49 protein-coding genes, 6 pseudogenes and 1 riboswitch (1 of these 56 only partly in view) are annotated in these 57671 nt (G+C 44.4%); of the genes and pseudogenes, 25 read left to right on the top strand and 30 right to left on the bottom strand.

Annotated features, from left to right (window positions below; genetic code table 11):
* Window positions 1-133: 133 nt before the first annotated feature.
* Window positions 134-865: an LPS export ABC transporter ATP-binding protein gene (lptB, locus tag AC0IYG_RS03945; protein ID WP_471709726.1), complete on the bottom strand. Its 732-nt coding sequence runs from the start codon at window positions 863-865 to the stop codon at window positions 134-136.
* Between the two features lie 39 nt (window positions 866-904).
* Window positions 905-2617 carry a single-stranded-DNA-specific exonuclease RecJ gene (gene recJ / locus AC0IYG_RS03940; protein ID WP_471709725.1) on the bottom strand — a complete coding sequence of 571 codons (1713 nt, stop codon included), beginning with the start codon at window positions 2615-2617 and terminating at the stop codon, window positions 905-907.
* A gap of 118 nt (window positions 2618-2735) precedes the next feature.
* Between recJ and ruvX the strand changes: the two genes are divergently transcribed.
* Genes ruvX through AC0IYG_RS03920 form a run of 4 tightly spaced genes read left to right on the top strand, consistent with a single transcriptional unit; the run spans window position 2736 to window position 4606 of the window.
* Window positions 2736-3149 carry a Holliday junction resolvase RuvX gene (ruvX, locus tag AC0IYG_RS03935; protein ID WP_471709724.1) on the top strand — a complete coding sequence of 138 codons (414 nt, stop codon included), beginning with the start codon at window positions 2736-2738 and terminating at the stop codon, window positions 3147-3149.
* Window positions 3150-3193: 44 nt separating this feature from the next.
* Entirely contained in the window at window positions 3194-3778 is a 585-nt protein-coding gene (gene def, locus AC0IYG_RS03930; protein ID WP_471709723.1) for a peptide deformylase, read from the top strand.
* Window positions 3779-3809: 31 nt separating this feature from the next.
* The gene (locus AC0IYG_RS03925) at window positions 3810-4325 is read left to right on the top strand and encodes a nitrilase-related carbon-nitrogen hydrolase (protein WP_471709722.1); all 516 of its coding nucleotides are present in this window, start codon (window positions 3810-3812) and stop codon (window positions 4323-4325) included.
* The gene (locus AC0IYG_RS03920; RefSeq protein ID WP_471709770.1) at window positions 4316-4606 is read left to right on the top strand and encodes a nitrilase-related carbon-nitrogen hydrolase; all 291 of its coding nucleotides are present in this window, start codon (window positions 4316-4318) and stop codon (window positions 4604-4606) included. Before AC0IYG_RS03925 ends, AC0IYG_RS03920 begins: the two co-directional genes overlap by 10 nt.
* A gap of 28 nt (window positions 4607-4634) precedes the next feature.
* Here AC0IYG_RS03920 and gatC read toward each other — a convergent pair.
* Window positions 4635-4853 (bottom strand): annotated as a pseudogene (gatC, locus tag AC0IYG_RS03915) (Asp-tRNA(Asn)/Glu-tRNA(Gln) amidotransferase subunit GatC); the annotation flags it as partial.
* A gap of 697 nt (window positions 4854-5550) precedes the next feature.
* Here gatC and AC0IYG_RS03910 point away from each other — a divergent pair.
* The 7 genes and pseudogenes from AC0IYG_RS03910 to AC0IYG_RS03880 all read left to right on the top strand — a co-directional run bounded on the left by AC0IYG_RS03910 (window position 5551) and on the right by AC0IYG_RS03880 (window position 11575).
* Window positions 5551-6397: pseudogene (locus tag AC0IYG_RS03910) on the top strand (MotA/TolQ/ExbB proton channel family protein).
* A 61-nt stretch (window positions 6398-6458) separates the two neighbouring features.
* Window positions 6459-7073: an ExbD/TolR family protein gene (locus AC0IYG_RS03905; RefSeq protein WP_471709720.1), complete on the top strand. Its 615-nt coding sequence runs from the start codon at window positions 6459-6461 to the stop codon at window positions 7071-7073.
* Between the two features lie 35 nt (window positions 7074-7108).
* Window positions 7109-7690 (top strand): ExbD/TolR family protein, encoded by a 582-nt coding sequence (locus tag AC0IYG_RS03900; protein ID WP_471709719.1) that lies wholly within the window; start codon window positions 7109-7111, stop codon window positions 7688-7690.
* Between the two features lie 28 nt (window positions 7691-7718).
* Window positions 7719-8542 (top strand): annotated as a pseudogene (locus AC0IYG_RS03895) (energy transducer TonB).
* A gap of 247 nt (window positions 8543-8789) precedes the next feature.
* Window positions 8790-9194: a substrate-binding domain-containing protein gene (locus tag AC0IYG_RS03890; RefSeq protein WP_471709717.1), complete on the top strand. Its 405-nt coding sequence runs from the start codon at window positions 8790-8792 to the stop codon at window positions 9192-9194.
* A 52-nt stretch (window positions 9195-9246) separates the two neighbouring features.
* Window positions 9247-9612, top strand: a complete 366-nt coding sequence (locus AC0IYG_RS03885) for a hypothetical protein (protein ID WP_471709716.1) — start codon at window positions 9247-9249, stop codon at window positions 9610-9612.
* Window positions 9613-9817: 205 nt separating this feature from the next.
* Window positions 9818-11575: a tetratricopeptide repeat protein gene (locus tag AC0IYG_RS03880; protein ID WP_471709715.1), complete on the top strand. Its 1758-nt coding sequence runs from the start codon at window positions 9818-9820 to the stop codon at window positions 11573-11575.
* A 76-nt stretch (window positions 11576-11651) separates the two neighbouring features.
* Here AC0IYG_RS03880 and AC0IYG_RS03875 read toward each other — a convergent pair whose 3' ends face one another.
* Window positions 11652-11858, bottom strand: coding sequence for a hypothetical protein (locus AC0IYG_RS03875; RefSeq protein WP_082217338.1), 207 nt, complete (start codon window positions 11856-11858; stop codon window positions 11652-11654).
* 104 nt (window positions 11859-11962) lie between these two features.
* Between AC0IYG_RS03875 and AC0IYG_RS03870 the strand changes: the two genes are divergently transcribed.
* From AC0IYG_RS03870 to aroC, 3 genes are read left to right on the top strand one after another with little or no spacing between them, the layout of a single operon-like run.
* On the top strand, window positions 11963-12292 hold the full coding sequence (locus AC0IYG_RS03870; protein WP_471709713.1) for a hypothetical protein: 330 nt from the start codon (window positions 11963-11965) through the stop codon (window positions 12290-12292).
* Between the two features lie 28 nt (window positions 12293-12320).
* Window positions 12321-13367, top strand: a complete 1047-nt coding sequence (locus AC0IYG_RS03865; RefSeq protein ID WP_471709712.1) for a BatD family protein — start codon at window positions 12321-12323, stop codon at window positions 13365-13367.
* 7 nt (window positions 13368-13374) lie between these two features.
* Window positions 13375-14454, top strand: a complete 1080-nt coding sequence (gene aroC, locus AC0IYG_RS03860; RefSeq protein WP_471709710.1) for a chorismate synthase — start codon at window positions 13375-13377, stop codon at window positions 14452-14454.
* Here aroC and AC0IYG_RS03855 read toward each other — a convergent pair.
* From AC0IYG_RS03855 to AC0IYG_RS03845, 3 genes and pseudogenes are all read right to left on the bottom strand, one after another.
* Entirely contained in the window at window positions 14441-14644 is a 204-nt protein-coding gene (locus AC0IYG_RS03855) for a hypothetical protein (protein WP_471709709.1), read from the bottom strand. The genes aroC and AC0IYG_RS03855 overlap by 14 nt on opposite strands.
* A 127-nt stretch (window positions 14645-14771) precedes the next feature.
* A complete protein-coding gene (locus AC0IYG_RS03850; RefSeq protein WP_026629387.1) occupies window positions 14772-16118 on the bottom strand; it encodes a Gfo/Idh/MocA family protein in 1347 nt (448 codons plus the stop codon).
* A gap of 27 nt (window positions 16119-16145) precedes the next feature.
* A pseudogene (locus AC0IYG_RS03845) lies at window positions 16146-17133 on the bottom strand (formylglycine-generating enzyme family protein).
* A 139-nt stretch (window positions 17134-17272) separates the two neighbouring features.
* On the opposite strand from AC0IYG_RS03845, the gene AC0IYG_RS03840 reads away from it, so the two are divergent.
* Both AC0IYG_RS03840 and AC0IYG_RS03835 read left to right on the top strand, forming a co-directional pair.
* Window positions 17273-19168 carry an ABC-F family ATP-binding cassette domain-containing protein gene (locus AC0IYG_RS03840; RefSeq protein WP_471709707.1) on the top strand — a complete coding sequence of 632 codons (1896 nt, stop codon included), beginning with the start codon at window positions 17273-17275 and terminating at the stop codon, window positions 19166-19168.
* A 56-nt stretch (window positions 19169-19224) separates the two neighbouring features.
* A complete protein-coding gene (locus AC0IYG_RS03835; RefSeq protein ID WP_471709706.1) occupies window positions 19225-19854 on the top strand; it encodes a DedA family protein in 630 nt (209 codons plus the stop codon).
* Here the strand turns inward: AC0IYG_RS03835 and AC0IYG_RS03830 are convergent.
* Window positions 19835-20383, bottom strand: coding sequence for a gamma carbonic anhydrase family protein (locus AC0IYG_RS03830; RefSeq protein ID WP_471709705.1), 549 nt, complete (start codon window positions 20381-20383; stop codon window positions 19835-19837). The two genes, AC0IYG_RS03835 and AC0IYG_RS03830, sit on opposite strands and share 20 nt — an antisense overlap.
* 124 nt (window positions 20384-20507) lie before the next feature.
* Between AC0IYG_RS03830 and AC0IYG_RS03825 the strand changes: the two genes are divergently transcribed.
* Complete coding sequence (locus AC0IYG_RS03825; RefSeq protein WP_471709704.1) at window positions 20508-21068, top strand: YqgE/AlgH family protein; 561 nt, start codon at window positions 20508-20510, stop codon at window positions 21066-21068.
* Window positions 21069-21079: 11 nt separating this feature from the next.
* Here AC0IYG_RS03825 and AC0IYG_RS03820 read toward each other — a convergent pair whose 3' ends face one another.
* On the bottom strand, window positions 21080-21301 hold the full coding sequence (locus tag AC0IYG_RS03820; RefSeq protein WP_471709703.1) for a hypothetical protein: 222 nt from the start codon (window positions 21299-21301) through the stop codon (window positions 21080-21082).
* 98 nt (window positions 21302-21399) lie between these two features.
* Between AC0IYG_RS03820 and AC0IYG_RS03815 the strand changes: the two are divergent.
* The 3 genes and pseudogenes from AC0IYG_RS03815 to gcvP all read left to right on the top strand — a co-directional run bounded on the left by AC0IYG_RS03815 (window position 21400) and on the right by gcvP (window position 25984).
* A pseudogene (locus tag AC0IYG_RS03815) lies at window positions 21400-22658 on the top strand (metallophosphoesterase).
* Window positions 22659-22750: 92 nt separating this feature from the next.
* Window positions 22751-22957 carry a hypothetical protein gene (locus AC0IYG_RS03810; RefSeq protein ID WP_471709702.1) on the top strand — a complete coding sequence of 69 codons (207 nt, stop codon included), beginning with the start codon at window positions 22751-22753 and terminating at the stop codon, window positions 22955-22957.
* Between the two features lie 132 nt (window positions 22958-23089).
* On the top strand, window positions 23090-25984 hold the full coding sequence (gcvP, locus tag AC0IYG_RS03805; protein WP_471709701.1) for an aminomethyl-transferring glycine dehydrogenase: 2895 nt from the start codon (window positions 23090-23092) through the stop codon (window positions 25982-25984).
* 78 nt (window positions 25985-26062) lie between these two features.
* Here the strand turns inward: gcvP and AC0IYG_RS03800 are convergent, their stop codons facing one another.
* The 17 genes and pseudogenes from AC0IYG_RS03800 to AC0IYG_RS03720 form a co-directional block, all read right to left on the bottom strand.
* Window positions 26063-26581, bottom strand: coding sequence for an NADH-quinone oxidoreductase subunit J family protein (locus tag AC0IYG_RS03800; RefSeq protein ID WP_471709700.1), 519 nt, complete (start codon window positions 26579-26581; stop codon window positions 26063-26065).
* Between the two features lie 30 nt (window positions 26582-26611).
* On the bottom strand, window positions 26612-27205 hold the full coding sequence (locus AC0IYG_RS03795) for a NuoI/complex I 23 kDa subunit family protein (protein ID WP_471709699.1): 594 nt from the start codon (window positions 27203-27205) through the stop codon (window positions 26612-26614).
* Window positions 27206-27220: 15 nt separating this feature from the next.
* Entirely contained in the window at window positions 27221-28300 is a 1080-nt protein-coding gene (gene nuoH / locus AC0IYG_RS03790) for an NADH-quinone oxidoreductase subunit NuoH (RefSeq protein ID WP_471709698.1), read from the bottom strand.
* A gap of 42 nt (window positions 28301-28342) precedes the next feature.
* Window positions 28343-29460: pseudogene (locus tag AC0IYG_RS03785) on the bottom strand (NADH-quinone oxidoreductase subunit G).
* A gap of 21 nt (window positions 29461-29481) precedes the next feature.
* Window positions 29482-30999: an ArnT family glycosyltransferase gene (locus AC0IYG_RS03780; protein WP_471709697.1), complete on the bottom strand. Its 1518-nt coding sequence runs from the start codon at window positions 30997-30999 to the stop codon at window positions 29482-29484.
* Window positions 30999-32339 carry an NADH-quinone oxidoreductase subunit NuoF gene (nuoF, locus tag AC0IYG_RS03775; protein WP_471709696.1) on the bottom strand — a complete coding sequence of 447 codons (1341 nt, stop codon included), beginning with the start codon at window positions 32337-32339 and terminating at the stop codon, window positions 30999-31001. Before nuoF ends, AC0IYG_RS03780 begins: the two co-directional genes overlap by 1 nt.
* Before the next feature lie 23 nt (window positions 32340-32362).
* Window positions 32363-32860 (bottom strand): NADH-quinone oxidoreductase subunit NuoE, encoded by a 498-nt coding sequence (nuoE, locus tag AC0IYG_RS03770; protein ID WP_471709695.1) that lies wholly within the window; start codon window positions 32858-32860, stop codon window positions 32363-32365.
* Window positions 32861-32875: 15 nt separating this feature from the next.
* Window positions 32876-34102 (bottom strand): NADH dehydrogenase (quinone) subunit D, encoded by a 1227-nt coding sequence (gene nuoD / locus AC0IYG_RS03765; protein WP_471709694.1) that lies wholly within the window; start codon window positions 34100-34102, stop codon window positions 32876-32878.
* Window positions 34103-34120: 18 nt separating this feature from the next.
* Window positions 34121-34621 carry an NADH-quinone oxidoreductase subunit C gene (locus AC0IYG_RS03760; protein ID WP_471709693.1) on the bottom strand — a complete coding sequence of 167 codons (501 nt, stop codon included), beginning with the start codon at window positions 34619-34621 and terminating at the stop codon, window positions 34121-34123.
* 6 nt (window positions 34622-34627) lie between these two features.
* The gene (locus tag AC0IYG_RS03755; RefSeq protein ID WP_082217317.1) at window positions 34628-35170 is read right to left on the bottom strand and encodes an NADH-quinone oxidoreductase subunit B; all 543 of its coding nucleotides are present in this window, start codon (window positions 35168-35170) and stop codon (window positions 34628-34630) included.
* Window positions 35171-35196: 26 nt separating this feature from the next.
* Window positions 35197-35571 (bottom strand): NADH-quinone oxidoreductase subunit A, encoded by a 375-nt coding sequence (locus tag AC0IYG_RS03750; RefSeq protein WP_471709692.1) that lies wholly within the window; start codon window positions 35569-35571, stop codon window positions 35197-35199.
* Window positions 35572-35768: 197 nt separating this feature from the next.
* Entirely contained in the window at window positions 35769-37739 is a 1971-nt protein-coding gene (locus AC0IYG_RS03745) for a T9SS type A sorting domain-containing protein (protein WP_471709691.1), read from the bottom strand.
* A gap of 333 nt (window positions 37740-38072) precedes the next feature.
* Complete coding sequence (locus AC0IYG_RS03740; RefSeq protein WP_471709690.1) at window positions 38073-40073, bottom strand: T9SS type A sorting domain-containing protein; 2001 nt, start codon at window positions 40071-40073, stop codon at window positions 38073-38075.
* Entirely contained in the window at window positions 40012-41244 is a 1233-nt protein-coding gene (locus AC0IYG_RS03735; protein WP_471709689.1) for a sialate O-acetylesterase, read from the bottom strand. The genes AC0IYG_RS03740 and AC0IYG_RS03735 overlap by 62 nt, the downstream gene beginning before the upstream one ends.
* A 75-nt stretch (window positions 41245-41319) precedes the next feature.
* Window positions 41320-42327, bottom strand: coding sequence for a GTPase ObgE (obgE, locus tag AC0IYG_RS03730; protein WP_471709688.1), 1008 nt, complete (start codon window positions 42325-42327; stop codon window positions 41320-41322).
* Between the two features lie 23 nt (window positions 42328-42350).
* A complete protein-coding gene (locus AC0IYG_RS03725; RefSeq protein WP_471709687.1) occupies window positions 42351-42929 on the bottom strand; it encodes an adenylate kinase in 579 nt (192 codons plus the stop codon).
* Window positions 42930-43085: 156 nt separating this feature from the next.
* Entirely contained in the window at window positions 43086-43880 is a 795-nt protein-coding gene (locus AC0IYG_RS03720) for a T9SS type A sorting domain-containing protein (RefSeq protein WP_471709686.1), read from the bottom strand.
* Window positions 43881-44050: 170 nt separating this feature from the next.
* On the opposite strand from AC0IYG_RS03720, the gene AC0IYG_RS03715 reads away from it, so the two are divergent.
* The 4 genes from AC0IYG_RS03715 to AC0IYG_RS03700 all read left to right on the top strand — a co-directional run bounded on the left by AC0IYG_RS03715 (window position 44051) and on the right by AC0IYG_RS03700 (window position 50772).
* Window positions 44051-45871, top strand: coding sequence for a sensor histidine kinase (locus AC0IYG_RS03715; protein WP_471709684.1), 1821 nt, complete (start codon window positions 44051-44053; stop codon window positions 45869-45871).
* A gap of 78 nt (window positions 45872-45949) precedes the next feature.
* Entirely contained in the window at window positions 45950-48601 is a 2652-nt protein-coding gene (locus tag AC0IYG_RS03710) for a valine--tRNA ligase (protein ID WP_471709683.1), read from the top strand.
* A 24-nt stretch (window positions 48602-48625) separates the two neighbouring features.
* A complete protein-coding gene (locus AC0IYG_RS03705) occupies window positions 48626-49963 on the top strand; it encodes a DEAD/DEAH box helicase (protein WP_471709682.1) in 1338 nt (445 codons plus the stop codon).
* Between the two features lie 68 nt (window positions 49964-50031).
* Window positions 50032-50772, top strand: a complete 741-nt coding sequence (locus AC0IYG_RS03700; protein WP_471709681.1) for a tetratricopeptide repeat protein — start codon at window positions 50032-50034, stop codon at window positions 50770-50772.
* 38 nt (window positions 50773-50810) lie between these two features.
* Here AC0IYG_RS03700 and porU2 read toward each other — a convergent pair whose 3' ends face one another.
* From porU2 to AC0IYG_RS03680, 4 genes are all read right to left on the bottom strand, one after another.
* The gene (gene porU2 / locus AC0IYG_RS03695) at window positions 50811-52643 is read right to left on the bottom strand and encodes a putative type IX secretion system sortase PorU2 (RefSeq protein WP_471709769.1); all 1833 of its coding nucleotides are present in this window, start codon (window positions 52641-52643) and stop codon (window positions 50811-50813) included.
* Window positions 52631-53785, bottom strand: coding sequence for a hypothetical protein (locus tag AC0IYG_RS03690; RefSeq protein WP_471709680.1), 1155 nt, complete (start codon window positions 53783-53785; stop codon window positions 52631-52633). The genes porU2 and AC0IYG_RS03690 overlap by 13 nt, the downstream gene beginning before the upstream one ends.
* A gap of 176 nt (window positions 53786-53961) precedes the next feature.
* On the bottom strand, window positions 53962-55044 hold the full coding sequence (locus AC0IYG_RS03685; protein ID WP_471709679.1) for a YncE family protein: 1083 nt from the start codon (window positions 55042-55044) through the stop codon (window positions 53962-53964).
* A 63-nt stretch (window positions 55045-55107) separates the two neighbouring features.
* Window positions 55108-57078 (bottom strand): TonB-dependent receptor plug domain-containing protein, encoded by a 1971-nt coding sequence (locus AC0IYG_RS03680; protein WP_471709678.1) that lies wholly within the window; start codon window positions 57076-57078, stop codon window positions 55108-55110.
* A riboswitch (cobalamin riboswitch) is annotated at window positions 57075-57277 on the bottom strand. Its footprint overlaps the gene before it by 4 nt.
* Window positions 57278-57338: 61 nt before the next feature.
* Here AC0IYG_RS03680 and AC0IYG_RS03675 point away from each other — a divergent pair.
* On the top strand, window positions 57339-57671 hold the beginning of the coding sequence (locus AC0IYG_RS03675) for a DMT family transporter (RefSeq protein WP_471709677.1). 606 nt of this gene lie beyond the right edge of the window; 333 of the gene's 939 nt are visible here — the first part of the coding sequence; it begins with the start codon at window positions 57339-57341; the stop codon falls past the right edge of the window.

Here is a 57671-nt window from a genome sequence, read left to right as displayed (position 1 = left end):
GAAAGGGAAACACTGTAAAAAGTGTCCTAAAAAATAATAACTGCGGTTTCGTTCCTGAAACCAATACAGTTCATGGTGAATAATTGTAAGAAGGGGAATGCCGCGAAGCGTTCCCTTTTCTATGTTCAGGCAATCAGATTTTCCGTTTGAGCTCGAAATTCTGACCCAGATAAACGCGTCTGACCACTTCATCTTCCGCTAATTCTTCGGCGCTTCCTTGTTTCAATATTTTTCCTTCAAACAAAAGATAAGCACGGTCCGTAATCGACAATGTTTCATTTACATTGTGATCCGTAATGAGAATGCCGATGTTTTTGTGCTTCAACCTGGCAACAATGCTTTGAATGTCTTCCACGGCAATCGGGTCCACACCAGCGAAGGGTTCGTCTAACAAAATAAATTTCGGGTCCACAGCGAGTGAGCGGGCAATTTCTGTCCGGCGGCGTTCTCCTCCGGAAAGGACCATTCCTTTGCTTTTGCGAACGTGTGTTAAGTGAAATTCTTCCAATAATTCCTCGACCTTTGCTTTTTGATCCGCACGCGACAAATCGGTCATTTCCAGCACAGCACGAATGTTTTCTTCAACCGTTAATGATCTGAAAACAGACGCTTCCTGCGCCAGATAGCCCAGGCCCAGGCGTGCGCGCTTGTACATGGGGAGACTTGTAATGTCCTTATCGTCAAGATAAACTTTTCCGCTGTTTGGTTTCACCAATCCTACGGCCATGTAAAAAGAGGTCGTTTTACCCGCGCCATTTGGCCCCAGTAAACCCACAATTTCGCCCTGCTCAACCTGATAGCTTACATTATTGTTGACAAGACGAACCCCGTATTTTTTTACAAGGTTTTCAGTTCTTAATATCATTGTGTTATGTCTATTTCAATTGCTGGGCGGAAAATCCGCTTAAAGCAGTTTAATGTCTTTTAAAGACAGTTGTAACGTTTTTTTATCGCGAAAGTTATTTTCTTCGAGGCAGTAAGCGATCGAAAACGGCCTTCCGTTAACCAGATCAGGATAAAAGTGCGCCATACCAAACCCGATGGCCGTAAATATTCCCGAATTATTCTGCTTCACATCAAATTTCAAGTGCTTCTCCTTCATGATCGTAGGCCTGCCAGCCAGTGAAACATTCCGCGATTCGAAGATCGGCGTCATGTTGCCAGGACCAAAAGGGCCCATTTGACGAAGAATGTTAAAAAATTTCGGCGTAATCACTTCCAGGTCGAGCAGCATATCAATGTTGATCATCGGAATCAGCTGGTCCGGCAAAATGCGGCTGGTCACAATGTCGTTGAAGCGCGTTTTGAATGCTTCCACATTTTGCAGCGGCAATGTAAGCCCGGCTGCAAAGGTGTGCCCGCCATATTGTTCCAAAAGATCCGCACATTCCTCAATCGCTTCATACACATCGAAACCGGAAACAGAACGGGCAGAACCGGCCGCTTTTCCGTGTGATTGTGTGAGAATAATGGTTGGGCGGTGATATTTTTCGATGCACCGGCTGGCCACAATTCCGATCACGCCTTTGTGCCAGTCTTCCTTATATAGTACGGTGCTTTTTGCAGTCGTAAACCAGTCGTCGTTTTCGATCATAAAAAGCGCCTGCTCCGTAATGCTTGTGTCAAAAGTCCGCCGCTCGCTGTTGTGATTGTTAATTTCCTGTGCAAAATCTGCGGCCACATCGTCTTCGTCACAAAGCAAAAGTCTCACCGCTTCTTTTGCATGCTTAATGCGGCCGGCTGCATTGATTCTTGGGCCAAGTCCGAAAACAACATTTGTAATATCGAGCACGCCATTTAGCCCTGCTATTTGAATAAGTGCTTTAACGCCGCAACGTGGGGCTGCATTGAGCCTTTGCAAACCATAATAAGCCAGAATCCGGTTTTCACCCGTTATAGGAACAATGTCTGACGCAATGCTGATCACTAATAAATCAAGATGATCAAACAATCCTTTCGGGTCAATTTCCTGATCTATACAAAATGCTTGCAGCAGTTTAAAGCCTACGCCGCAACCGGTCAGCTCCTTATATGGATATGCACAATCTTCTCTCTTCGGGTCAAGGACAGCGACTGCTGGCGGCAACTCCGCGCCGGGCCGGTGGTGATCGCAAATAATGAAATCAATTCCCCTTTCCTTGGCTGCGGTAACTTTATCAACTGATTTGACCCCACAATCCAATGTCACGATAAGTGAAAAGCCGTTTTCTTGTGCGAAATCAAGGCTTTGCCAGGAAACGCCATAACCTTCTTCGTAACGGTCAGGAATGTAATAATCGAGATTAGGATATATTTTTTTCAAAAAACCGTAGAACAATGCCACCGAAGTTGTTCCGTCCACGTCATAATCTCCGTAAACCAGAATGTTTTCTCCGCTGCTAATTGCTGCATTGATCCGCGCCACCGCCGCATGCATGTCCATCATTAAAAATGGATCGTGAAGCTGTGAAAGATCAGGGCGGAAAAAGTTACGTGACTGCTCAAAATCAAGGATTCCGCGCTGCACCAATAATGCTGCAAGGGACTGACTTACTTTGAGGGATTCTGCCAGTTCGAGGACAATTTGTTGTTGTTCAGAGGTAAATTCAGGGTTGTGTATCCAGCGCTTTTCAATCATGAAACAAAGATAATGGGATTCTGTCATGCGCGAATCAAAATCTATGATCAGTCTGCACAATCAGGAAAAGCTAGTTGAAACGTCTTATCTTTGCAAGCAATTAACATTATTTAGGAAAATGCCACGTCTTCTGGCGATTGATTATGGTGCCAAACGCAGCGGGATCGCTGTTACAGATCCGTTGCAGATCATTGCTACGGCACTGGAAACGGTTCGGACGCATGACCTGCTCGACTTTTTGAAAAAATACACAACAAGCGAAGCAGTTGAAGCATTTATAATAGGACTGCCCAAGCGGCTCGACAACACGGATAGTGAGAATGCAGCGAGGGTTTTGACCTTTGTCAAATTACTTAAAAAGACATTTCCCGATACACCCGTACACACGCACGACGAACGGTTTACGTCATCCATGGCGTTGCAATCGATGATCGCCTCAGGTTCAAAAAAGAGTGACCGGCGCGAGAAAGGCAACATTGATAAGATCAGTGCAACCATTATACTGCAATCCTTTATGGAAAGTCGCAGATAAGACGAACAGAAAATACATTAAAGAACGCATAAAGTCGCATTACAATGATTTATCCCATCGTAGCTTACGGAGATCCAATCCTGAGAAAACCAACCCAATTTGTTGAAAAAGACCAGCTCGATCTCAAAAAGCTTTCGGAAGATATGTTCGAAACCATGCACGGCGCAAATGGCGTTGGTCTGGCCGCTCCGCAAATCGGAATGAATATCCGCGTGTTTGTGGTGGACGCAACACCATTCAGTGAAAAAGATGATGACGATGATGATGAGCCGGATCTTTCATTGGCCGATTTTAAGAAAACATTCATTAACCCTGAAATCCTGGAAGAAACCGGTAAGGAATGGGCGTTCGAAGAAGGCTGTTTGAGCATTCCCGGCATTCGGGGAGATGTATATCGCCCTGAGCGCGTGAAAATCCGTTACCGGGATACTGACTGGAATGAATACGAGGAAGAATACACGGGAATGGCTGCACGTATTATTCAACACGAATATGATCACTTGCTCGGAAAGCTCTTTGTTGATTATCTGCCGACTTTGAAAAAGCAGTTTATCAAAAAGAAATTAGCAGACATTACCAAAGGAAATGTGGATGCGGATTACAGAATGCGCTTTCCCGGAAGGAGATAATATTGACATTGTTAAGAGCCTTATTTCATGAGTGCAGCGCAGCCAAGCGACACATTATCTGTCGCGCTTATCCAGACGGTATCTTTTTCGGGAAAATACCACCGCTAATCTTGCTTCTCTCGAAGAAAAGATTGCGGAACTGCCTGAGCGCGTGGATCTGATAGTTTTGCCGGAAATGTTTAATTCTGGTTTTACAATGAATACGGCTGTTGCAGAACCTCTGAATTATACCACCACGCGCTGGATGAAACAAAAAGTGGCTGCGCAAACGCAGGCATTGATCGTTGGCAGCTTTGCCGTAAAGGAGGAAGGAAAGTTTTATAACCGGCTGCTTGGTGTTCAGCCGGATGGTTCTTACCTATATAATGATAAGCGCCATCTTTTCACATTAGGAAAGGAAGACCAGACTTACACGCCTGGCAATTCGAAACTGATTATCGATTACAAAGGCTGGAAAATTTGTCCGCTCGTTTGCTATGATCTGCGGTTTCCGGTTTCGGGAGCCGCAATGTTGCGGCAGATCCATATGACCTCCTTATATATGTAGCGAATTGGCCAACCAAACGCGCTCATGCCTGGAACACGTTGCTAGCGGCCCGGGCGATTGAAAATCAATGTTACGTGGTGGGTGTTAACCGAATAGGATCTGATCCGAACGGATTGACTTATCAGGGCGATTCTGTTGCGCTGGATTATTTGGGAGAGCCGCTGGCCATGCTGCAAGCTGCGGAAACAGAAAAGATTGTAACATTCAATAAGGCAGATCTGCATGCATATCGCGCTTCCTTCCCCGTATTGGCCGACGCAGACAGTTTTTCTATCAACTGAGGATAGGAGGGACACATTGTCTCCAATCTTACTCAATCACTTTCGGCACCATTATATAGGAAGTATTTTTCGCAGGCGCATTTGCAAGCGCTTCTTCGCTGGGTCTTATGCTATTGACGCCAATGTCTTCCCGCCAATTATTTACCTCATCCGATATATGAGTAAGCGGCTCGACGCCGTTAGTATCTATCTCGTTCAGCTGTTCCATCCACGTTAACACGGAGTCCATGCTCGCAAGTAGAGCCTGCTTCTTCTTCCGGTTTGATGTCGAGACGAGCCAAGCTGAGCAATTTTAGTGGAGGGACTCTTTGTCAATTTTCATTGTGTTATCAATTTGTTAAGTTAGCGCACCGACTGAAACGGTAATCCAAAATTACCAAATTTTGCAATTCGATTTGGGATCGAGAAAATTATTAGCGGACAAGGGATAATCCGCAAAGGAAACCGGCATCTTGATTCTGTTGTTTTAGTAAAATTTACTTTGAACGTTAAATTGTTCATCACGCGAATTTTAAAAATGTTAATTCGCTGATAGTAGGAGAAAAATAATATTTGCTTTTCTAAGGGTTTGTTGAAATATTTTGAAATACAAATGTGCCCTTTGAAAAACATGTTCGCTGAGATTGTAGTAAAGAGTACAATTATGTATAAATTTGCCATTCGGATGCATTCTGTTCTTAATCAGCACTAAAACGAGAATAATTAAGAAAATTAAATGTCGTGTATTCTTCAAATTATGCAATTTCTGACGGGCTATGTCAAAAATTTAGAGAAAAAAACTGACGAAATGCTTGCTTTTTTTTAAAAGGAAAACTCATACTTTTGTAGAAGGCGATTATCCAAAACGCAATCAAAATTTTTATTTTACCAAATCCAGTTTTAACCAAAAGTTTTATTTAATTCACAACCAAAATCTCAATTTAACCTTTAAAAGTAAAAGTCCGATGGAAAAGAAAGCTACAAGTCCGGCACCAGCTCCAAAGCCTGCTGCGGCAGCAACAAAAAGGCAAAGGCGGTTTGAACCCGGCATTGGTAATCCCTCTACTATTTGCGATTGCATTATGCGTTTACATTTTCGTTCTGGCAGCTCCCGAACACTTTAAAGACGGCGATCATGCAAAAGGCCCAATCGATGGTGATTACTACGGAATCGTTTACAAAGGAGGTCCAATCGTACCAATTTTGATGACTTGTTTCCTGATCGTTTTAACATTTACAATCGAGCGTTTGATCACTTTGAACAAAGCTCAGGGATCTGGAAGCATCGATTCATTCGTTGTGAAGCTCAGAGGCCTTCTTGACAGAAACCAAATCGAAGAAGCAATTAAAGAATGTGACAGACAAAAAGGATCTGTTGGTAACGTTATCAAAGCAGGTCTTTTGAAAATATAAGCAGTTGACAACTGAAACTGCGCTTGACAAAGAGCAAAAACTGGCTGCACTTCAGAAGGAGATCGAAGAAGCAACTAACGCTTGAACTTCCAATGCTTCAGAAAAACTTGACGATTATCGCAACACTTGCGGGTGCATCTACACTTTTGGCACTTCTTGCAACGGTAATCGGTATGATTAAAGCGTTCGCGGCCTTGGGTACATCAGGTTCTCCTGACTGCAAAGCTGCACTTGCAACAGGTATCTCTTGAGGCCCTTATCAATACGGCACTTGGTATCGGTACTTCTGCAATCGCAACAATCTCATACGCTTACTTGAACAGCCGTGTTGACGACCTTACTTATAGCATTGATGAAATCGGCCTAAGCCTTCAATCAAACTTTGCTACACATTATTGATAGTTTTTTGAACTATTAATATGAAAGTTTCGTTAATATACAAAAAACTTATATATTTGTTATGGGAAAGGTAAGACCTAAGAAACATGCGCCGCATACGGATATGACAGCGATGACTGACGTAGCGTTCTTACTTCTGACGTTCTTTATCATGACGGCAACTTTTAAGTCGAATGAAGCGGAGATTACCACTCCGTCTTCTATTTCGCAGATCAAAGTTCCAGATGATGACATTATGGTCATTAGTATTGACAAGGCGGGCAAAGTGTTCTTCGGAGTGGACGCGAAACCAGTAAGAGCAGCAATGCTTGAAAACATTGGTCAGTCAAAAGGGATCACGTTTACGGAAAATGAAAAAGCAAAATTTGCATTGCAATCAAGCTTCGGATTTCCGTTGAACCAATTGAAACCGTGGTTGAACATGTCAAAAGAGCAAATGCCTAATGTGAAGCAACCTGGTATTCCAGTTGATTCAACAGGAGCTAGCGAATTGGCAGACTGGGTTTATGCTGCACGTAAAGCAAACAGTCAGTTGAGAATTGCTTTGAAAGGCGACAATCTTTCTAAGTTTCCAGTTTTCAAAGATGTGTTGTCTGACCTGCAGTCGCAGAATATCAACGAGTTCAACCTGATCACAGGCAGCGAACAAGCGCCTGCCGGCTACACGAACGACTAGTTTTTTAACAAGATCATTTTAATTAAGACAAAGAAATGGCAGCAATTGAAGAATCCGGTGGTGGTGGGCACGGCAAAGGCGACGGTAAGGTTCGGGCCAAGAAAATGTCCACCCGTGTGGACATGACACCGATGGTGGACTTAGGATTTTTGCTTATTACGTTTTTCATGCTTGCGACAACTATGTCGAAACCAACTTCAATGACGTTGGCGGTGCCTGATAAAACCGATGAGCAAGATCAAGAGAAAACTGAACCGTTGAAAGCGTCAAAAGTGCTTACCCTGTTTATGGGATCGAATGACGACGTTTATTATCTTGACGGGGTAGCTGCGGACGATGATAAAGCAGAAGCATCTCTAAAAACAACCCGCTATGGGTTCGATTTGAGAAGCGTGATTTTTGCATCTCAGAAACGTATCAATGCTGCAAACCCAAAGGATGAAAAAGGAAACGATCCTTTTGTTGTGGTAATCAAGCCAACGCCTGTGTCGACTTACAAAAACATGGTTGACGTTTTGGACGAAATGGCAATTACCAAATCAAAGAGATATGCACTTGTAGAGACGCTTACTGATTCAGAGAAGAAGCTCTTGGGTGACAAAATCGAAGAAAAATAACTATTAATCAAATCTAATTCAAAGCGCCATGGCAGAAATAGGCCCGAATGCTACACTGGATGATATAGTGTTTGCTGATCGCAACAAGGCGTACGGTGCATTTTCACTTCGTCAGGGATATCGTGCTGATGTGACGAAGGCTACTTTGATCGGAGCTGCCCTTTTATTCTTGCAATGTTTACGCCGTCAATCATTAACAAACTGACAGCTGGAGAAGAAGAAGAGGTTGCAATGGTTGAGGTGGATTTAATGAAAATACCACCGCCGCCAATAGATCCGGCAGAACCACCACCGCCACCACCGCCACCGGTTGAACAACCTAAGGTGAACACGGTAAAGTTCTTGCCTCCTGAGGTTAAAAAGGATGAAGAAGTTCCTGAAGAAGTGCCACCACCAACAGTGGAAGAAATTAAAGAAGCTGTTGTTGCTGATAAAACAGTTGAAGGAGATCCAAATGCGAACGAAATTATCGTAGCTCCGGAAGCAGTTGCAGCGCCTAGCAAAGGAACTGTTGTTGAAGCAGCTCCAGAACCAGAAAAGGTTTTTACAGTTGTTGAGCAACAGCCTGAGTTTCCGGGTGGTACAGCGGAGATGTACAAATACTTAGGTAAAAATATCAAGTATCCAAGTGCAGCTTCACGTGCAAACGTTTCAGGAAGGGTGTTTATGTCATTCGTAGTAAATACGGATGGAAGTATTCAAGATGTGGCTGTGTTGAAAGGGCTTGGTTTTGGTTGCGATGAAGAAGCTATCCGTGTTGTGAAAGCAATGCCGAAGTGGAAACCAGGAAAGCAATCAGGACGTGCGGTTCGTGTTAAATACAATTTGCCAATCAATTTCCAACTGGAGTAACTCATGAGGGAAAAACCATTGCATGAGAAGATCGGTGATCTAACCTCTGTGTTAATGGCTCTGACATACATAGGAGGAGGGGTCTTTTTGATCCTCTCCTCCTTGTCTTTTAGGTTGTTACCTGTCGGCAGTTTAGCAAGAAATGCGTTTGCTGGCACACTTATTTTGTACGGAGCTTACAGAGGATATAGGGTTTGGAGAAAAGGAGATATCGCGAGGAACTATGAAATTTTGGTCAGCCAGCATCATGTTTGGCACATGTTTAGGGTTTCTTGGCTTGATGGGCTGTGGGTCTTCTGATGGTAGTTTAGACAATCCGAGGCAAGGAACAATTACAGTTGCATCCGACGAGTCGTTCAAACCCATTGTTAATGCACTTACTAACGCGTACGAAGGAATTTATCCTAACACGCATTTCAAGTTGACTTATAAGCCAGAGCAGGAAGCGATTCGTCAGCTGCTCAATGACAGCGCAAGAATTATCTTTTCAACGCGTCAGCTTACGGAGAAAGAAATTGAATCAATTAAGAAGCAGAAAGGATCACATAAATTTCAGCACATTGCAACGGATGGACTGGCTTTGGTCGTAAGTAAGACCAACTCAGACAGTCTGATCACAATGCCGGAAATCAAGTCGATCCTGGAAGGGTAAGATTACAGATTGGTCTCAGCTTAAAGGAGGAAATCAAAGCGGGTTGATAACATTGGTTTTTGATAATGCGAATGCGAGCAACCTTAATTTTGTCCTGAATAAGTTTGGGATTACCAATATTCAACGTTTGCGTATTATTTCAGCAGGGTCTAACGAGAATGTAATCAAGGATGTGCGGACAAATCCATTACACCTGGGTTTTATTGGTGTTAGCTGGATCAGCGACGGACATTCACTGGCATCCGAAGAGTTATCGAAAGGAATCCATGTGATGGGCGTAGCGCAAAAGGCAAATCCGGATTCATTATCAAATTACATACAGCCTTTTCAAGGCGGACTTAAGTTAAGAGATACCCGCTCCACAGAGATTTATACATCATCAGCCGTGAAGGATACTCTGGCTTGGGTGGCGGATTAATGACTTACATCGCACGGGATGTAGGAGGGCTTATTATTCAAAAAATGGGCTTATTACCAACTGTACCTTATCCAAGGGAGCTTGAAGTGACTACGGGTAAGAATTTTAATAAGTGTAATACAATTTAAGATTTGGGACTTGTTATTGGAAAGCCAAATTTTTTATCATTATTTTAACCGGGTAAAAAATGAACAGAAACATGAGAATGAAATTAGTAGCACTAGTAATTGGTTTATTGGCGTTTGTTAATTCATATGCACAAACGACGCAGGATGGCTTGGCATTGATACACGGAGAACGTTACAATGAAGCGGGAGATTTATTTAAAAAACTCGCAGAATCAGCGCCTTCTGCTGATAACCAATATTACCTTGGTTATTACTATATAAAATCCAATCAGCTGGACGAAGCGCAGAAAGCGTTTGAAAAAGGACTTCAAGTTGACGACAAATCATATTTAAATCAGGTTGGACTTGGAACCGTAGCTTTGGCAAAAGGCGAGCGCGCAAAAGCAAAGGAACTATTCGACCTTGCTGAGAAGAAAAAAGGCAAAGATGCTGAGGTTCTTTTTAGAATTGGAGAAGCTTATACATTGTTCGAAAAGCAAAATGATCCTGCAGAAGCGATCAGATTACTGGACCTGGCAATTAAGAGAGACAAAAACCTTGCTGATGCATATCTAGCAAAAGGTGATGCACTTATGCTACGTAATGAAGGTGGTGCTGCGGTAACTGCATATGAATATGCATTGACGGCAAAACCTAATTATGCTGCGGCTCATAACGCGATCGGTTCGATTTATCTACGTGGTAAGAACTACAACTTAGCGCTTGAAAACTACAAGAAAGCAATTGAAGCAGATGCTAATTTTGCACCAGCTTACAAAGATCTAGCTGAATTGTATTTCTTCGCTCAAAAATACAAACAAGCTGCTGAAAACTTCGATTTGTATATCCAGAAAAGCGGAACTACTGATCCTGAAATGAAATTGCGTGCTGCTCAGTTTGCCTTTACTGCTGACGATTACGCAAAGTCATTGCAATTGCTTGAAGAGATCAAAGGAAAGATCAACAATCCGATCACATTGCGTATGTATGGCTGGTCTTATTTCAAGACAAACAAGCCTGACGAAGCTATTCAGAATTTGACTGAATTTATCAAAATTGCTCCTGATAAAGTAATCGGTGATGACTACAAATATTTGGGTCGTGCTTATAACCAAAAGGTAACCGATGGTAAAGGATACGATTCAACTGGTGTTGCATACATCTTGAAAGGTGCAGACATGGACACAAGCAAAGCAGAGGCTGCTACAACTTATAAAGAAGTTGCTGCCCTTTACTATGCTGCAAAGGATTTCCCTAATGCTGCGGCTGCTTACGAAAAAGGTCTTGCAATGGACACTGCAAAAGCGAGCGCGAACGATTATTACTATGCAGGTTTGGCTAATTTCCAGATGGCAACTGCAAAAGTGCTTCCAACTGCAGCTGATTCAAACTACGCAGACAGCGCTAAGATTTCTGGTGAAAGACGTGCATTGTTCTTGAAAGCAGATTCAATTTTTGCTACAGTGACGCAGAAGCTCCCAGAATGGCCATACGGTTACTATTGGAGAGCAAGTACGCTTTATAATGCTTATGACAGACAGGAAAACGTGGACAAAGGAATTTCTCAACCATATTACCTGAAATTGACTGAGCTTGCAGAAAAAGATCCAGATCCAAGCAAGTATAAATCATACTTGAAACTTGCATATGGCTACCTGGCTTTCCACGCGCAAACTACATTGAAAGATGAAGCAAAGGCGAAGGAATATTGGGAGAAACTATTGAAAGTTGATCCGGATAATGTCTCTGCAAAAGAGGCGCTGGGACTTGCAACGCCTACAGCAGAAACACAACCTGCGGCTGGTGCGAAAGCGGGTGCTAAAACCAAAACAGCAGCAACTCCGAAAAAGAAATAACTCGGAAGTCAATAACAAAAGAAGCCGCTTGGATATCCAAGCGGCTTCTTTTGTTATTGACTTAAAAAAAATAAAGCTATCCTAACGAAGACAACCGTGCAAAGCAAGTATTAAGCACAGGCAAATGTATCGTTCCATAATTATCATAGCACCACTGTCTCAAACGTCTCACCTCAGCAGGCATTAACATACGGATTGCTTTTCTAAGTTCTTTTTCAAACAATCTGCGGTCGAAGCTTACTTTTTGCAGAATAATTTTTATGTATTCGAGCATCGAGGCCATAGTATTATGTAGTTTTGTGGTTTAGGGACGTGAATAATTATTCTTAGAAATCTACTTAGGCATCAGAGAACGGCAATTCCTAATAAAGTTAACGAAAATAATTAATGAAATTATATGCGTTATTAAATATTATTTTGTGTTTTTCTGGTACAATCTGTGCTCAGTCCATAAATGACGCCTCTACAATTGAATTTGGCTCGAAGAATTTATCAATCGACCAACCGTTTCTCATATCCGTCGTTTTACGAGATGCGGAAACCCGGCCAGCCGTTATTTTTCCAGAGATTAAAGGGCTTGAAAAGCGAAGCAAATCCGCAACGAGCGCCATCAGCACGGTTGATGGAAAGAAGGTGGTAATCCAGACGATTACTCAGGAATATTTTGCAGCCAAGCCGGGAAATTATCTTTATTCCGGATTTCGTCATATCCGTTAACAATGTTAAGCTGAAATCGGAGGAGACAATGGTTGTGTTTTCCCAGGCAGCATCGTCGGAAGCAGGCATTTCCAAGCCAATCAGCCAGGCATTCGAAGCAGAACTGGAGGACACGGACGAGGGTATCTTTTTATCCGTTCAAACAGACAACAAGAACATTTATATCAGGCAGGGATTTGCGTTGCGCGTTTCATTATACATCGCTGAAAACGCGCCTGTGCAAATGGAATTTTACCGTTTTAACGAACAGCTGCAATCGCTGCTCAAAAAGCTTCGTCCGGAAAATTGCTGGGAAGAGAATGTTGGTCTTGAAGAGATTATTAAGCGCAAGGTTAACATTAAAGGCCGTCGTTACACGGAATACAACATGTATCAGGCCCGGCTGTTTCCTATCACGACAGAAGACATCGTTTTGCCTTCCATAGCGCTGCAAATGCTTGTTATCGACAATAGTAGGGCCGTGAATGTTGAACGCAAGCTGGTGAAGACATTTCGGTCTAAGCCTGTGAAAATTTTGGTGCGGCAACTCCCGGATCATCCTTTGCGCGATCAGGTGGCGGTTGGGCAATATAGTTTGAAAGAAAACTTGTCCAGCGCGCTCGTTTACCCCGGAGAAAGTGTGCGTTATATGTTTAAAGTGGAAGGCGTGGGCAACATTGCCGCCATTCCTGCCCCAACGATCCAGACCAATTCAACCTTTGACATTTACCCGCCGGAAACAAGCCAGATCATTAAAAGGAGTTACCAAAGCGTGACCGGGGAGAAAACTTTTGATTACTTTGTTGTGCCAAGAAAAGACGGGACATTTCCTCTGAGCAGATATTTCCAATGGATTTACTTTGATTCGCAGAGAGCCAGATATGACACATTGCGATCGGCAAAAATGCTTTCTGTTAAAGGGGAAGATTATAAATTGGCGAATTTGTCATTAAGTGGTTCTGCCGGCTTGTATGATAACCTCGAAAGTCTGGATAGCAGCAAGGAGACTGTTGATTATAAAAAAATATTAAAGGACACCACCAATGCCGTTGTGATTCTATTGCTGATCACAATGATTTGGGTTTTCAGAAAGTAAAAATTGAATGGGAAGTACATACGGAAAGATATTTAAGATCGCCACGTTCGGCGAATCGCATGGTGCAGGAATTGGCGTTATTATTGAAGGTTGCCCTGCGGGAGTGAACTTTGATTCTGACTTTATCCAAAGCGAGCTTACCCGACGCAAACCCGGCCAGTCCAGGATTACGACACAGCGGAAGGAAGCAGATGAGTTCGAAGTGCTTTCAGGCGTTTTTGAAGGGAAAACTACGGGGACACCTATTGCCTTGATCATTAGAAATGAAGATCAGCGGAGCAAGGATTATTCTCACATTGCTGCGCAATTCCGGCCTTCTCACGCGGATTACACATATCAAGTAAAATATGGTGTGCGGGATTATCGAGGTGGCGGCAGAAGCTCTGCACGGGAAACTGCAGCTCGTGTGGCCGCAGGGGCTTTGGCAAAATTGCTTCTGGCCGACTTAGGCGTAAACATTCAATCCTATGTATCGCAAGTAGGCGCATTGAAGCTGGAAAAGTCTTATCAGGAACTTGATTTGACATTGACGGAAACTAATGCTGTTCGTTGTCCGGACCCTGAAATGGCTGAGAAAATGTTTGACTACATTGATTCGGTCCGAAAGCAAGGTGATTCTGTTGGTGGCGTGGTAAATTGCGTGATTACAGGCGCTCCTGCGGGCTGGGGTGAGCCAGTGTTCGATAAGTTGCATGCAGAGCTCGGAAAAGCGATGTTAAGCATCAATGCGGTCAAAGGATTCGAATATGGAAGCGGCTTCGAAGGCGTAACCTTGCTTGGGTCCCAGCATAATGATGCATTCTTCATTGACGAAGCGAACAATGTGCATACACGCACGAACCATTCCGGTGGGATTCAAGGTGGAATTTCGAATGGTGAGGACATTTACTTCCGCGTTGCATTCAAGCCTGTTGCAACCATTATGCAGGATCAGGAAAGCATTGATCAGCATGGCGATGTTGCCGTTGTGCAAGGCAAAGGACGTCATGATCCTTGTGTTGTGCCCCGCGCGGTGCCTATCGTTGAAGCCATGGCAGCATTGGTTCTTGCTGACTTCTATCTGAGAAACCGGTCTAGTAAGATTTAAATTTGTTTCCTTTCCGTCTTTGGTTTAGACTCAGCACTAGCCATATGGTGCCAAGAAACTCAATGGCGAGGCCGGTTAGGATAATGGGATTACTGAATTGCGGTTGTTGTGGTTTCAGTGAAACGCCTATCAGCACGAGAAACATGCCGGATAGCAAAATCAGCGCAGCATTTCTAAGGGTTAGTTTCACCGAGCATCTCTTTGGTTCAACAATGGAAATGCCTCCATGGACATTTGCTACTCCAATTTAAAAAATCTCTTGATACTTACAAACAGAAAAGGGCTCCTAGGAGCCCTTTTCTGTTGCATTACTAAAATTATATAACCTGTGTTTTTCCTGGAACTGCCACCGGGTAAAGACCGTCCGGACCTGGAAGAATCTTCGGAGAAGCATCCCAAGCCAGTTTGTCCGGGAAGAGATTGATGTCCGAATTAAATGCTTCGTCCCACTTGATCATCTTACCAGAATAAGTCGCCATACGACCCATAATCGCAGTCATTGTGCTTTTCGCTCCGTTTTCAGCATCAGCAAATTTATATTCACCTTTTGCAATCGCAGCGAATAATTCGTCATGCTCAACCTGATATGGGTTTTTATCGCCCTTGTCATCATGCTGATAAATCACGCCGCCTTTGTAATCTTTCAGGATCGTTTTTTTACCGTCAAAGCTGTCGATACGGCCTTTTGTTCCTACGAATGCTTCGTCAACCTTATTCCAGGTGCCTTCAAACTGACGGCATTGGCTCGAAATAACAGTTCCGTCTGCATAAACAAGATCCAATGTATGGTGGTCAAAAATTTCACCGTAAGCTTTGCCGGTTCTAACTTCGCGACCGCCCGTTCCCTGAATAGAAACAGGATAACCTTTTTTCACCCAGTTGGCAACGTCAATGTTGTGAACGTGCTGTTCTGAAATGTGGTCACCGCAAAGCCAGTTGAAATAATACCAGTTTCTCATTTGGTATTCCATTTCAGTCTGGTTCGGCTGACGTTCTTTCATCCAGGGGCTGCTTCCAACCCAGTAAACTTGCCCGCCAACAATGTCACCAATTGCGCCGTCATGAATTCTTTTGATCGCAGCAAGGTAATTTGCCTGATAATGACGTTGCAGACCGACAACCACATTAAGCTTCTTTTTCTTCGCTTCTTCTGCGATTTCAAGCACTTTACGGATTCCAGGCGCATCAGTTGCAACCGGTTTTTCCATAAAAATATGCTTGTTATTTTTCACCGCTTCTTCAAAATGCGAAGGACGGAAACCCGGAGGCGTCGCCAAAATAACAACGTCAACATCTTTCAATGCAATTGCCTTTTTGAATGCATCAAATCCTACGAATTTGCGATCCTCAGGCACATCCACTTTCAGTTTCGTGTCCACAACGGTTCCTGCCGCATTCTTATATTTTTTGGCAGTAAGGTTCTTATATGATTCATCCAGACGGTCTTTAAAAGCATCCGCCATCGCAACGATCTGCACATTCTGTGTTGTGCTCAACGCCTGAGCAGCAGCTCCTGTTCCTCTTCCTCCACAACCAATTAAAGCAACTTTAATTGTCTCATCCACAGCGCTGTTAAAGCCGTATCCACGAACCGGATTCAGCATGGCACCACCTGCTGCAAACAGGCCGGTAGCTTTTAAAAAATCACGTCTATTTTGTTCCATTTCCTTTTTTAATTAAGAGTTTATATATCAATAGTCTTCAATCAATTTAGGGCTGTAATAAGCCTTAATCTCCTCAGGAGAAGGCTGCTTAACCGGCCTTACCACTCTGAAACCTACAAATGATGCACTTGTCATCCACCATTCACTTTTAGGAAGCTGCGGATCAAGGACTTTCCACTCAGGCTTAGAAGGCGTGCGTGCGGCACTGCGCAAATCGCCAGGCTCGTCATCCCAAGAACCACCTCTTACAGCTGTCGGGTAAAGTTCAGTTACCGGCGCGTATGCTTCTCCGGCAGGTTTTTTACCATAATAATCAGGAATATATTTGGTCCAAAGTCCATTCCATCACATTGCCATGCATATCATGTAAACCAAAAGCATTCGGCTTTTTCTGGCCTATCTTTTTGTATGCAGCATCGCTGTTTTTGCGATACCAAGCATATTCGTCGATTTTAGCGTCGTCTGCTCCGAATGAATATGCCGTCTTCGATCCTGCGCGGCATGCATATTCCCATTCTGCTTCTGTTGGTAATCTGTAAAATATTCCTGTTTTCTCGTAAAGCCATTTGCAAAAATGAATGGCTGCATATTGGGTCATGTTAATGGCCGGATATCCAGACCTTCCCATTCCAAAAGACATATCTACGTAAGGAGGGCTTGGACACGTGCTGGCATCGGTTTTTTGAACACTTTTGTCAGGATCAGGATGGCGTGCTGCCATTTCCTTTTCCATGTTTTTGAAGGCATAGAGATCGTAAATATCCCAGATCACCTCCGTTTTGCCCATCCAGAAGGGCTCGATCTTAACTTTGTGCTGAGGTCCTTCATCTGGCCTGCGGCCTTTTTCCGATGCCGGACTTCCCATTAAAAACTCGCCGCCAGGAATTGCGACCATATCATAAACCTGCGGGCTGCCTCCAATCTTCTGCGTGTAATTCTTAAAATTTGCGTCTTGTGCTACTGCGTTAAAACAAAGGAAAACGGTTGAGAATAGGTAAAAAAATTGCTTGGACATGATTTAAACAGTGTTCTATGGAACCATATAACTAAATATAAAGAGCAATATTATGGTATTTACCCTTTCCAAACGAATTTTTTCTTTGTTGTTTGAGATCTGTCCTACCTTTGTAGTAATTGAATTTTACTTTAAGAACATGAATTACCTTTCAGCGGAAAATATAGCAAAGTCATTTGGCGATCAATGGCTTTTCAAAAACATTAATTTTGGAATCAGCAGGGGAGATAAAGTTGCGCTCATTGGCACAAACGGAACCGGTAAAACCACTTTTCTTAATATCCTGACGGGGAAAATTCCCGCCGATGAAGGTGAAGTAAGCATTCGTAAAGATATTCGCGTCGGTTACCTCGACCAAAGCCCGGCATTTGATGAAAGCCTTTCGGTGATTGACGTGATTTTTTCTTCCAACAATCCGGTGGCGCAAGTTGTTAAGCGCTACGAGCATGCCATTGAAACGGATAACCACGACGAGCTTGCCGAAGTGATGGAGGATATGGACAAGTTTAATGCATGGGATTTTGAATACAGGACTAAGGAAATCCTGGGACGTCTCGGCATTCACAATACGGAAAACCTTTTTGGAACACTATCGGGCGGGCAGCGGAAGCGGGTTGCTATGGCGAAGGTTTTGTTGGAAGATCCGGATTTACTGATCCTGGATGAGCCTACCAACCATTTGGACCTTGACACGGTGGAATGGCTGGAAAACTATCTGAACACTTCTAATACGACGCTTTTGGTTGTAACCCACGACCGGTATTTCCTGGATACAGTTTGTAATCAAATGCTGGAACTGGATCACGGATCAGCATATCCATATAAAGGAAACTACACTTATTTCCTTGAAAAAAAGGCGGAGAGAGAAGAAATGGAGGCTGCCGGCATTGATAAAGCGCGAAACCTCATGCGCAAGGAACTCGATTGGATCCGTCGCCAACCCAAAGCACGTGGAACCAAGGCGAAATATCGCGTGGATGCATTTGAGGAATTGAAAGAAAAAGCAAGTCAGAAGAAGTTTGATACTCAAATGGAACTGAATGTGCGGACTTCAAGGCTTGGAAGCAAGATCATTGAACTGGAAAATGTAAGCAAAGGCTTCGGCGAAAGGCAGCTGATTAAAAACTTCGAATATACATTCAGAAAAGGAGACCGGATTGGGATTGTTGGTCAGAACGGGATGGGGAAATCCACGCTGTTGAATATGATCACCGGCGAGCTGATGCCGGATAAGGGCCAGATCGTAAAAGGAGAAACGGTTCAATTTGGTTATTATAAGCAATCGGACCTCATTTTTAATGAAAATCAGCGGGTTATTGACATCGTAAAAGATGTTGCAGAAGTGGTGCAATTGGGAACCGGAGAAACGGTTACGGTCGGACATTTGCTGCAAGCATTCCTTTTCTCGCCTTCCAAACAATATGATTTTATTTCCAAACTAAGCGGTGGAGAAAAGCGGAGATTGCAATTGCTGCTGATATTGATCAAGCAGCCCAACTTCCTGATTCTCGATGAGCCTACAAATGATCTGGACATTGCGAGTTTGAATGTGCTGGAAGAATTTTTACTGAACTTCCCCGGATGTCTCGTGATCGTTTCCCACGACAGATATTTCCTTGACAGGCTCGTACAGCACATTTTTGTGTTTGAAGGAGAAGGTAAGATCAGCGATTTCCCGGGGAATTATACAGAGCTGCGCGAATATCAGGACGAGCAGGAAGCGGAGAAGAAAAGCTCGGGAGGAAATGCGGGTAAGAGCAACACAACGCACGTGATCCAGCCGGTGAAGGAAACTGCCGCTCCCGTTGCTGCAGCTGCGCCTAAGCGCAAGCTAAGCTTCAAGGAGCAAAAAGAAATGGAGCAGTTGGAAGCGGACATTGCAAAACTGGAACAGGAAAAAGAAGCTTTGGTGGCCAAGTTAAATGCGGGAGGCTCGCATGCTGATCTGGCACAATGGTCTAAAAGAATCGAGGAAATTACGGAGAGCCAGGCCGACAAGGAAATGCGTTGGTTGGAGCTGTCTGAAAATGCTTAAATATTTGGCGGACTTACAAATTTTGCCTTGCTTAGTGGTCCGTTTAAATCAAAACTATGAATTCAGTAACCGAATTTTTCCAATACATTCTTGATTCCGAAGAGTTAATTCGTACCGGAGGCTTGTTGGTTATTACATTCATCATTTTTGCTGAAAACGGACTGTTTTTTGCATTTTTTCTTCCGGGAGATTATCTCGTTTTTCTGGCAGGCGTTTTCTGCGGCACGGGAATTCTCGATGTGCCGATCGGCATTTTGCTTTTATGCATGTTCACCGCCGCGGTTTTGGGCTCGCTCGTGGGTTATATTTTTGGGAAATATTTCGGCGACATGTTCGAGAACAGACCTGATTCTTTCTTTTTCAAGAAAAAACACATTGACACCACGCGGAAATATTTTGAGAAATACGGAAGCAGAACATTGATTATCAGCCGCTTTCTCCCCGTTGTCCGCACGTTCGCACCGATCCTCGCTGGATTGGTTAAAATGACTTTCCCTTCATTTATGATTAATAATGTTGCCGGCGGCGCAATCTGGATCGGGGCGCTTACGGGCGGCGGCTTTCTCTTCGGCGAGCGTTTTCCCTGGATCGTGGATTACGTTCAGTATATCATTCTTTTCTTCCTCGCCATCACCACATTCACGGTTATCAAAGGTTATTTGAATGCTAGGAAAGAGATGAGCTAACATTGTCCCCATCTTCTTCTTCCTTAAACCAACCCGAATAAGTAATGTAATTGTTTGCAGTCCGGTCGATGGCTGCATTTAATTCGGGAGAAACATCTTTGAGATATTTTGCAGGATTTCCAGCGTAAATCGTTCCGGGAGGCACTTTTGTTCCTTGCGTTACAATGGCGCCGGCCGCTACAATCGAACCTTCGCCAATCGCGGCTCCATCCATCACAATAGCGCCCATGCCGATCAATACGTGGTCTTCAATGGTGCAACCATGCACAATTGCATTGTGTGCCACGGAGACATAACTGCCAATGGTGGTCGCAAACCGCTGGTAAGTGCAATGGATCACCGCGCCATCCTGCACATTGGAAAAATCACCAATGCGAATGCTGTTCACATCCCCGCGAATGACCGCATTAAACCACACTGTGCAATGCGTTCCCATAACCACATCACCAACGATGGTCGAATTTTCCGCAAACCAGCAATTTTCGCCAAATGCGGGCTTCACTCCGCGAACAGATTTGATAAGTGCCATATTCTTTATTATATTATATTTTAGTCAAGTGGCAAGCACGATTTTTGTTTCAGCCGAAAATACGTCGAATTTCTTGCCGAAAATTAAATATATTTCGTTTTTGATACACTAAGCCATACCCACTATGCCATCAGCCATGAATATTTCGAAGGGAAGTCTGTTGATCGCCAAGCCGTTCTTGGGGGATCCCAATTTTGAACGCGGTGTTATTTTAATGTGCGAACACAATGAGCAGGGCAGTTTTGGCTTTGTGCTGAATCAGACCACAGAACTGTTTCTGGGCGATGTGCTGGAAGAAACCATTTATCAGGACATTACCCTGCATTTGGGCGGACCCGTCGAGAAAAATACATTACACTTTATCCACAGAAGACCAGACCTCATTGCCGGAGGAACGGAGATCATGAAAGATGTTTACTGGGGTGGAGACTTTGAAAGTGTGAAAATGCTGCTGAATTTAAGCAATTTCCACTCCGATGATATCCGATTCTTCATTGGTTATTCCGGGTGGAGCGGCGGCCAGCTTGATGACGAGGTGAAGCAGGATTCCTGGATCATTTCGAGCACCAATTCGGAATTCCTTTTTTCAACGCCTCCTGAAAATTTCTGGCGGGAAATCCTGCGTAACATGGGCGGCGAATATCGCTCCATCGCACATTATCCGATCGATCCAAGGCTTAATTAAGCTTTAAACGCTCAGTTTGAGCTCCCGAGTCCGTTAATGGATTCGTAGTCGGACCTGATGCGGCCCACTTCTTTGGTAAGGAACTGCTGCAATGCTTCGTTAAAAATTTTCTTATCTTCCTCACTCAGCGAAGCATACAAATCTTTGAGCTCCTGGTTGATCTGCGCGCGCTCCTCGTCCGAACCTGCGTTCATGGAACGAATGTGAAAGCGTTTAAAATCGAATTCCGGCATAGCAATTTTTATTTTAATGGGGTCAAAATTACAAAATGTGACCGAACGAGAAAATCGTGCCGGGTGTTAACGAGAAATATGAATAATTATAATTCGAAATGAACAGAACCTTTTTTTTTATATTTCTCACCTTTATACTTTTTGTAATTGATTGGTATGTGTGGCAGGGGTTGCGTTTTGCAATCCGGAATCTTACACCCGTATCGCAGCGCTGGATCGGTGGCGCATATTGGGGATTGACCATTCTGACGCTCGGCGCATACATTATCATGCAGCTGCTTCCGCCCGATACACTGAAAAGCACGACCCGCACATTCATTGTCGCTTTCATCGCTATTCCTTATTTATCAAAATTGCTGGCGGTTTTGTTGTTGTTTTTGGACGATATCCGTCGCTTTTTACAATGGATTGCAAGCTATTTCTTCCCTTCTGCTGCGCACGTTTCTCCGGAAACGGGTGAAGCCACCATTCCGCGATCACAGTTTATTGCAACAACTGCCATGGTTGCAGGAGCGGGCCTGATTAGCACATTTGCATACGGAATTATATCTGGTGCGCACGATTACCGGATCCGCCGGGTGCGCGTGCCCTTGAAAAATTTGCCCAAAGCATTTGACGGAATCAAAATTGCGCAATTGTCAGACATTCATTCGGGAAGCTTTTTTAACAAAACTGCTGTGAAAGGCGGGATTGAAATGTTGATGAAAGAGAAGCCAGACATTGCTTTTTTTACCGGTGATACTGGTGAATGACCGTGCAATGGAAGTGAAGGATTACATTAATATTTTTGATAAAGTAAAAGCACCGCTGGGCGTGCATTCGGTTTTAGGAAATCACGATTATGGTGATTATTTCCAATGGCCGAGCATTGAGGCAAAAACAAAAAACCTGGCTGATTTGCAGCATGCGCACAAACTGTTAGGCTGGAACCTGATGCTTGATGAAAACCGCGCGATCCGCGTTGATGGCGAGGAGATCGGATTGATCGGCATTCAAAACTGGGGAGCCGGGAACTTCGCCAAATACGGAAATCTTGAAAAAGCCTATCAGCATACAGACCAGTTTCCGGTAAAAATATTGCTTTCCCACGATCACAAGCCACTGGCAAGCGCAGGTCTTGCCGAAATATAAAGACATTGACCTCGCCCTTGCCGGACATACACACGGCATGCAGTTCGGCGTGGAAATTGGAAAAGTGAAATGGAGTCCGGTGCAATACAGATATAAGGAATGGGCGGGGTTATACACGGAGAATGACCAGCATTTATATGTAAACCGCGGATTTGGTTATCTTGGTTATCCGGGCCGGGTTGGTATTTTGCCCGAAATTACCATTATAGAGCTGGTTAAGGCTTAATGCGGGAACTTGTAAATCCGTTAAATCAGTTATACAGGATAGCGGATCAAATGCGTTGAGTATATAAGGCCTTTGTATTCAAAAATTAAAAGATGATGACAAAATTTGCTTCCTTATTTCTTGTATTAGCATTGATTTGCGGCATATCCGGCGTGACCACAGCGAGTGCCAAACCGGTCAATGCAAAGACTGAGCTTTTTGCTAAAAAGAAAAAGTATAAGGGTTATAAGAAACCGAAATCCAAGAAATTCCTCGGAATATTCAAGCGAAAGACGGATTGCGGTTGTCCCAATCACTGACACTCTATTTGACATCAATTTGCATATATTCAAGAGTAAGCAGACCCATCATTCTCTAAGAGATTTGGGTGGATTTGCTTACTTTTGTATTTTAAAAAACCACTTAATATTGACTTTGTCAGCCCAAGTTGAATGAAAATTAATCTTCGGAACCAGGATAAATTTGAAAACCGTCACCACGGTAAGGATGCGCAGGAATTGCAGGAGATGCTGAGTACGATCGGAGCCGCATCACTGGATGAATTAATTGACCAGACACTTCCTCAGGCCATCAGATTGCAGAAGCCGCTCAACTTGCCAAGACCAAAGTCGGAGCAGGAGTTTTTGCAGGGGATCAAAAAAATTGCAAGCAAAAATGCGGTTTTGAAATCCTACATCGGAACAGGTTATTACGATACAATCACACCCAATGTTATTCTTCGGAATATTTTGGAAAATCCGGCGTGGTACACGGCTTACACGCCTTACCAAGCTGAAATCGCGCAAGGCAGGCTAGAAATGCTCCTTAATTTCCAGACCGTTATTACGGATCTTACCGGAATGGAAATTGCGAATGCATCATTGCTGGATGAAGCAACAGCCGCAGCAGAAGCTGTAACGATGCTGCACAGCCAGCGCTCATCTGCACGCAAAAAAGCAGACACATTCTTCGTTTCTGAACTTTGCCATCCACAGACAATCGACCTTATCCACACAAGAGCAAAGCCAATTGGCATTGACGTCATTGTTGGAAATCACGCAACGGTTGATTTAACTGACGAAAATCTTTACGGAGTCCTGGTTCAATATCCAGCCTCTAACGGAGAAGTTATAGATTACACTGATTTTATTGCCGCAGCACACGAACAGGGAATTTCAGTTGCCGTAGCAGCCGATTTGCTGGCGCTTACATTGTTGAAGTCACCTGGTGAAATGGGCGCTGATGTTGTTGTGGGTTCTTCGCAACGGTTTGGTGTCCCAATGGGTTACGGCGGACCGCATGCAGCTTATTTTGCAACCAAGGAAGCATTCAAAAGACATATTCCAGGACGGATCATCGGTGTTTCCGTAGATTCGGAAGGCAATCGCGCATTGCGTATGGCGTTGCAAACCCGTGAGCAACACATTCGCCGCGAAAAAGCAACTTCTAACATTTGTACGGCACAAGTGCTTTTGGCAGTTATTGCTGGCGCTTACTGTGTATATCACGGTCCGGAGGGGTTGAAGACCATTGCTGCCCGCGTTCATGGATTGACTCGTCTTTTTGTTGATACAATTAAGCAGTTTAATTACGAAGTGGCTACGGAGCAGTTTTTTGACACCGTAACCATTAAAACCACACTGACCAGGAAGTTGAGAGAAACTTCTGTGAAATGGGGCATTAACCTGAAATACAATGGTGAGGAAAGTGTGTCGGTTTCATTTGATGAGGCAAAGACCTTTGACGATGTCATTGCACTTTTGAATGTATTTGCGGAAGTTTCCGGTTTTCAGGGTGAAATGGTGATTGAGGAAGAGTTAGAAACGGAATTGCCAGCAAATCTTGCCCGCACATCTGAATATCTGACGCATCCGATTTTTAATACGCACCATACAGAGCACGAAATGCTCCGCTATCTGAAATCGCTTGAAAATAAAGATCTTTCATTGGTTCATTCGATGATCTCATTGGGCAGCTGCACGATGAAATTGAATGCAACAGCCGAAATGATTCCTTTGACATGGCCGGAGTTTGGTGCTATTCACCCTTTCGCCCCGACGAATCAAGTTGGCGGTTATGCACAGCTTGTTAGCGAGCTGAACATTTGGTTGTGCGAGATTACAGGATTTGCAGCCATGTCATTCCAGCCAAATTCAGGTGCACAAGGAGAATATGCAGGCCTTATGGCGATCCGTGCTTATCACGAAAGCCGCGGCGAAGCACACCGGAATGTTGCATTGATCCCATCTTCTGCACACGGAACTAACCCGGCTTCTGCTGTAATGGCGGGCATGAAAGTGGTTGTTACTAAATGTGACGAAAGAGGAAACATTGACGTAGCCGACCTCCGTGCGCGCGCGGAACAATATAAAGATGAATTGTCTTGCCTAATGGTCACATATCCATCAACGCACGGCGTTTACGAGGAAAGCATCATTGAGATTTGCGCAATGATCCATTCATTCGGCGGACAAGTTTATATGGACGGTGCCAACATGAATGCACAGGTTGGATTAACAAGCCCTGCAACAATTGGTGCGGACGTTTGCCACTTGAATTTGCATAAAACATTCTGCATTCCGCATGGCGGTGGCGGTCCGGGTGTGGGCCCGATTGGCGTTGCAGAGCATTTAATGCCATTTTTGCCAAGTCACGTAAACTTCAATACGCAGCCTGAGCATTTGCCTGCCGGAGAAGCCGGAGCAGTTTCAGCAGCGCCTTATGGAAGTGCAAGCATCCTGACGATCTCTTACGCTTACATTGCAATGATGGGCGAGCAAGGATTGACCAATGCAACCAAATATGCGATCCTGAACGCGAATTATATCAAGGAACGCCTTAGCGGTCATTACGATGTTCTTTACACAGGAACCAATGGCCGTTGTGCGCACGAAATGATCTTGGATTGCCGTTCGTTCAAATCAGTAGGCGTGGAGGCAGAGGATCTTGCAAAACGTTTGATGGATTACGGTTTTCATGCACCGACATTGTCATTCCCGGTTGCAGGCACATTAATGATCGAGCCAACGGAATCTGAGTCCAAAGCTGAGCTTGACCGTTTCTGTGACACAATGATCGCGATCAGAAATGAGATTCGTGAGATTCAGGATGGCATCGCTGACCGTACGGACAATGTGTTGAAAAACGCTCCGCATACATCCCGGATTTTGTTAGCAGACAACTGGACGCGTTCTTACAGCCGCGAGAAAGCAGCATTTCCATTGCCACATTTGCGTTTCAACAAGTTCTGGCCAAGTGTTAGCCGCGTTGACAGCGCTTATGGAGACCGCAACCTGATCTGCTCTTGCATTCCGGTTGAGGCTTATAGTGAAGTTGAAGCAAGTTAAGGTTCATTTATAGATAATGAAAAAGGGAAACGCTCACTGAGCATTTCCCTTTTTTTATGGCTTTGAACTGAATGTCGTTTAAAAATGTCTCTCTCCAATTTCGCGTTTCCCGAGCATTACTGCACCCACCATCGCCACTAAAAGCAGAATGGAAACCAATTCGAAAGGAAGCAGATAGTCGCGGAAAAGCAAATGACCTAGATTTTCGATCATCCCGATCTGCGAATCAAACTGCTGCTCGTCCAGTCCTGGAATTACGCTCTTGCGGTAAGCACCGAACAAAATCACAAATACAGTTCCGCCGACAATGGTTGCGGCGATTTTGGTCAGATTGGTTTTCGATTCTTCATGATCCTGCTTCATGTTAAGGAACATGATCACAAACAAGAAGAGCACCATAATTGCACCGGCGTAGACGATAATGTTAACCGCAGCCAAAAACTGTGCATTTAATAGAATATAATGTCCTGAAAGCGTAAAGAATGTCAGGATCAGATAAAGCACACTGTGGATCGGGTTACGAGAAACGACGACCATTACTGCGCTCAGAATTGTCAGAAACGAAAGAAAATAGAAAAATGAAACGGTTGAATTCATAGTAAGATTAGCTGATATGCTCGGTTACGTTCAGGGAATGGCTCTTGGAACAACATTAGTCACTTCACCGCTGGCTCTTTTCATATCCAGTGCACGCGCCTCTTCTTTCGTCCAGGCTTCGCGGGTATAACGGTTATTCATGTCTTCAACCAAAAGGTCTTTTCCCCAAATCACCTGATCACGTTCTGCAAACACAGGCACGAATTCGTCATGACGAAGATAAACAGCCTGTTTCGGGCAAGCTTCCTCGCAAAGTCCGCAGAAAATGCATCTCAGCATATTCACCTCGTAAACAGCCGCATATTTTTCCTCGCGATAAAGTTTTTCTTCTCCTTTTTCACGCTCAGCCGCTACGATCTGAATGGCTTCGGCAGGACACGCTACGGCACATAAACCGCATGCTGTGCAGCGCTCGCGGCCGTCTTCGTCTCTTTTCAGAATATGTCTTCCACGGAAAACCGGACCCAAATATCTTTTTACTTCGGGATATTCTATGGTTACTTTTTTTGCAAAAAAGTGCTTGATGGTGATCGCTAAACCTGTTGCAATAGCAGGCAAGTAGGCGCGTTCCATGAACGTCATTTCTTTATTGCTTACTTGCTTAGAGCGATTTGTCAGTTGCATGGCAATGTGTTTTTATTAATTCAACCACGCAGTGATAGCCGGTTTAAGGAAAAGCACGGCAGCACCTGTGATTATGATATTAAAAATAGCGAGCGGGATCAGTTTTTTCCAGCCCAGATTCATCAATTGGTCATAGCGGAAGCGCGGAATTGTCCAGCGCACCCACATATAAAAGAAGATAAAGAACAATGCTTTACCGAAAAATACTGCTGTTCCGATCAACGTAGCTGCATTGTGACCTGTTTCAGATCCGAAAGCTTGTGTCAGCTGCGTGTAAACCCAGTCCATTCCAGGATAATTGTATCCGCCAAAATATAATGTTGAAATAATGGCCGATGAAATGAACATGTTAATGTATTCTGCGAACAGATAGAAGCCTAGTTTCATACTGCCATACTCGGTGTGATAACCGCCTACAAGCTCAGTTTCGCACTCAGGAAGGTCAAATGGTACACGGTTACATTCCGCAAATGAGCAGGTTATAAAAATAATGAACCCAAGCGGCTGGTAAAAGATGTTCCAGTTTCCGCCGTGTTGCTGAGAAACAATCTCACCGAGTGAAAGCGAGCTGCTCATCATTAAAATCGCAATCAGGGAAAGTCCCATTGCAACTTCATAACTAATGTTTTGAGATGCTGCGCGAATAGCACCCAGAAGCGAGAACTTGTTATTAGAAGCCCAGCCTCCCACCATAATTCCGTAAACGCCCAATGCGACAACGCCGAAAACATAAAGAATTCCAATATTTGATTCAACACCCTGCAAAGCCACTTCATGACCATTAATGCGGAAAGTGCTTCCAAACGGAATTACTGCACTTGCCAGCAGTGCTGTTAACATCGCTAAACTTGGGCCAGCAATAAAGAGCCATTTGTTAGCCAAAGCAGGGATAAAATCTTCTTTAAAAAACATTTTTCCAGCATCTGCAAGTGGCTGAAGCAAACCGCCCGGTCCCGCTCTGTTTGGTCCCATCCGGTCCTGGATGAAACCTGCGACTTTGCGTTCTCCCCAGGTGGAATACATGGCAATGACGAGGGTAAGGACGAAAACAACGAAAATCGTTGCGGTTTTAATGAGAAACTCCGTTAAATCCATTTTCTAATCGAGATTACAGCTTGGCCGGTTTCAGCCGATTAATTAATTGTTTTTTGCCAGCAACGAGCGGTGATTTGCTCTGTCGTTGTTTTCAATGCTTTGATGACGGATCGTCTCTTCGTCAGTAACAAAAGGACGGGTGTCGTCAACCTTCTTATATTGTGTTTCTGCCAATCTTAAAGCAAAATCAGGCTTTTTAACGAGATCAGCGCGATATTTATTAGCAGAAATAACGGAACTGCGTTTCACTTTCGTTGGACCTTCCAAAACCCAGTCGCTTGTCTTTTTCTTTTCAAAGCGGCAAGTGTTGCAGATGAAGTCATTAACCTCGCCCCACGTGTTTTTGCGTGCAGTAACACGGATAATCTCGTCGCCTCTGTACCAAACCGTCGTTTTGCCGCAGCATTTATCGCAATCGCGGTGCGCATCTTCTGGTTTGGTAAACCATACGCGGTTTTTGAAGCGGTAAGTTTTATCCGTAAGCGCGCCCACCGGGCAAACGTCGATCACATTTCCTGAAAAATCATTGTCAATCGCTTTTTCAATGTAAGTGCTTATTTCTGAGGCATCCCCACGATTCATTACGCCATGCAGACGCTTATCTGTAATCTGGTCAGCCGTGTAAACGCAACGATAGCAAAGAATGCAGCGCGTCATGTGCAGCTGCACATAAGGACCAATGTCAATTTTATCAAAAGTCCTTCTGTCTTCCTCGTAGCGCGTTTGCACGGATCCATGCTCAAATGCAAAATCCTGCAAATGGCACTCACCAGCCTGGTCGCAGATAGGGCAGTCAAGCGGGTGATTGATCAGCAGGAACTCTACAATGCTCTTACACGTGTGTCCAGAACGGCCGGGTTAGTCGTATTTTCCACAACCATTCCTTCCTGAACTTGTGTAATGCAAGATGGAACGAGCTTTGGCATTGGTCGCGGATCTTTTGCAGAACCTTGTGCTACACGTACAAGGCAAGCCCTGCATTTACCGCCAGAAGTTGGCAGCGGTTTGTAATAACACATTGCGGGAGGCACAAGCGCAGCCTGACTTTCGTCCGCTTCTGCGATTTTGCGTGCAGCCTGCATAATGGTTGTTCCTGGTTCCACCTCGACTTCGATGCCGTCGAATGTAATTTTTATTAACTGAGGTTTGGTCTCTTCCATGCCAAAAATTATAACATTAAGCTATTTATCAGCTTCGTAAATATCATACGAGCCGACTGTTGAGCTGTATTTTAAAGTGTTTGCAAAATCAACATTGAGGATGTTAACGGGCACGATCCCTTTCAATGAAATTACGTATTTAATCTCCCTTCTCCTAACCATGTCCCCAAATTTATCAAAGCTGAATGTCCCGTTCAAATTTGCCAGATAAACCAGATCCGGGAATGGAATAAGCGCATTATTGACCAGAAACTGAGTGAGAAAATAGCCTTCCATATTATTGCCTCCGCAAATATAAACCCACTCTTTCGGTTTCAAATTTTTCTCTTTGTATAAATATTCCGACACCTTGCGCTCCTCCGAATATCTTGATTCAAAGTTGGAATTAATAACCGGCCGATATCTCATGAACACGAACAGCGTGCAATGTAAAAACGCAAAAATGAGATACAGCGAGACGCCGGCTTTCAAAAAAACATTGTCGAAACGACGCGCAAATGATTGATCACTAACGAATAGCGAAATCTGCAAAACGGATAACAGCAAGTAATCCTGATAATAGCCTACGCCTGCACCAATTTTAAATGCAGTGGACGTTGCGAACAGGAATAGCAAAAAGCAGCACAATGTCAAAAACAACTGAAACGGAGACGTCCTATGATAAATGACAAAAGCGCTTACAACAATGTTGGTGGCAATCAATGGTGCGAATTGCAATAACCAATGCTGCAATGTCCAGTCGTAAAACCAATCCCAGCTTGCCGAGTTTGCTACACCGCCGACAATGTTCGTAAAAAACAGCTCAACCGTATTAATAGGCAAGATCAACAGGTAAAACCCGAACACAGCAATGCCGAAAAAAGTCAGCATTATGACTGTTTTCCATTGTTTGTTTAAAAGCCAGAATATGCCCAGTGCAATGGGCAGAATAGCGCCGCTTTGTTTTACAAAAAATGCCGTCACACTAATAAAGACCGCAGCAAACCACCAATATTGCTTCCCGTTTTCTTGCAAAGCATTATAGACAGAGAAAACGAAAAGAGATGTCAGCAGAATAAGCAAACTGTCCGGCCTGGAAGTCGTAAGCAGCCAGAAACTGAGAATGTGAAAAATATAGAGTCCGGCAAGAATGGCTAAAACTGGCTTTTTGGTGACGCGGTAAAGAAAAACACCGATTCCAAAAACGGTCCCAATGGTGAAAAGATTTGACCAAAGTCTGCTGGCAAGATAAATCTTATGCACCTCAGCCGATGTCCAGCCCAGGATTTTACACAAAGTAGCAACAATGGTTGAATAAATAGGCGCGTATTGCGACAATCTGAAAGGCGCAGATTCCGGATCCAGATAAATAGGATTACCGGAAACCAGGAGCTGAATAGGCAAAATTGTGCTGCCTTCACTTCCTGATATGTCCGGATAGAAACTGATGGATGCCTGAAATTTAATGACTAAAAGTATCAATGCGCTGATGAGCCCGAAGATCAAAGCGATTACAAAAGAATTATCCCGGACCCAAATCAGCGACTTATTAATTTCCATTATACTAATGCCATTTCACCCTGATATACGGCGCCTGGCTGAGATGCTTCATGCGAATTTGTAATGTGCCACATAAATTCATCACGGAAATGCCTGATCGCACTCGCAACCGGCCAGGCCGCTGCGTCTCCCAAAGGACAAATGGTGTTTCCTTCGATTTTTTTGGAAATATCAACCAGCAGATCAATGTCATGCATGCTTCCGTGACCGTGCTCGATCCGGTGAAGGACTTTTTCCATCCAGCCTGTTCCTTCGCGGCATGGGCTGCATTGTCCGCAAGATTCGTGGTGGTAGAAACGCGAGAAATTCCAAGTGTTTCTGACGATACAAGCTGTTTCATCAAAAACAATGAATCCACCCGAGCCTAACATGGTTCCCGTTGCAAATCCACCGTCGGACAATGATTCATAGCTCATCAGGCGATCTTCGCCATTGGCCGTTTTCATGATCAGATGCGCTGGTAAAATGGGAACAGAAGAACCTCCTGCAACCAATGCTTTCAGATGATGTCCTGTTCTTACACCGCCGCAATATTCGTCGGAGTTAAGAAATTCTTCGACGCTTACACCTAATTCAATTTCATAAACACCAGGCTTATTAATGTGTCCCGAAGCAGAAATTAACTTTGTTCCGGTGCTGCGACCAAGACCAATGGCTGCGTAAGCATCTCCGCCATTGTTAATAATCCACGGCATGTTAGAAATCGATTCTACGTTGTTAACAACCGTAGGACTTTGGTATAAACCCTTTACCGCTGGAAATGGGGGCTTATTTCTTGGATTGCCTCTTTTTCCTTCCAATGATTCAAGAAGCGCAGTTTCTTCACCGCAAATGTATGCGCCACCGCCCGGCTGGACGATCAGTTCAAGATCGTAACCTGTTCCTAATATATTTTTGCCTAAAAATCCTTTTGCTTTCGCTTCTTCAATGGCTTTTTCCAATATACGGATCACGTACATCAGCTCGCCACGAACATAGATAAACGATTTATTCGCACCAAGTGCAAAACTTGAAATGATCATTCCTTCGATTAGCAAATGAGGAATGCATTTCATTAAATGGTGATCTTTGAATGTTCCTGGCTCAGATTCATCCGCATTACAAACAAGATAACGGGGAACACCTTCTGGTTTTGCCAAAAAGCCCCATTTCATGCCCATTGGAAATCCTGCACCACCTCTTCCACGCACACCCGATTTCTTCGCTTCTTCCACAACTTCTTCAGGAGTCATGGTTTTGATTGCTTTTTCAACGGCGGTGTACCCTCCCTTCGAACGGTAAACGTCGAAGGTTTCGATTCCCGGTGTATTAATATGCTCCGTTAATATTTTTCTAGCCATTTGAGGATCAATTTCAGCTTACGCTATTTACTCAACTCTTCAATTATTTCATCCACTTTCTCACTCGTGAGGTTCATGTAATATTTCTCACGAATCTGGAAAACCGGTCCCCAGCCGCATGCAGCAAGACATTCCACTTCTTTCAATGTAAAAAGTCCATCCGCTGTCGTCTGTCCGGCGTCGATTCCCAATTTTTGTTTCAAATGTCCGTAAACGTCTTCCCCACCCATCAGGCAGCAAGGACCCGTGCGGCAATATTCGATGACATGCTTGCCAACCGGATCCAGGTGATACATGGTGTAAAAAGTCGCAACTTCATAAACCTCAACGGGTTCCAGGCTTAATAAGCTGGCCACGTGATCCATAACTTCGCTGCTTAACCAGCCCCACTGTTCTTGTGCAACGTGTAAAACAGGCAAAAGAGCCGATTTCTGACGGCCCTCTGGATAACGTGCAATAATCTCTTTTACTTTTTCCTGTCTTTCCGGTGTAAATGCAACCAGATTTGGTGATTCAGTCATTTCTTGAATATTTTTTTAGGCGTCCAGCTCACCTGCAATTACGTTTAAGCTACTCATGGTAAGGATGGCATCAGAAAGCGTACTTCCCTTACACATTTCCGGATAAGCCTGATAATAAATAAAGCTTGGTCTGCGGAAATGCAGTCTGTATGGTGCGCGGCCGCCGTCGCTGATCAGATAAAATCCAAGTTCTCCGTTGCCGCCTTCCACTGCATGATAAACCTCTCCGATCGGAGCATCTATTTCACCCATTACGATTTTGAAATGGTAAATAAGTGCTTCCATGCTTCTGTAAACCTCTTTTTTCGGAGGCAAATAATATTCAGGAGCATCGGCGTAATAAGGTCCTTCCGGAAGATTATTGATCGCTTGTTCGACGATTTTCAAGCTTTGCCACATTTCCTCATTGCGGACCATATAACGGTCATATGTGTCACCGTTCTGGCCAACAGGAATGTCAAATTCAAAATCCTGATAAGAGGAATATGGGTTCATCACCCGCACATCGTAATCAAGACCGGCTGCGCGAAGGTTAGGACCCGTGAAACCATAAGATAACGCGCGTTCCAATGAAATAGGGCCAACATTAATGGTCCGGTCCATGAAAATCCGGTTCCTATTGAGCAGTTTTTCAAGCTCTCTCAGAACAGGCGGGAAGCTTTTGATAAATTCTTTAATCTTACGAATCGCAGTGGACGAAAGATCTCTTTCCATTCCACCGACACGGCCCATATTTGTTGTCAGACGTGCGCCGCAAACCTCTTCGTAAATTTCGTAAACTTCCTCACGCTTTTGCATTACATAAAGGAAACCGGTAAAAGCACCCGTATCCACACCCAAAATGCTGTTGCAGATCAAGTGGTCAGTAATGCGTGCAAGCTCCATCATGATCACGCGAATGTATTGCGCTCTTTTCGGAACTTCAACGCTAAGCAATTTTTCAACCGTCATATGCCATCCCAGATTATTAATCGGGGAAGAGCAATAGTTCATGCGGTCAGTAAGGGTTGTGATTTGGTAAAATGGCCTTCTTTCGGCTATTTTCTCGAATGCACGGTGTATATATCCAATTGTCTGCTCACCAGAAATAATTTTTTCACCATCCATTTTAAGGATGTTCTGAAAAATTCCATGAGTGGCAGGGTGGGTAGGACCCAGGTTAAGCGTAGTCAGTTCCTCAACAAGCTCCGGTAAATCGGCATTGGCGGGAACGTTATGTGGTAACAATTCAATATCTGCCATATCTTACTCAGTATAGGGTCATCGGCCAAAAAGGGCATCTGTTTTATCTTCACGCGTCGCATCTTCCATCGGAAATTCTTTCCTCATTGGAAAATAATCCATCTCCTCAATATTCAGGATCCGTTTCAGGTTCGGATGCCCGTCAAACATGATCCCAAAGAAGTCATAAGTTTCACGTTCCATCCAGTTGGCAGAAGCAAATAAGCCAGTCGCTGTCGGAATGTGAATGTCCGCCTCGGCTAGACTAACTTTTATCCTTACACGGAAATTGTGCACGAAACTGTGCATGTGATATACAACCATAAATTCTTTTCCCGGAGACTCCGGATAATGAATCCCGGTAATGTCCGTCAAAAAGATAAACTGAAAGTTTTTATGATTGTGTAAAAAATCTAAAACTGGAATTATTTCCTCGCGAGAGGTCGAAAGCGTCAGCAGTCCGTAAGGCTCGTCAAAGTCAAAAACCTGATCACCAAATTTTTCCAAAAGCGCTTCGGCTACCTCCTGGTTACTTAGCATAGGGGATTATTGAATGTTATATGATGCTAACAGTTCCTGATATTCGTCTGTATTTCTGCGGCGCAGCTTTTCATTTTGTGCCAAATGCTGAATGTGCATAAGTCCGTCAATGATCTGCTCAGGGCGTGGCGGGCAGCCAGGCACGTAAACGTCAACCGGAATAATGCGGTCAATTCCCTGCAGGACGCTGTAAGTGTCAAAAATACCACCGCTCGATGCGCAAGCGCCAACAGCCATTACCCAACGCGGTTCAGCCATTTGCAAATAAACTTGCTTGACAACCGGCGCCATTTTCTTGGCAATTGTTCCCATAACCATCAGCAAATCTGCCTGGCGAGGAGAAAAGCTCGGACGCTCAGATCCAAATCGGGATATATCGTAGTGTGCACCCATTGTTGCCATGAATTCAATTCCACAGCAAGAGGTTGCAAAAGGAAGTGGCCAGAGCGAATAGCTGCGGGCCAGACCGATGGCTTCATCAAATGAAGTTGCAAAAAAACCAGATCCGCTATGTCCTTGCGGAGCCTCCACAATCGTTACTTCTTTCATAATTTTCCTGTCTTTCAGTTTGTTAATTACTCTTCCCAGTTCAGAACTCCTTTGCGGATCACATAGTAGAATCCGGAAAGCAGCAGCGCCATGAATAATAACATTTCTACAAACCCAAACATTCCTAAGCCTTTGAAATTAACTGCCCAGGGATACATAAAAATCACCTCGACATCAAAAAGAACGAACAGAATGGCAACAAGAAAATATTTTACAGAAATGGGAGTCCTGGCATCGCCAACAGATTCAATACCGCATTCAAACGGATCATCTTTCAGCTTGCTTTTCCGACTGGGGCCAATCATGTGGGTTACAATCATTGTGCCACCGATAAAGCCGGCCGCGAGCAGAAATTGAACCAAAATCGGCAGATAGTCGGAAGGAAGATATGTATTATTCATTGCGTTATTTATTCAATTACAATCTACGAAATCACAGAAGAAATGTTGTATGCGGTTACTTCTTTCCGTTTTCTCAAAATTAGCCTTTGCAAATTTATCAATCAAATTCTTTACTTTATCTTTTCCCTAATTAGTATGATACTAAATAAGCCCCGGATGGCCGGGGCTTATTTGTAAAAAAATGAGGAAAGAAGTGCTTAGCGGATTACAATCTGTTTGGTAAGGCTCTGACCTTGTCCCGTAACGCGCATGATGTATTTTCCCGTTGGAAGATTTCTTACATCAACTTCAATGCGGCTGTTAAGCAACTTTGGCGTTGATGTTTGAATCACTCTTCCGTAAATGTCGAAAAGTGTGATGTAAGCCTCTTCAATGTTATCTCTCGATTCGATGTAAATGAAATTGCCCTGGCTTGGATTTGGGTAAATGACAACCTCGTTTTGTTCGTTGGTTTTAAACTCGCGTGATGCTGTGTCTGAATAACAAGTCAGCAAATCGTTACCAAGGGTGAAAACAACCTGCGCTCTTGTCGAATATTCTCCCGTTTTCAGGATTTTGATAAGGCTTGCAGTTGTATCAGACTCTGTTCCTGGTCTCCGCCACAAAAAACGCTCATTCAAGCCTGTTTCGGCAATAGATGCCGTAATGCTGAATGGACCAGAAGGCTCAATGACCGGCTTGGAAATCTGCGGTCTCACAAGCAAAGACGAGGTTTGTGAATTTTCAGAAACGCAGCCAAAGATGTTGCGACCCTTTACGTAATAATTGCCACTTTCTGCGATCTGCGCCGAAGCACCGGTCGCAATTGCTGTGTTGGATCCTTCTTTGTACCAGCTGTAAATGTCCGTTCCGTCTGCAACCGAGAATTGAAATGAAGAATCAAAGCAGGTTTGCTGCTCGCCTTCCTGCTGAATGGTTGGCTGCACCGGCTTGGCAGCATTATCAAGCACAACAACTGAGGTCAGGATTGAATTTCCGGCATTGTCTTTCACTGTGGCGCGGTAAGTGCCTGGCTCAGAAACTCTGATCGTATTTTCAGTTGAGCCGTTGCTCCACAGGTAAGATGAAAACCCAGTTGGCAAAGAAATAGAAACAGCATTATTCTCTGTAACGCAGCTTGCCGTAATCTCAGGAATTGGCGCCGGGTTAGTTGGTGTAACGGTTGAGAAAAATCTCGCGTCCAGGCTCTCATTCCACGCATTGGCAAGAATCGTCAAAGCTTGTCTCGTGCCCTCAGCATCACGGCCTACGAAGTGCGTTCCGTCTCCACGATTTGGAACCAAGGGATCTGTTTCGGGACCTGGATAAGTTGCATTAAACGGAGTATTTAAAACTTCGTTTTGAGCGGCGACGATTTCTGGATTGATACTTGATGAAATGTTAAAACCGGCAGAAGTTCTGGAAGTTCTGGCGATCACCCACGTGATGCGCTTGTCGCCCGTTTCAGTTCCGAGTCTGTTCATGATGAACTGAAGATTTTCCCGGTAGGACGCAGTTGGCGTGTTGAATAATGCGTCAGTTTCTCCCTGCATCCACAAAACGGCTCTTACGCCATATTGATTGCCGTAATTTCTGGCAGCGATTCTTAGGTTGGCATATGGCATCTGAGGCGGATATACGAACCCGCCGTATTTGTTTTTAGTAGGCAATCCTTTTGCACTGCTCGACCAGTTTTCTATCGAAGTTCCTTCCCAGGCCGTGTTGATAAATAGAACAGGCACATTCAATTTGGCAACCAAAAGATCACCCAACACGCCCCAGCACCATGCAGACTGGCCTCTTGGAGACATAATGCCCAGATCCTGAGCGATTTTTGCAAAAGCAGGCGGTGCAGGATCTGTTAAAAGGTCTCTATCGTCGTTGTTGTAATTAGAAATATACATAACCCGATCATCCTGAGCAGATGGACCCGGGTAATTCCTTAAACCTTGCGCGTTGGATTGTCCAGCGATTATAAAAACTTCTCCTACGCCTAAACGGGAAAGAATGTCCCTCCCAACCACTTTTCCGTCAGAAAGTCCGCGGACTTCAAGCGAATACCAACCGCCCATTAATGTAATGTTACCCTTGAAAACGCCACCCTGTGGAGCGTCCTGCAAAGTTTTCCATGGCGTTTCAATACCCTGTCCCTGAACAACAGGCACCGCCCGCGCTTCAACCTTTTCCATCGGGACTGTGAATGTTCCCGAAACGGTTATTTCTCTCTGACCGGTAATACTTTGTTGATATACAGCCTGAAAAGTGGGTGACGTAATTCTGATTTGCGAAAAAGCTGTTGAGGATATAAGACATATCAACAGCAATGTCTTTGCCACTACCGGAAAAATAATTCTATAACGCATTGGAAATCTTAAACAGGGTAAAAATTTGTATATCTAGACAGAGATGAGTTTAGTTTGGCCGATGAATGCTGGTTCAAAACGGTCACAAATGTAAATGAATATTTTTGCTAAAATATCACTATTCCGTTTTTTTGATTACAAGAAGGAACCGATTATCATTTACTGAACGATAATCAGCTTTTGTGTAGCTGTAAAGGACACCGAAACGATCCGAACAATGTAGATTCCGCTTGATAGTCCCTGAATATTAAAGAATTGCTGGCTATCAAATTTTTTGACTTTAAAGCTTCTGTGGATCTTGCCGCGGCTGTCGATAACCTGCACTTCCGCATCATTCACATTTTGTAATGTTTCAATGGTGATCTTACCATCCGCAACCGGATTCGGATAGGTTACAAAACCTGGATTGGTCAGATCTGCCAAGAAGTTGAATGGATCGGAAAAGTCAGAATAACAGGTCAATGTTGGGCTGTAAACCACTGTATTGTTAACCAGATAAGTTCCGGACCTGATCGCTTTCAGCGTAGCAGTGTTTTCAGTTAAATCATTTCCATTAAATTGCCAAACGTGGTCTCCTGAATTAAGATTGTTTTCAGCGATCAATGTATAAGTTCCAATCTGGCGTATGGTTGGCTTTGTTGGCGTAGGCTTTACGTCAACCGCAATGTTCCTTGAATATGGAGAATAGCAGCCTTGCTCATCCCGCACACGCGCAGCGTAATTTCCTGCCTTATAAGCCTGAATCGTATCGCCCTCCGTCATGGTGTTCCAGAAAAAGCTGTTTCCCATGGAAGCGTGAAGCACGACAAAATCTCCGTCGCAAAAAGTCGTATCACCCAATGCAGTTACAACAGGTGCCGGCGGAAGGGCAAGTGTTTGTGTTGAAATTTGATTGCTAGGATCTGAATAGCATTGAAATTCATTGATCGTTTGCACCGAGAAGTTGCCCGCAGTGGTCACTCTTAATGTTTGGGTAGAAGCGCCATTGCTCCACAAAAATCCGGCAGCTGGGGTTGATTGCAAACTAACGCTTAAATCGGCGCAGAATACGACCGGGCCGTTAGCAGTAATGGTTGGCGTCGGCGGCAACACATTGGCCACCACTTTCACAACTGGTGAAGGCGGGGAAACGCAGCCATTCTGATCACGCGCCGAAATAGTAAAATCACCGGAATTCCTTATTTCAATGTCTCTGCCTGTCTCGCCATTGCTCCACAAATAAGAAAAAGCTTCGCTACTGCGCAATGTTGTGTAGTCGCGAAGACAGAATGTTGTAGGACGAAGTGCGGTAATTGCGGGTGTTCCAGGCAGCGGGTTCACTTTAACGGCAACTTCATCTGATGTAGACTCGCAGCCGTTTGAATCACGTTGTTTAAGCGTAAAATTGCCTGTTTGATTAATAGTGATCGCCTTCGTTGTGGCAGCATTGCTCCAGATATTTCCGTTGTCGTAATTGGAAGTCATGGTAATGTTTTCACCCTCGCAAAAAGTTGGATTACCACTTAATGCAATGACCGGTTTCTGAGGCAAAGCATTCACCTTAACATTAACGGGCTCGGAATCAGGAGAGTAACAGCCTACTTCATCCAATGCTCTTACGCGATATTCTCCGGAGGATTTGACAACAATGGTTCCGGTATTTCCGCCATTAGACCAAACATTCTTCATTTTAGAATCAGAAGTAAGGCTAACCTCGCCGCCATCACAAAATTCAAGCAATCCGGATGCCGTAATTTTTGGCGTTGGAGGAAGCGGAGCGGTTGAAACCGTCATATTTACTTTGTCAGACGTGGCTTCGCAGCCGTAAACATTTTTGGTAGAAACAAAATATTCTCCGCCAGTCGTAATGTTAATGCGATCACTCGTTGAGCCATTATTCCAGCGAATATTTTCTGAGGTGCTGGATACTAATGTTGCAGAATTGCCCAAACAAACCGGGTTACTTCCTTCCAGCTGAATGGTTGGTCGGTTAGGCTGAATGTTTTCGTTAATCCTGATGTCAGGTGAAAAAACATAACGGCCCTTTCCATCGCGGGCGGTTACCTGATAAGTTCCGTTGCCAACTTGCGCTGTATTTGAGTTTGAGCCGTTGTTCCAGCTAAATTGTGAATAACCATCGTTGGTGTCGGCAGTAAGATTTAAATTGCCGTTTTCCAGCACAGGCGGCCGAAACTTTAATGGGTCTGGTGCCCTGGTAGGGATTGGAATTATTGAAGAAATTGTCATTTAATTGCTGCGCCCACGCCTCGCTCAGCTGTCTAATGCCATCGTCTCTGAAATGGACTCCCTCTCCATCCGTACGCGGGATCTGGATCAAATCCGTATTCGGTCCCTGAAATACACTTGGGACATTGTTGATAACCCGTTGCTGCGCATCCGTAACACGTGATGATGAACCGATTCGGTTGTCATAAGAAGTGATTGACACAACCCAGGACATGTTTTCACCGGCGTCATTTCTGCTTTGTTCAATAACCCTTTTCAGATCATTAAAATAAGAATCTGAACCTGTTGTTGCGTAATTATCGGATTCGCCCTGCTGCCATAAAACCGCCCGTAAGCCGGTAATTGGAGTCAGACGCTGGATAACACTTCGCAAATTACCATATGGCATTCTATCCGGTTGAAAGTTAACACCGGCAGCATATACGGATTTTGCGGTTCCGTCGATACTTTCCCGCCAGTTCCTTACCGCAGTTCCTGTCCAGCCAACATTATAAAATAACACCGGAACGCCAAGCCTGCTAACAAGCTGATCTCCAAGTCGTCCCCAGCTCCATGAAGAATTTCCTCTCGGCATTATCTTCGATTCGCCATCCAGGTGACTGAATGATGGGTGTACGTCATATGTCTCAGGGCCAGAAGAATTGTAAAGTCTGTTGATGGTGCTTACACGGTCGTCTTGCGCACCCTGCGCACCCACATTTGCAAAGCCCTCTGCATTGGATTGTCCGGCGATAATGAACACTTCGCCGATACCAACATGGTCAACACGGTAAGAACCTATTTGCTGATCACCGTTGAATGAGCGGACTTCCAGGGAATACCATCCTCCCTCCGCATTAAAGCTGTGCGTGTAGAAACCACCCGGAGTTACATCGACATTGGACCAGTCAATACTTTTACCCTGTCCATTGATAGCTTCGAGTTTTGCCTCGATTCTGGTAGTAACTCTTGTGTAGGTTCCGGACACATATAGGTTAGCACGATTGCCTTTATCACGTTGAAAAACGGCACGATCGGTCGGAAAATCGATACTGATTTGTGCAGAAGAGGTTAACGAGAGAAAAATTAATCCTACCCAGAAAATGTATGGTAGATAGTGTTTCATGAGTAACGGAAATACATTAGAATAACTCCTTGGACACACAATATGCACCAAATGGTTGCCTGTTTCAAGAAAATATTATTTTACGGATAACGGCAAATTGATGGCTTCCCATACCTGATCTTTCAATTGTTCAATTCCTTCTTGAGTAATTGCAGAAATGAAGATGCTGGGTATGTTAGCAGGGATTTGCGCTTTGAGGGATGTACGTTCTTCGTCGGAGAGAACGTCAATTTTGGAGATCGCGAGCAGGCGATTTTTGTCTAGGAGGGAAGGATTGTATATTCTGAGCTCTTGCAGCAAGGTCTCGTATTCAGCGTTAATGTCTTCACTATCAGCTGGCACCATGAACAGCAGGATGGAGTTACGTTCTATATGACGTAAGAAACGCAGGCCCAAACCTTTCCCTTGTGATGCCCCTTCAATAATTCCCGGAATGTCCGCCATAACGAACGATTTGTAATCTCTGTAAGACACCACGCCAAGATTAGGCACGAGCGTAGTAAACGGATAGTCTGCGATCTCAGGACGTGCTGCGGAAACGACCGAAAGTAACGTCGATTTACCCGCATTAGGGAATCCAACTAATCCTACATCAGCAAGCACCTTCAATTCCAGGATTACCCAAGCTTCTAGGCCAGCTTCTCCTGTTTGTGCATGCTGCGGTGTCTGATTGGTTGCAGATTTGAAATGGTCATTGCCCATCCCACCTCGACCGCCTTTTAATAAAATGACTTCCTGGCCGTCTTCTGTGATTTCAAAAAGTTCTTCACCGGTTTCCGCATTTTTGGCAATTGTTCCAAGCGGAACTTCCAGAATAATGTCTTTACCAATGGCACCCGAACGCCTTCCGCCTTCTCCGCCTTTTCCGTCAAATGCTTTGACGTGCTTCGTGTATTTGAGATGGAGCAGCGTCCACAATTGTGAATTGCCTTTAAGGATTACGTGACCGCCCCGACCGCCGTCTCCGCCGTCAGGTCCGCCTTTTTCAACGTGTTTTTCACGTCTGAAATGCAGTGAACCCGCGCCGCCGGAACCCGAGCGAACGTTAATTTTTACGTAATCAATAAAGTTGGAAGATGCCATGTGTATAGTGAACGGGTGAGTAATTAAATGGTAACCTTAGAAATCGCGTCGTTGATTTCTTCAAAAATAAAATCTATTTCGCCGATGCCGTCAATAGCAATAAACTTGCCCTGGGCCTGGTAATAGTCTGCAACTGGTTTTGTCTTACTGTTATATTCCTGGATCCTTTTGCTGATCAGCGCTTCGTTCTGGTCATCAGGACGTCCGGAGGTCTTTCCACGGTTAAGCAAACGAGCAAGTAGTTCATTATCGTCTACAACGAGTGCAATCATTACCGAAATACTTTCGTCATACCTGGCCAAAAGTGCATCCAAAGCCTCAGATTGCTTTACGGTTCTCGGGAATCCGTCGAAGATAAATCCCGCCGCATTTGTATGCTCTCTCAGCTTGTTGTCGATCATTCCGATCACCACCTCGTCGGGAACCAAAATGCCCTGATCCATCAAAGTTTTGGCTTGTAATCCCAATTCAGTGCCAGCCTGAATCTCAGATCTCAACAGGTCTCCGGTTGAAAGGTGTATTAGTTTGTACTTCGCAATGATGTTTTCACTTTGAGTGCCTTTGCCTGCACCTGGAGGGCCAAACAGTATAAGATTCAGCATAGTCGCAAAAAAAATTGATGTCGCGGTGGAAAGGAGTTTTTCGGCAAATTTACAATTCTAAACAAATGCCAGCCTAATTGTTAGTAGTATTTTTACAATAAAAAATCCTCCTGATTGCTTATAATCAAGAGGACTCCTTCAAAAATTTAGCATAAATCAGGGAATTACGACCCTTTTGACGGCTCCGTCTTCGTTTTGAACCACGGTCACAAAAACGGTTCCTTTCGTATTTTTCTTTAACTCGATCTGCCCTACAAATTCGCCTTCAAAGTCTTTAATGTCCCTTTTTCCAATTTCTTTTCCTTTTGTATCTGTTAGAATTACTGAAACATCGCCTTTTTGGGGAACACTAAAACGCAGGTTAAGCACGCCATTATCCGGATTGTTGGTGTAAGCATTGAGTGAGCGCACGCTGGCAGGTTTCGCAACTTCTTTATTCCACAAATCACCCATTTCGTTTCCGAAAGTTTCCATGTCCCGCATGAGCATTTTCGTTTTCGGCCTCCATTCATTTTCAAAAGTCTTCAACTGCTTGCGAAGATTCTCCGTGTTAAATTCAAAATCATTGGCAATATCACCTTTCCAATGATAGGCAAGCGGTTCGCGGTCATCGCGGTGGTCAATGATTACATCGCGGCGTTTTCTTGCAATCACAGCATCATCACCGTCATCAATCGTTACTGACACCGTCTGATTTTTCTTTTTATCAATGCCCAGTGAGTCCAGGACTTTATCCACAAATTTATCCCGCTCATCATCGGTCATCGCTCCCACGCGGTAACTCCGCTCAATATTCTGCGTCCTGCCGTTTTTATCTTCGGCAACCTTAATGCGGATCGTCGCCTTTTCAGCGGGTTTTTCGGGCTTGTCTTTCTGAGCCAGCACAAGCGTTGCCGACGTGCTCGTCAGCAACATTGATAACATTAATTTGTAGAAAAAAGATGTCTTCATTTTGAGATTAGGTTATGTGTATGAATGAATTACAAAAGTATTGGAAGCATTTTTTGAAGGGTGTTAAATTTTGTTAAAAACAAGATTGCCCGGATCGCATGCGTTAAATTTGTTTTCAAGGTGAATGTCGGTGAATCCATCCCATAAGTTGCACCGGCGAATTGAAATTTATGACAAAGCGGAAAATTCAAATAATTGTCGGTTTGATGTGCCTTGCGCTCATTGGTTTAATCGGGTTTCAATGGTATTGGATCCGGGAAGCCATCGCGATCCGCAATGAGCAGTTCAACCAGAAGGTTTCAGAATCCGTGCAGGAAGTGGTGCATCGCCTCGAAAAGCAGGAAATGATGTATTTGCTCCAAAGACGGATTGAAACGGAGCAGCAGAAAAGCAAGCTTAACCGCATTACGCAATTGCAGAATATGCCATTTAAGCGGACCAGTGAGCAAAAGCGCAAGCCTGTCCGGGAAGCGGCTCCAAAAAGCCAGCCCAGAATGGAGATCGCCATAGGGCCGAACGGAGAGGAAATACATTATCAGATCATTACAGAGGCTGTTCCCACGGATGTGCTAAGTCCCAATTTCCGGGTTATGGTGGAGCACCAGCAGCAGATCATGGAAGAATTTTTTCAGGCGCAGCAATATGGAGCCGCAGGCATTGACGAATTCATGCGTCGCCGACTGGAAGACGAAAAGCGCCTTGGTAATGCATTCAGAGGCATTAATGAAACGCAGGGAAAGAATGGGAACGAGGGCATTAATGGTGATTCCAGCTCAAAAGGAGTGGCAAACCGTCAGGTTGCGCTTCCTAACAATTCCAAAAATGGCAAAAGAAACCGCGCAGTAATCAGTGAAGCCGAGCCGGACCGTGCTTCGCTCCTTAAGGAAGTGATGAAAGATTTTATTTATACAAAAAGGCCCATTGAGCAGCGTGTAAACAGGTTTTTGTTGGATACACTTTTGAAAAAAGAGCTGATTGAAAATGGCATTTCGCTGCCTTATGAGTTTGCAGTGGGCGGCCGGTCTGATAACAGCCTCATTTTCTCAACGGCAAGCATGCGACCAAGAGAATGGGAAGAAAAATCTTATAAAGCTTCCCTGTTCCCGAGTGAGACGGTCGATGCACCCAATTCCCTTTATGTGTTTTTTCCGGATCAGCAGAAATACATCCTCAGCAACATGGGCGTCATGTTTGGCGGCTCAGGCATCCTGATCATTGTCATCATGGCTTGTTTCTACATGGCCGTAACCACGATCTTACGCCAGAAAAAACTGTCGGACATTAAGAATGATTTTATCAATAACATGACCCACGAATTCAAAACGCCTATTTCTACCATTGCTTTGGCAGCAGAAATGGCGCAGGAAAATTCAGCTGCAATTCCGCAGGCAGGGCATGGCTCCCGGCTTGAGCGTTATCTGGGCATCATTCGTGAGGAAAATAAGCGACTAGGCACGCATGTCGAAAAAGTTTTGCAAATGGCGCTTTTGGACAAAGGTCATGTGAAGCTGAAAATCAGTGAAGCCGACATTCACGATCTGATTGGAAAAGCGCTGAACGCCCAGAGTGTTCAGATTGAGCAAAGAGAAGGGGAAGTGGATCTGGATTTTGAAGCAACGCATGAGATCGTCGCGGGCGATGAACTGCACATTTCCAATATTCTGAACAACCTCATCGACAACGCCATCAAATATTCTCCTGACAAGCTGCACATTCAGATTAAGACCTGGAATGAGAACAATGGCATTAACATTGCGATTTCAGACCAGGGAATTGGGATGAACCGTGAGCAGCTGCATCGGATCTTTGACACGTTTTACCGCGTTCCTACTGGTAATGTTCACGATGTGAAAGGGTTCGGACTGGGGCTTAGCTATGTTAAAAAAATGGTTGAAGCCCATGAGGGCACGGTTCTGGTGCAAAGCAAACCGGGCGAAGGAAGCACATTTACAGTCTGGCTTCCCGTCAGCAAAGAGGAACAAATAGTTTAGAAATTTCGTCTGCAAAGCCTAACTTGCCATCTTTTTAGGATGACCAACCGTGGTTTGCGGTAAATTTCAGATTATACAATGATTTCCAAAACATATGCCCCCCAGGAGATAGAGGATAAATGGTATTCTTACTGGATTGACAACAAGTTTTTCAATTCAAAACCAAATCCTGATAAGGAACCTTACTCGATCGTAATTCCTCCTCCCAACGTCACGGGCGTGCTGCATATGGGGCATATGCTCAATAATACAATTCAGGATATTCTTGTTCGCAAAGCGCGGATGGAAGGCAAGGAAGCATGCTGGGTTCCCGGCACCGACCACGCCTCCATTGCAACCGAAGCGAAAGTTGTCGCGATGCTTAAAGAGCGCGGCATCAACAAGCGCGACCTCACACGCGAAGAATTTTTGGAATATTGCTGGGAATGGACTCACAAATATGGCGGCATTATCCTCAAACAATTACGCAAACTGGGCGCTTCCTGCGACTGGGACCGCACGCGCTTCACGATGGAGCCGGATCTTTACGACTCGGTAATCGACGTTTTTATTGACTTATATAATAAAGGTGAGATTTACCGCGGTCACAGAATGGTGAACTGGGATCCGCAGGCGCGCACGACCGTTTCTGACGAAGAAGTAATTATGAAAGAGGTGAACCAGAAATTGGTTTACCTGAAATATCCTTTGGTTGATGAAATCGGCGAGGCGCTGACAGACGAGGCGATCATTATTGCCACGACGCGTCCGGAAACCATTATGGCCGATGTGGCGATTTGCGTGAACCCGCATGATGAGCGTTACAAGCATTTGATCGGAAAGCAAGTTTCTATTCCATTGATCAACCGCGCGATCCCGATTATTGCGGATGAATATGTTGAAATGGATTTCGGAACAGGCTGTCTGAAAGTAACGCCTGCACATGATACGAACGATTACGTGCTGGGTAAAAGACACGATCTGCCCATCATTGATCTGCTGAATGAAGATGGCACATTGAATGAGAAAGCGCAGATTTTAGTCGGTGAAGATCGTTTTGTTGCGCGCAAAAAGATCATTAAGCTCCTTGAAGAGTCAGGAAATCTGATTAAAACGGAAGAATATAAATCAAATGTCGGCCATTCGGAGCGGACGAATGTGGTGATCGAGCCGCGGATTTCTGAGCAATGGTTCCTGAAAATGGACCGCATCAGCAAGCCTGCTTTGGATAATGTGATGGATGACACCATTCAGCTCATCCCGCCGAAATTCAAAAATACGTATCGTCACTGGATGGAAAATGTTCACGACTGGAACATTAGCCGTCAGCTTTGGTGGGGACACCGCATTCCTGCTTATTATCTCAATGACGGAACGGTTATCATTGCGAAATCAAAACGGGAAGCATTGCATAAAGCGCAGCATGAATATCAATTATTCGCGCTGACGGAAGAAGACATTACGCAAGATCCGGATGTTTTGGACACCTGGTTTTCCGCATGGTTATGGCCGATCACCGTTTTCAACGGCATTAAGGATCCAGATAATGCGGATATTAATTACTATTATCCTACTAATGACCTGGTTACAGCACCTGAGATTCTTTTCTTCTGGGTTGCGCGGATGATCATTTCAGGATATGAGTATAAAGGTCAATATCCTTTTAAAAACGTCTATTTGACGGGAATTGTAAGGGATAAGCAAGGCAGAAAAATGTCTAAATCGCTTGGTAACTCGCCCGATCCGATCGATCTGATCGATCAATATGGTGCAGACAGCATTCGTACGGGCATGCTTTTCAGCTCACAAGCGGGCAATGACCTTCCTTATGACGACAAGCTGGTTGAGCAGGGAAGGAATTTTGGAAATAAAATTTGGAATGCTTTCCGGTTGGTTAAAGGATTTCAGGTTGCTGAAAATGAAGTGAGCCTTCCGCAGCCGGACGGTTCAAAACTGGCGATCCACTGGTTTGAAAGTAAATTGAACCAGACATTGGCAGAAGTTCAGGACCATTTTTCAAAATTCCGTATTTCTGATGCGCTGAACTCCGTTTACAAATTGATATGGGATGATTTCTGCGCGCAATATCTGGAAATGATCAAGCCGGGATTTGAACAGCCGATCGACAAGCAGACCTACGATGCAACACTAGAATTTTTCGATCGGTTAATGCGTCTTTTGCACCCGTTCATGCCATTTATATCGGAAGAAATTTGGCAAAATATCATTGAAAGAAAGCCAAATGATTCGATCTGCATTGCACCATTCCCGCAAGCTGAAAGTGTTGATAACCAGCTTTTAAATGATTTTGAAGTGCTTTTTGAAGTCATTTCTTCCATTCGCAATTTGAGGAATGCAAAAAATATTAGCCCTAAAATCGCACTTCCACTTGCAATCCGGACCGATTCGCAAAATCGCTATGCCGCATTGGAACCATTGATCCAAAAACTGGCCAATGTTGAAAAGATCAGTTATGTGACGGGAGAAGCAGAAGGAACCGCATTCAGGGTGAAGTCTGATGAGTTTTTTGTGAATCTGGCAGACGAGATCGACGTTGAAACGGAACGCGAAAACTTGCAGCGCGAACTCGAATATACACAAGGTTTCCTTGATTCTGTGATCAAGAAATTGTCCAACGAACGCTTCGTTCAAAATGCAAAAGGGGACATCGTCGAGAAGGAGCGCCAGAAGCAAGCGGATGCCGAAGCGAAGCTGGAAACGCTGAAAGAAGCACTTGCGAGGTTGGGTTAGTGCTAGTTTTCGTACCTTTGCGCCATGCAGACTACGCAAAACAATTTTGAGCAATTCAAGCTTAACCGTCAATTACTCAACGCAATTGAAGAGGCCGGCTACACCGAGCCAACGCCAATTCAGGAACAAGCGATTCCGCTGGCGCTTGCCGGACAGGATATTCTGGGCATTGCCCAAACAGGAACAGGAAAGACAGCAGCCTATACATTACCGCTTTTAATGCGGATCAAATATGCCCAGGGGATGCATGCCCGGGCTTTAATTATGGCGCCGACGCGTGAGTTGGCGATGCAGATTTCGGAAGCAATCGCGCAACTGAGCAAATACACTGACATTCGTACGGTTGTTTTGTTCGGCGGCGTCGGAACGAAAGCGCAGATAGAAGCCATTCGAAATGGGGTTGACATTATCGTTGCCACGCCAGGCAGGTTTATGGACCTTTATTTTCAGGAAGAGGTGATTGTCAAAAACCTCAATGTAATGATCCTGGACGAAGCCGATAAAATGATGGATATGGGCTTTATGCCGCAAATCCGAAAACTGCTCGAAATCATTCCTACAAAGCGGCAGAATATGCTTTTTTCGGCAACGTTCTCAGATAAGGTCGAAAGACTTTCTTTTGAATTTCTCGAATTTCCCACACGTATAGAAGTCACTCCACAGGCCACAACGGCCGAAATGGTTTCCCAATCGCTTTATGAATTGCCCAATTTCCGCACAAAAATTAATCTGCTGACGCATTTGCTCAAAGATCGTGAGGCATTTAACCGTGTGTTGATCTTTACGAGAAGTCGCAAAGTGGCCGGTCTCGTTCACCAGAATTTATTGAACAATGTGGTCCGCGAGGATGAGCTGAAAGTCATTCACGCCAACAAAGGACAGAATACGCGGACGAATGCAATGGAAGCATTCAAAGAAGGCTCTGTGCGGGTTATGGTGGCAACGGACGTGGTCGCGAGAGGGATCGACATTACGGAAGTGAGCCATGTTATCAACTTTGATGTGCCTCTGATTTACGAAGATTATGTGCACCGCATCGGGCGCACCGGACGTGCAAACCGCATTGGTCAGGCGATCACTTTTATGACGATGGCCGATGAATATCACATTCGAAAAATAGAAAAAATGATCCGGATGGAAATCCCCCGACTGGAACTTCCTGAGGATCTTGAAATTGCTCCAACCCCTGTCAGCGAGCGCCAGGACATGCTTCGGGAGATCGATAACCAGAAAAGGAGAGAAGATCCGACCTTTCTGGGAGCCTTCCATGAGAAGAAAAATGTGTATCGTCCGGCTAGCAAGACGACCGCAAAAGGCGGGCAAAATCGACGGAATTCTTCGGGAAGAAGTAAACGCAGATAATGCAATACAATCTCAATAAATCCGTTTAACTTGAACAATAGAAAACCTGTTTCTCTATTAAAGTTACTATGAAAGAATCTGTTGTTATTTGGCTTGCTATTCTTATTCCAGTCTTTGGCTTTGCTCAAAACACCCATCTCGCGAGCGCAGCGCCAACCACAGATACGAATCTTGCCCAAAAAAGACCGTTGGATTTAAAAGAAAGACGCGTCTTGCCATTGTTTGGAGAAGTAAGTAAAACCTCTGAGCAAATAGATGAAGAAATCCGGTTTCTAAGCGAGTGCGATAAGTCTTTCACGAGCCGTGCTGAGGCAAGCAGTTTTTTCACTGCCCGCGCATGGGAATATCTGCAGGAAGGTTCTTTGGACACAGCATGTTACCGTTTCAATCTGGCTCATCTGCTCAATGACAAAAATGTAGAAACTTACTGGGGCCTTGGTGTGATTTCATATCAGCGTGAAAACTGGGTTGACGCAAAACGCATGCTGAGCCGTGGAATAAGTCTTCAGGGTGAAAATGTGCCGTTATTAGTTGATTTATCGACCGTTGATTTAAAGCTTTACGCCATTTCGAGCCGTAAGGAGGAACTGGACGAAGCCGCTGAGCTGCTCAACCGTGCCACTGCATTGGATTCCACTTATGCATTAGGGCAATACAATCTGGCATTGCTGCATTACAATCTGAATGATCTTGATAAATCCTGGGAGCATTTGCATAAAGGACGTGCACTGGATTTCAACCAAATGAATCTTGACTTTGTTGAACTTCTTAAAGCAAAAAAACCTGATCCGCAAGGTTTCTTCAAATAAGATCAGCCGCTTTTCCTTCTTGTAACTAACAACTCAGATTACTTCGCTAGTAAAATTCTGCCGGTTCGCACATCGAAAGGCTCTTTCTGACTGTTTATCAAAAAGACTTTATAAGTAAAAATTCCTGACGTGCTTTGCGTTGGTAACCAAGTCCACTCATTGGTTAAGGACCACATTGGGAATGAGATGGTTTTATCTTCAACGACATTTCCCTTTTGGTTAAAAATCAAATATCTGACTGATTTCAGGTCAGACTGCTTTGCTGATTTAAGCTCAAATCGCAAATAATATGATGCCGGATTGGGGCTTACCACTAGTTCAGCGGCCTTATCATCCTGATCACTCACCTCAAAACGTAGCCGGTAAGGCTCAGCAACTGCATTGCTGCTCAGATCTCTTGCATTGACTAAAAGTTCATAATGACCTGTTTCAAGTTTTGTTAAATATTTCACTAGCAAACTATTAATTCCTGTGGAGTCTACGACAATGTCGTTTTTTGAATAACTAACTGCTTCAAAATCGCAGTCGTTGTTATTGCATCGCTTGATGAAAATGTCAATGAGCGTCGTGTCTGGCAAGAGTGGCTTGTCATCCGATAAGCGAAGTGTAATTTCCGGATTAGGCCCGATTACTTCATCTGCTTTAAGTAATCTGCCGTTGAAAGTTACGTTGAGCAGCGGAGCTATCATGTCTTCATTTTCAACCGGGTCTATGATGTTCGGTTTATCAACAAACCGCAGCTTTAATGCAGGATCGCCTTGCAGGACGGTTTGGTGCACGTTGGCGATGCTGTAAGGGTCTTTATCGTTTGCTATAATGTCATTTGCGACCGCAAGATGAATCTTGCCGATAGACAAATCGGCCGTCTTTGAGTCCGTAAATATGTGGTGATAAAGGCGCTGTAAATACTTGGAGCCCGGGCTGACGTGGCTTTCGAAAGAGTTGGCGATAATTGCAATGGCTCCTCTGTCCGGTGCCAGTATCCAGTCAAGCGACAGAGAAATCCGGTCACTGGATTTTGGCTTTGGATTGGCTTTGCCGTTAAATACATTGCCTACGCCGCATCCATTAAAGTACATCAAAGGATATTTATACGGATTTTTATAGCCTCTTGGCGCATCCGTAATAAACCCAATGTCGAGATCCGTCACCCAGTTAGAGCCGTGACCAAAAAAGGTGATAAGCCCCACGCCGGCGTTTACATCTGCCGTAATGTTGACCGGCTCGGTTTCACCCATTGCTTTCTGCTTCACATATTGCTTCACTTTTCCCTGAACCAATCCGCCCGTAACAACCGGCACCAGCGACTCCAAACTTTGTCGCAGCTGTGTGATTTCACCGACCGTTTTTCCACCATTCAGATGCAGCACATTTTTCTTCCAGCTCGTATCTTCCGCGCGGTCATGCTCGTAATCTTTTACTTTTTGCAAATAGTCTAAAATGCTCTGATTGTTCAATGCGGCAAGTCGTCCGACCGGAATTGCGGGGACATTCGAAGGAGCGCCTGCCAGACCTTCGACAAGCAATGCATCGGATGCGGGAAAACCGATCGTGGGCACTTCGTTAGGCAATTCCCGCTTCATTCTTTCATTAAATGTAATCGACTGACCGATCAGGAAAAGATACTTGTTCTTTCCTCCTTCTGTAAGCATATAAGACATGAATCGCTTAATCGCAACGGGACTTGGCTCGCCATAATTGAATTGATTATAAATGTCCTGAATGGTCGCGATCACTGGCTTAAAACCGCCGCCTGCGGGAGATGAGCGATATTCCGAAAACCTGGATGCGCCACTTCGAAGGCTGTCGGTTGTGATAATGATGTAATTGGGTTCCTTAGGGGCGAATGCTTTGAAATTTACTGCTGCAATTTTTTGAGGAGCAACATTAACGAACGCATTCGCGGCGAAGAAAACTTGTTGCTTCGTTCCTTTCTCGGAATCATCAAATTTTCCGGCATGCCTTTGATCAAAACAGGTTGGTCCGGATCTGAAACATCAAGCATTGTGAAGCCAGCCGATGCGTTTTTTATCGCAACCCTGCTCCACGATTCTTTTACAGGATCAAATCTCAATGTTTTGCCAGAGCCTTTGTCTAAATTTATTAACTGCGGATATTCCGTTGATAAGTAAGTCACGGAAAATCTTTCAAGACGATCTTTGATAACGGACTTAAATGCTAAAATTCCGTTCTGGTTCACGTCCATATCTTCTGCTTTGAGCTCAAATGTGTATTTCTGCGCGTCGAAACCAGAACTTTGAAGCACATGCACCAGACGCAAAGACGCCTTATTTTTCCCGACATACACTTCAATCTTTCGCTCATTTCCACTTCTGCCGTGAACCATTAAATGCAGTAATGACTTTTGCACATTACCCGCAAAATGTTCCAATTTGAAATCTCTGAAAATTAACGAATCTGCTTTAATAATTGGCCCCGTTTTGCTGGCTCCCGACTCGAAGAAACTATTCATAATCAAAGGCTTGATTGCGCTCATTGTGCTCAGCGAATAGGATTCTGAATATTGCGTCACTGTGATTTCCTTATGAAATGTGAGTACAGGAATTTGATTATTAGCAGGTTGTTCGACAATTTTTGTTCTCATGCCTGCCTCGCTACCAACAGTCAGAAAATAGGAACCTTCATCCGAATACATGCTGAAATACGGGTTAGTGCGGGCGCTCATGGGCCTGTACAACAGCGAATCACTCGCACCATCATTGGTTACAGCATAAAAAGCAATCTCGTTATTCGCCGTGCTGACAATGGCAACTTGCTTTCCTCTTCTCCACAGTTGAAGTTTGTCTGGAGAATTTGTCGGAAAGCTTTTAGGCAAAGACGAAAACGGGATGCGATGTAAACCTTTTTCGGTTATCCCGATTTTTACGTAAGGCTTACCATAGCGAATCCAATTATTCGCATATGGAGCACTCCATTGTGCAAGGGCTGCAATTTGAAACAGCAGTGCACCGAAGAAAATGAAAACTGATAAAGACTCTTTTTTTAAGCGCATGTATTGAGAAACAGAGGAATTGCACACTGCTGCAAATAATGCGATCAATCAATTAATCGGCCCAATCCAATGAATTAACGGCTTGGCATCGATTATTTAAAGGCGAAATGTCTTGGGCCAAATGCAAAAAAGCACACGACGAATCGCCGGGTGCTTTTCAAAATGAAATCAAAAAATTACTTGAAGAAGAAGCCGGTTGGCGCGACATTCACTTTAACCGAGTCAACCAATGTGCCGTCTGCACGGTAACGCACTGCATAGCCAGCCTGCGCATAAGAAGGCGTAACACCCGCGTAGATCAAACCTTGCGATGGGTCCACTGCCAGGCCTGAGAAAAGGCGTTTGATAAATGGCGTTGTAACATTGATTTGCGCATCATTAATGCCAAATCTGTAAGTTTCTCCGTGCGACACATAATTTGCGTCGCTATATGATAATGTGAAGAAAACACTTCTGCGGTCGGCGCTGAATGCGAAATTTCCAGCCGATTTGCTTGCGTCGGCACCCATTGTTAATGATGCTTCAGAAGCGTAAGTGTCAGGATTAATGCGGATGGCTAAAATGCCGTCATTTACCCAAAGTTTCCCATTCGCATCGATGCCGATTGGTGTCGGAGCGTTTGTGAAAGTGATGGTTTTTTCGACTGTGTCAGTGGATGTGTTAATCACAGAAAGTGTGTTCCCCATTCCGTAAGAAATCGTCCCCACAAACAGTTTTCCATTATTAAATACGAGCGTTTCAGGTCCAGACGCGATGTCGATCTTTTTGGTGATTTTGTTGCTAATCAGGTCAATTACAGCAACGTAACCTGTTTTATAAGCATATCCTTCGTTGGTTCCCCAGCATGAAACATAGGCTTTATTGTTTGGCCCAAAAACCACTTCGCGCGGGTTTTCAATGTCCGGTGCACCGATGGATGCAATCGTTTTGAATGTATTGCTGTTAACAATTTCGATCTTGTCCAGTCCGGCTGCTGAATTGTCAACCAGCACGATCCCGACTTCACCAGCGGCAGCATAACCTTGCACGCCACCTTTCAAAGCAGTCCCGTTTGCCGTGGAATATATGTCAGCCTGTGCAGTGGTTTGTTCTCTGGTAAAGAATGAAATTGCGCCGTTATTTTGAGAGAAATTCCCTTCATTGATCACAAAAACGCCCTGAATAAAATCGCCTTTCGGAGCCGGATCGCTTTGATTACATGACCATGCAAAAAAGGATAATGCTGTAAATGCTGCTAATCTGGATAACTGTTTTTTCATTTTTTGTTTTATTAATTGTAAACATTTAGCTTCCTAAACCGCCTGAAAGTTCTTACAAAACCTTTATTCGGCCGCAGGAAGGGAATTGTAACTCAAAATTAAGCTCAGCGCAAAGCTTCTGCCGGGCATTGCATTGTTTCTTACATTTAAATAGAACGTGTTTGCGAGATTATTGATCTGCGCCTGCACCCGCATTTTTGCTATCGCAGAAACAAAAGTATACTCAGCCAGCAGATTTGACAGCGTGTAACCCGCTAAATATTGTGAATTATCGAATGTGCTGTAACGCTTGCTAAGCGTCTGAACCTGTCCGGTCAAGCGGGCATTTTTATATTGCAAAAATGCGTTAACATTGCCGGAATGCATCGGCACAAAAACAAGTTGCTTCCCGATAATGTCTGAGGAATAAGCGTCGTAAGCCTTTTCCTGCGAGCTTTTATTCAACGCATAATTTGCATTTAAACCCGCTTTCCAGGCAGCAACCTGATATTTCCACCCAAGCTGCACTTCAAGTCCGCGTGCCAAAACCTGCTGCAAATTTTCAACATGATAGGCGCGTGAAGGATTCCAGTAAGTCCAGTCTTTAATGCGGTTATGATAGGCGGTTATTGTCGCTGAAATGGAGTGGTTGCCTGGCAAAACAGCATGTTGTTCAAGCCCAATTTCTTTGTTCCAACCACTTTCCGGTCTGATATCCGGATTGCCCATATCTTTCCAATAACGCTCATTCAATGTTGGAACCCGGTAACTGCGACCGTAAGAGCCTTTTATTTTCAAAAGATAACCGGTGTTTTGCACCAATAAATATTCAGCGCCCAGCGACGGCGTAAATGGTGGATTAAAACCCGTCACAAAAGCCTGTCGCAGATTGGCAGAGATCAGCAGACGCTTTGTGGCTTGTAACCGGCTGAGTAAGAAGAGATCACCTCGGTTTTCAGTGAGCAAACCGGCTTCATAACCCGCCACTCGTGCCCGGTAATGTGTCCACTCGCCGCCCGCTTTGATCTGTAATTTGCCAAACTCAAAATCACGCTCCGCACGATTGGAAAACTTGTCGGTAACCGCATGGTCCCATTGGCTGTAATCTCCTTTAGCATAATCAATTATATCCCTGACCCATGCAGAGCGCAATGTTAAAAACTTGTAATTATAACGCAGCATTGTGCGGTAAGCCTCTGTCAATGTAAGCTCGCGTCCGGCCTGATCGTCGGGTGTGAGTGTAAGCCGGTTGCGGGTGAGCCACACGTGGGCGGAAATCTGGTGATCGTTTTTTGAGGTGAAAAACAAATCCTGCACAAGCCCGCGCTGGAAAGAATTCGCAGGAAGCAAAGCATATTGTCTACGCTCCGAGTAAGGAAAATGATTATTCATGCGGCCGTCATATGCACTGGTTTTTCCTGAAAAATTCCAGTTAGCATTGATGGGAGCTGCATAACTTGCTGTAAACTGCGTCTGATGGTTGTTAAAGCTTTCTTGTTGCCTGCCCAATGTTACGCTAAGGGCTTCCCTGGTCGGCGCGCTGCCTAATAGAATGCTTCCGCCAACCGCATCGGAACCCACAATGCTTGCAGAGGAACCATATTGAACAGATAATTGATCAAATCCGGCGACGGGAATAGTTGAAAAATCGGTTTGGCCCAAAATAGGCGAATTAATGTTCAACCCATTCCATAAAACAGCCGTGTGATTGGCAGATGTTCCACGGAAAGAAGCCGTATTCAGCTGGCCAGGGCCGTAATTTTTAAATGCAATGGGCGTGTAAAACGAAAGCAGGTCACTGATATTCTGGAAGCGGAATTGAATGAGTGCTGCCGAATCGATCTTCTGGATTTTAAGGCCGCTCATGAATTTTTCAGGAACAAAACCTTTCACAATAACAGGATCCAAACGGATGCTATCTTGCTGGGCGACAAGGATTTTTGGAATAAAAAGCCATGACACAATGGTCAAAATCATGAAAAATCTTCGATCAACGATCACCTGAGCTGATATGAATTGGCGTTTCACTTTTGTCTTTCCTCCGAAAACAAACATGTGAATTTTTTCTGGCAGGTCTCCTGGCTTGTCTTATTAATCCGCGGCCTTCCCGTTTAAAATACAGTGGCACTGGGGGTTGGATCAAAAAATTTGCAGACTTACAGTTGCGGGGACAGCTTCCGGATAAACGGAATTCCCTATTAAGCCTTATTGTTGCATTGAAGCAGCGTATGGCGCCAAAGTTGCAAAGGTAGGGAATTGAAGGGACTTTCGACTGTGGCCGTTATGGTTTATATTTGGCCAAAACCTGCATAATATTGGCTGCCCTTACCCAAAAACTTACTGTTAACAACTCTCAAAAAGGCATTTATTTAATGCTGGGAGCAGCCTTTTTCTTCTCATTGACATCTGCGATTTCCAAGTGGCTCGGGCGTGATTTTCACATTGTTCAACTGGTCTTTTTTAGAAATATCGTTGGCGTCGTATTTGTTCTGACCAGCATTTGGCGACGGCCGGTTCGTCAGCAAGGCGGGAAGTTGGGGCTGCTGATTTTCAGGGGTGTTGTAGGCACATTATCGCTTTACATGCTTTTTTACGCGATTCAAACATTGGGTTTAGGGCGCGCGTCAACGTATCAATACACTTATCCG

Source organism: Dyadobacter sp. AC419 (assembly GCF_979253085.1).
This window is presented reverse-complemented; position numbering and strand designations above follow the sequence as displayed.

Excerpts from the sequence above, each read along its gene's own strand:
- lptB (WP_471709726.1), bottom strand. The coding sequence starts at position 865 with ATGATATTAAGAACTGAAAACCTTGTAAAAAAATACGGGGTTCGTCTT.
- recJ (WP_471709725.1), bottom strand. The coding sequence starts at position 2,617 with ATGATTGAAAAGCGCTGGATACACAACCCTGAATTTACCTCTGAACAA.
- ruvX (WP_471709724.1), top strand. The coding sequence starts at position 2,736 with ATGCCACGTCTTCTGGCGATTGATTATGGTGCCAAACGCAGCGGGATC.
- def (WP_471709723.1), top strand. The coding sequence starts at position 3,194 with ATGATTTATCCCATCGTAGCTTACGGAGATCCAATCCTGAGAAAACCA.
- AC0IYG_RS03905 (WP_471709720.1), top strand. The coding sequence starts at position 6,459 with ATGGGAAAGGTAAGACCTAAGAAACATGCGCCGCATACGGATATGACA.
- AC0IYG_RS03900 (WP_471709719.1), top strand. The coding sequence starts at position 7,109 with ATGGCAGCAATTGAAGAATCCGGTGGTGGTGGGCACGGCAAAGGCGAC.
- AC0IYG_RS03890 (WP_471709717.1), top strand. The coding sequence starts at position 8,790 with ATGTTTGGCACATGTTTAGGGTTTCTTGGCTTGATGGGCTGTGGGTCT.
- AC0IYG_RS03880 (WP_471709715.1), top strand. The coding sequence starts at position 9,818 with ATGAAATTAGTAGCACTAGTAATTGGTTTATTGGCGTTTGTTAATTCA.
- AC0IYG_RS03875 (WP_082217338.1), bottom strand. The coding sequence starts at position 11,858 with ATGGCCTCGATGCTCGAATACATAAAAATTATTCTGCAAAAAGTAAGC.
- AC0IYG_RS03870 (WP_471709713.1), top strand. The coding sequence starts at position 11,963 with ATGAAATTATATGCGTTATTAAATATTATTTTGTGTTTTTCTGGTACA.
- AC0IYG_RS03865 (WP_471709712.1), top strand. The coding sequence starts at position 12,321 with ATGGTTGTGTTTTCCCAGGCAGCATCGTCGGAAGCAGGCATTTCCAAG.
- aroC (WP_471709710.1), top strand. The coding sequence starts at position 13,375 with ATGGGAAGTACATACGGAAAGATATTTAAGATCGCCACGTTCGGCGAA.
- AC0IYG_RS03850 (WP_026629387.1), bottom strand. The coding sequence starts at position 16,118 with ATGGAACAAAATAGACGTGATTTTTTAAAAGCTACCGGCCTGTTTGCA.
- AC0IYG_RS03840 (WP_471709707.1), top strand. The coding sequence starts at position 17,273 with ATGAATTACCTTTCAGCGGAAAATATAGCAAAGTCATTTGGCGATCAA.
- AC0IYG_RS03835 (WP_471709706.1), top strand. The coding sequence starts at position 19,225 with ATGAATTCAGTAACCGAATTTTTCCAATACATTCTTGATTCCGAAGAG.
- AC0IYG_RS03830 (WP_471709705.1), bottom strand. The coding sequence starts at position 20,383 with ATGGCACTTATCAAATCTGTTCGCGGAGTGAAGCCCGCATTTGGCGAA.
- AC0IYG_RS03825 (WP_471709704.1), top strand. The coding sequence starts at position 20,508 with ATGCCATCAGCCATGAATATTTCGAAGGGAAGTCTGTTGATCGCCAAG.
- AC0IYG_RS03820 (WP_471709703.1), bottom strand. The coding sequence starts at position 21,301 with ATGCCGGAATTCGATTTTAAACGCTTTCACATTCGTTCCATGAACGCA.
- AC0IYG_RS03810 (WP_471709702.1), top strand. The coding sequence starts at position 22,751 with ATGATGACAAAATTTGCTTCCTTATTTCTTGTATTAGCATTGATTTGC.
- gcvP (WP_471709701.1), top strand. The coding sequence starts at position 23,090 with ATGAAAATTAATCTTCGGAACCAGGATAAATTTGAAAACCGTCACCAC.
- AC0IYG_RS03800 (WP_471709700.1), bottom strand. The coding sequence starts at position 26,581 with ATGAATTCAACCGTTTCATTTTTCTATTTTCTTTCGTTTCTGACAATT.
- AC0IYG_RS03795 (WP_471709699.1), bottom strand. The coding sequence starts at position 27,205 with ATGCAACTGACAAATCGCTCTAAGCAAGTAAGCAATAAAGAAATGACG.
- nuoH (WP_471709698.1), bottom strand. The coding sequence starts at position 28,300 with ATGGATTTAACGGAGTTTCTCATTAAAACCGCAACGATTTTCGTTGTT.
- AC0IYG_RS03780 (WP_471709697.1), bottom strand. The coding sequence starts at position 30,999 with ATGGAAATTAATAAGTCGCTGATTTGGGTCCGGGATAATTCTTTTGTA.
- nuoF (WP_471709696.1), bottom strand. The coding sequence starts at position 32,339 with ATGGCTAGAAAAATATTAACGGAGCATATTAATACACCGGGAATCGAA.
- nuoE (WP_471709695.1), bottom strand. The coding sequence starts at position 32,860 with ATGACTGAATCACCAAATCTGGTTGCATTTACACCGGAAAGACAGGAA.
- nuoD (WP_471709694.1), bottom strand. The coding sequence starts at position 34,102 with ATGGCAGATATTGAATTGTTACCACATAACGTTCCCGCCAATGCCGAT.
- AC0IYG_RS03760 (WP_471709693.1), bottom strand. The coding sequence starts at position 34,621 with ATGCTAAGTAACCAGGAGGTAGCCGAAGCGCTTTTGGAAAAATTTGGT.
- AC0IYG_RS03755 (WP_082217317.1), bottom strand. The coding sequence starts at position 35,170 with ATGAAAGAAGTAACGATTGTGGAGGCTCCGCAAGGACATAGCGGATCT.
- AC0IYG_RS03750 (WP_471709692.1), bottom strand. The coding sequence starts at position 35,571 with ATGAATAATACATATCTTCCTTCCGACTATCTGCCGATTTTGGTTCAA.
- AC0IYG_RS03745 (WP_471709691.1), bottom strand. The coding sequence starts at position 37,739 with ATGGAAAAGGTTGAAGCGCGGGCGGTGCCTGTTGTTCAGGGACAGGGT.
- AC0IYG_RS03735 (WP_471709689.1), bottom strand. The coding sequence starts at position 41,244 with ATGAAACACTATCTACCATACATTTTCTGGGTAGGATTAATTTTTCTC.
- obgE (WP_471709688.1), bottom strand. The coding sequence starts at position 42,327 with ATGGCATCTTCCAACTTTATTGATTACGTAAAAATTAACGTTCGCTCG.
- AC0IYG_RS03725 (WP_471709687.1), bottom strand. The coding sequence starts at position 42,929 with ATGCTGAATCTTATACTGTTTGGCCCTCCAGGTGCAGGCAAAGGCACT.
- AC0IYG_RS03720 (WP_471709686.1), bottom strand. The coding sequence starts at position 43,880 with ATGAAGACATCTTTTTTCTACAAATTAATGTTATCAATGTTGCTGACG.
- AC0IYG_RS03715 (WP_471709684.1), top strand. The coding sequence starts at position 44,051 with ATGACAAAGCGGAAAATTCAAATAATTGTCGGTTTGATGTGCCTTGCG.
- AC0IYG_RS03710 (WP_471709683.1), top strand. The coding sequence starts at position 45,950 with ATGATTTCCAAAACATATGCCCCCCAGGAGATAGAGGATAAATGGTAT.
- AC0IYG_RS03705 (WP_471709682.1), top strand. The coding sequence starts at position 48,626 with ATGCAGACTACGCAAAACAATTTTGAGCAATTCAAGCTTAACCGTCAA.
- AC0IYG_RS03700 (WP_471709681.1), top strand. The coding sequence starts at position 50,032 with ATGAAAGAATCTGTTGTTATTTGGCTTGCTATTCTTATTCCAGTCTTT.
- AC0IYG_RS03690 (WP_471709680.1), bottom strand. The coding sequence starts at position 53,785 with ATGCGCTTAAAAAAAGAGTCTTTATCAGTTTTCATTTTCTTCGGTGCA.
- AC0IYG_RS03685 (WP_471709679.1), bottom strand. The coding sequence starts at position 55,044 with ATGAAAAAACAGTTATCCAGATTAGCAGCATTTACAGCATTATCCTTT.
- AC0IYG_RS03680 (WP_471709678.1), bottom strand. The coding sequence starts at position 57,078 with ATGTTTGTTTTCGGAGGAAAGACAAAAGTGAAACGCCAATTCATATCA.